The 55,375-nt window shown below is 68.1% G+C and carries 57 protein-coding genes (1 of these 57 cut by a window edge); 28 read left to right on the plus strand and 29 right to left on the minus strand.

The features are described 5' to 3' along the window. The first annotated feature begins 698 nt into the window (after window positions 1-698). The 5 genes from ACLQ3K_RS24410 to ACLQ3K_RS24430 all read left to right on the plus strand — a co-directional run bounded on the left by ACLQ3K_RS24410 (window position 699) and on the right by ACLQ3K_RS24430 (window position 6,004). The gene (locus ACLQ3K_RS24410) at window positions 699-1,130 is read left to right on the plus strand and encodes a TlpA family protein disulfide reductase (protein ID WP_426002003.1); all 432 of its coding nucleotides are present in this window, start codon (window positions 699-701) and stop codon (window positions 1,128-1,130) included. Then, the gene (locus ACLQ3K_RS24415) at window positions 1,130-1,915 is read left to right on the plus strand and encodes a cytochrome c biogenesis CcdA family protein (protein ID WP_426002004.1); all 786 of its coding nucleotides are present in this window, start codon (window positions 1,130-1,132) and stop codon (window positions 1,913-1,915) included. The genes ACLQ3K_RS24410 and ACLQ3K_RS24415 overlap by 1 nt, the downstream gene beginning before the upstream one ends. A 121-nt stretch (window positions 1,916-2,036) precedes the next feature. After that, on the plus strand, window positions 2,037-2,726 hold the full coding sequence (locus ACLQ3K_RS24420; RefSeq protein ID WP_426002005.1) for a response regulator transcription factor: 690 nt from the start codon (window positions 2,037-2,039) through the stop codon (window positions 2,724-2,726). Next, the gene (locus ACLQ3K_RS24425) at window positions 2,723-3,775 is read left to right on the plus strand and encodes a sensor histidine kinase (RefSeq protein WP_426002006.1); all 1,053 of its coding nucleotides are present in this window, start codon (window positions 2,723-2,725) and stop codon (window positions 3,773-3,775) included. The genes ACLQ3K_RS24420 and ACLQ3K_RS24425 overlap by 4 nt, the downstream gene beginning before the upstream one ends. Window positions 3,776-3,886: 111 nt before the next feature. Further along, window positions 3,887-6,004, plus strand: coding sequence for a SulP family inorganic anion transporter (locus ACLQ3K_RS24430; RefSeq protein ID WP_426002007.1), 2,118 nt, complete (start codon window positions 3,887-3,889; stop codon window positions 6,002-6,004). Window positions 6,005-6,117: 113 nt separating this feature from the next. On the opposite strand, the gene ACLQ3K_RS24435 is transcribed toward ACLQ3K_RS24430, so the two are convergent. The 10 genes from ACLQ3K_RS24435 to ACLQ3K_RS24480 form a co-directional block, all read right to left on the minus strand. Beyond that, window positions 6,118-8,157 carry a heavy metal translocating P-type ATPase gene (locus tag ACLQ3K_RS24435; RefSeq protein ID WP_426002008.1) on the minus strand — a complete coding sequence of 680 codons (2,040 nt, stop codon included), beginning with the start codon at window positions 8,155-8,157 and terminating at the stop codon, window positions 6,118-6,120. A gap of 318 nt (window positions 8,158-8,475) precedes the next feature. After that, window positions 8,476-8,883, minus strand: coding sequence for a Rieske (2Fe-2S) protein (locus tag ACLQ3K_RS24440; protein ID WP_426002009.1), 408 nt, complete (start codon window positions 8,881-8,883; stop codon window positions 8,476-8,478). Next, the gene (locus ACLQ3K_RS24445; RefSeq protein WP_426002010.1) at window positions 8,880-10,064 is read right to left on the minus strand and encodes a ZIP family metal transporter; all 1,185 of its coding nucleotides are present in this window, start codon (window positions 10,062-10,064) and stop codon (window positions 8,880-8,882) included. Before ACLQ3K_RS24445 ends, ACLQ3K_RS24440 begins: the two co-directional genes overlap by 4 nt. After that, a complete protein-coding gene (locus ACLQ3K_RS24450; protein WP_426002011.1) occupies window positions 10,064-11,101 on the minus strand; it encodes a multicopper oxidase domain-containing protein in 1,038 nt (345 codons plus the stop codon). Before ACLQ3K_RS24450 ends, ACLQ3K_RS24445 begins: the two co-directional genes overlap by 1 nt. Before the next feature lie 272 nt (window positions 11,102-11,373). Continuing rightward, complete coding sequence (locus ACLQ3K_RS24455) at window positions 11,374-12,621, minus strand: Ig-like domain-containing protein (RefSeq protein ID WP_426002095.1); 1,248 nt, start codon at window positions 12,619-12,621, stop codon at window positions 11,374-11,376. Window positions 12,622-13,194: 573 nt separating this feature from the next. Beyond that, entirely contained in the window at window positions 13,195-13,731 is a 537-nt protein-coding gene (locus ACLQ3K_RS24460; protein ID WP_426002012.1) for a vitamin K epoxide reductase family protein, read from the minus strand. Between the two features lie 88 nt (window positions 13,732-13,819). Then, window positions 13,820-14,476: a DsbA family protein gene (locus ACLQ3K_RS24465; protein ID WP_426002013.1), complete on the minus strand. Its 657-nt coding sequence runs from the start codon at window positions 14,474-14,476 to the stop codon at window positions 13,820-13,822. A gap of 202 nt (window positions 14,477-14,678) precedes the next feature. Beyond that, window positions 14,679-15,605, minus strand: coding sequence for a cytochrome c oxidase assembly protein (locus ACLQ3K_RS24470; RefSeq protein WP_426002096.1), 927 nt, complete (start codon window positions 15,603-15,605; stop codon window positions 14,679-14,681). Window positions 15,606-15,705: 100 nt separating this feature from the next. Then, window positions 15,706-17,694 carry a heavy metal translocating P-type ATPase gene (locus ACLQ3K_RS24475; RefSeq protein WP_426002014.1) on the minus strand — a complete coding sequence of 663 codons (1,989 nt, stop codon included), beginning with the start codon at window positions 17,692-17,694 and terminating at the stop codon, window positions 15,706-15,708. Then, on the minus strand, window positions 17,691-18,116 hold the full coding sequence (locus ACLQ3K_RS24480) for an ArsR/SmtB family transcription factor (protein WP_426002015.1): 426 nt from the start codon (window positions 18,114-18,116) through the stop codon (window positions 17,691-17,693). Before ACLQ3K_RS24480 ends, ACLQ3K_RS24475 begins: the two co-directional genes overlap by 4 nt. 105 nt (window positions 18,117-18,221) lie before the next feature. Between ACLQ3K_RS24480 and ACLQ3K_RS24485 the strand changes: the two genes are divergently transcribed. Genes ACLQ3K_RS24485 through ACLQ3K_RS24500 form a run of 4 tightly spaced genes read left to right on the plus strand, consistent with a single transcriptional unit; the run spans window position 18,222 to window position 20,524 of the window. Further along, entirely contained in the window at window positions 18,222-18,806 is a 585-nt protein-coding gene (locus ACLQ3K_RS24485; protein WP_426002016.1) for a class I SAM-dependent methyltransferase, read from the plus strand. Continuing rightward, the gene (locus ACLQ3K_RS24490) at window positions 18,803-19,507 is read left to right on the plus strand and encodes an adenylate/guanylate cyclase domain-containing protein (RefSeq protein WP_426002017.1); all 705 of its coding nucleotides are present in this window, start codon (window positions 18,803-18,805) and stop codon (window positions 19,505-19,507) included. Before ACLQ3K_RS24485 ends, ACLQ3K_RS24490 begins: the two co-directional genes overlap by 4 nt. Then, window positions 19,504-20,115, plus strand: a complete 612-nt coding sequence (locus ACLQ3K_RS24495) for a cadmium resistance transporter (RefSeq protein WP_426002018.1) — start codon at window positions 19,504-19,506, stop codon at window positions 20,113-20,115. Before ACLQ3K_RS24490 ends, ACLQ3K_RS24495 begins: the two co-directional genes overlap by 4 nt. A gap of 25 nt (window positions 20,116-20,140) precedes the next feature. After that, the gene (locus tag ACLQ3K_RS24500; RefSeq protein WP_426002019.1) at window positions 20,141-20,524 is read left to right on the plus strand and encodes a hypothetical protein; all 384 of its coding nucleotides are present in this window, start codon (window positions 20,141-20,143) and stop codon (window positions 20,522-20,524) included. Window positions 20,525-20,571: 47 nt separating this feature from the next. Here ACLQ3K_RS24500 and ACLQ3K_RS24505 read toward each other — a convergent pair whose 3' ends face one another. Then, window positions 20,572-20,913 carry a hypothetical protein gene (locus tag ACLQ3K_RS24505; protein ID WP_426002020.1) on the minus strand — a complete coding sequence of 114 codons (342 nt, stop codon included), beginning with the start codon at window positions 20,911-20,913 and terminating at the stop codon, window positions 20,572-20,574. Between the two features lie 107 nt (window positions 20,914-21,020). Between ACLQ3K_RS24505 and ACLQ3K_RS24510 the strand changes: the two genes are divergently transcribed. Further along, window positions 21,021-21,428: a hypothetical protein gene (locus ACLQ3K_RS24510; protein ID WP_426002021.1), complete on the plus strand. Its 408-nt coding sequence runs from the start codon at window positions 21,021-21,023 to the stop codon at window positions 21,426-21,428. 12 nt (window positions 21,429-21,440) lie between these two features. On the opposite strand, the gene ACLQ3K_RS24515 is transcribed toward ACLQ3K_RS24510, so the two are convergent. Continuing rightward, window positions 21,441-21,821 (minus strand): hypothetical protein, encoded by a 381-nt coding sequence (locus tag ACLQ3K_RS24515; protein ID WP_426002022.1) that lies wholly within the window; start codon window positions 21,819-21,821, stop codon window positions 21,441-21,443. Window positions 21,822-21,857: 36 nt separating this feature from the next. After that, on the minus strand, window positions 21,858-22,928 hold the full coding sequence (locus ACLQ3K_RS24520; RefSeq protein WP_426002023.1) for an ImmA/IrrE family metallo-endopeptidase: 1,071 nt from the start codon (window positions 22,926-22,928) through the stop codon (window positions 21,858-21,860). Between the two features lie 317 nt (window positions 22,929-23,245). Between ACLQ3K_RS24520 and ACLQ3K_RS24525 the strand changes: the two genes are divergently transcribed. The 5 genes from ACLQ3K_RS24525 to ACLQ3K_RS24545 all read left to right on the plus strand — a co-directional run bounded on the left by ACLQ3K_RS24525 (window position 23,246) and on the right by ACLQ3K_RS24545 (window position 28,599). After that, complete coding sequence (locus tag ACLQ3K_RS24525; protein ID WP_426002024.1) at window positions 23,246-23,947, plus strand: hypothetical protein; 702 nt, start codon at window positions 23,246-23,248, stop codon at window positions 23,945-23,947. 11 nt (window positions 23,948-23,958) lie between these two features. Then, entirely contained in the window at window positions 23,959-25,098 is a 1,140-nt protein-coding gene (locus ACLQ3K_RS24530) for a tyrosine-type recombinase/integrase (protein ID WP_426002025.1), read from the plus strand. Continuing rightward, window positions 25,085-27,100: a tyrosine-type recombinase/integrase gene (locus ACLQ3K_RS24535; protein WP_426002026.1), complete on the plus strand. Its 2,016-nt coding sequence runs from the start codon at window positions 25,085-25,087 to the stop codon at window positions 27,098-27,100. Before ACLQ3K_RS24530 ends, ACLQ3K_RS24535 begins: the two co-directional genes overlap by 14 nt. Further along, window positions 27,097-27,522 (plus strand): DUF6262 family protein, encoded by a 426-nt coding sequence (locus tag ACLQ3K_RS24540; protein WP_426002027.1) that lies wholly within the window; start codon window positions 27,097-27,099, stop codon window positions 27,520-27,522. The genes ACLQ3K_RS24535 and ACLQ3K_RS24540 overlap by 4 nt, the downstream gene beginning before the upstream one ends. 381 nt (window positions 27,523-27,903) lie before the next feature. Continuing rightward, entirely contained in the window at window positions 27,904-28,599 is a 696-nt protein-coding gene (locus tag ACLQ3K_RS24545; protein ID WP_426002028.1) for a DUF6414 family protein, read from the plus strand. A gap of 39 nt (window positions 28,600-28,638) precedes the next feature. On the opposite strand, the gene ACLQ3K_RS24550 is transcribed toward ACLQ3K_RS24545, so the two are convergent. Then, window positions 28,639-28,920, minus strand: a complete 282-nt coding sequence (locus tag ACLQ3K_RS24550) for a hypothetical protein (protein WP_426002029.1) — start codon at window positions 28,918-28,920, stop codon at window positions 28,639-28,641. Window positions 28,921-29,029: 109 nt separating this feature from the next. Between ACLQ3K_RS24550 and ACLQ3K_RS24555 the strand changes: the two genes are divergently transcribed. Then, window positions 29,030-29,476 (plus strand): hypothetical protein, encoded by a 447-nt coding sequence (locus ACLQ3K_RS24555; RefSeq protein ID WP_426002030.1) that lies wholly within the window; start codon window positions 29,030-29,032, stop codon window positions 29,474-29,476. 212 nt (window positions 29,477-29,688) lie between these two features. On the opposite strand, the gene ACLQ3K_RS24560 is transcribed toward ACLQ3K_RS24555, so the two are convergent. The 3 genes from ACLQ3K_RS24560 to ACLQ3K_RS24570 all read right to left on the minus strand — a co-directional run bounded on the left by ACLQ3K_RS24560 (window position 29,689) and on the right by ACLQ3K_RS24570 (window position 32,274). Next, window positions 29,689-30,360 carry a DUF6349 family protein gene (locus ACLQ3K_RS24560; RefSeq protein WP_426002031.1) on the minus strand — a complete coding sequence of 224 codons (672 nt, stop codon included), beginning with the start codon at window positions 30,358-30,360 and terminating at the stop codon, window positions 29,689-29,691. Between the two features lie 28 nt (window positions 30,361-30,388). After that, the gene (locus ACLQ3K_RS24565) at window positions 30,389-31,942 is read right to left on the minus strand and encodes a DNA cytosine methyltransferase (RefSeq protein ID WP_426002032.1); all 1,554 of its coding nucleotides are present in this window, start codon (window positions 31,940-31,942) and stop codon (window positions 30,389-30,391) included. Window positions 31,943-32,022: 80 nt separating this feature from the next. Continuing rightward, complete coding sequence (locus tag ACLQ3K_RS24570; protein WP_426002033.1) at window positions 32,023-32,274, minus strand: hypothetical protein; 252 nt, start codon at window positions 32,272-32,274, stop codon at window positions 32,023-32,025. A gap of 226 nt (window positions 32,275-32,500) precedes the next feature. Between ACLQ3K_RS24570 and ACLQ3K_RS24575 the strand changes: the two genes are divergently transcribed. Further along, the gene (locus tag ACLQ3K_RS24575) at window positions 32,501-33,046 is read left to right on the plus strand and encodes a hypothetical protein (protein ID WP_426002034.1); all 546 of its coding nucleotides are present in this window, start codon (window positions 32,501-32,503) and stop codon (window positions 33,044-33,046) included. Between the two features lie 84 nt (window positions 33,047-33,130). Here ACLQ3K_RS24575 and ACLQ3K_RS24580 read toward each other — a convergent pair whose 3' ends face one another. The 3 genes from ACLQ3K_RS24580 to ACLQ3K_RS24590 form a co-directional block, all read right to left on the minus strand. Then, a complete protein-coding gene (locus tag ACLQ3K_RS24580) occupies window positions 33,131-38,839 on the minus strand; it encodes a helicase-related protein (protein WP_426002035.1) in 5,709 nt (1,902 codons plus the stop codon). A gap of 152 nt (window positions 38,840-38,991) precedes the next feature. After that, entirely contained in the window at window positions 38,992-39,597 is a 606-nt protein-coding gene (locus ACLQ3K_RS24585; protein WP_426002036.1) for a hypothetical protein, read from the minus strand. A 789-nt stretch (window positions 39,598-40,386) separates the two neighbouring features. Beyond that, entirely contained in the window at window positions 40,387-41,025 is a 639-nt protein-coding gene (locus ACLQ3K_RS24590) for a thermonuclease family protein (RefSeq protein WP_426002037.1), read from the minus strand. Window positions 41,026-41,134: 109 nt separating this feature from the next. On the opposite strand from ACLQ3K_RS24590, the gene ACLQ3K_RS24595 reads away from it, so the two are divergent. After that, entirely contained in the window at window positions 41,135-41,518 is a 384-nt protein-coding gene (locus ACLQ3K_RS24595) for a hypothetical protein (protein ID WP_191834307.1), read from the plus strand. Beyond that, a complete protein-coding gene (locus tag ACLQ3K_RS24600; RefSeq protein ID WP_426002038.1) occupies window positions 41,518-42,342 on the plus strand; it encodes a hypothetical protein in 825 nt (274 codons plus the stop codon). The genes ACLQ3K_RS24595 and ACLQ3K_RS24600 overlap by 1 nt, the downstream gene beginning before the upstream one ends. Before the next feature lie 12 nt (window positions 42,343-42,354). Here ACLQ3K_RS24600 and ACLQ3K_RS24605 read toward each other — a convergent pair whose 3' ends face one another. Beyond that, complete coding sequence (locus tag ACLQ3K_RS24605; RefSeq protein WP_147276533.1) at window positions 42,355-42,798, minus strand: hypothetical protein; 444 nt, start codon at window positions 42,796-42,798, stop codon at window positions 42,355-42,357. A 15-nt stretch (window positions 42,799-42,813) separates the two neighbouring features. Between ACLQ3K_RS24605 and ACLQ3K_RS24610 the strand changes: the two genes are divergently transcribed. From ACLQ3K_RS24610 to ACLQ3K_RS24645, 8 genes are all read left to right on the plus strand, one after another. Then, on the plus strand, window positions 42,814-43,239 hold the full coding sequence (locus ACLQ3K_RS24610; protein ID WP_426002039.1) for a hypothetical protein: 426 nt from the start codon (window positions 42,814-42,816) through the stop codon (window positions 43,237-43,239). A gap of 240 nt (window positions 43,240-43,479) precedes the next feature. Continuing rightward, window positions 43,480-45,480, plus strand: coding sequence for a hypothetical protein (locus ACLQ3K_RS24615; protein WP_426002040.1), 2,001 nt, complete (start codon window positions 43,480-43,482; stop codon window positions 45,478-45,480). A gap of 25 nt (window positions 45,481-45,505) precedes the next feature. After that, window positions 45,506-46,774 (plus strand): cutinase family protein, encoded by a 1,269-nt coding sequence (locus ACLQ3K_RS24620; protein ID WP_426002041.1) that lies wholly within the window; start codon window positions 45,506-45,508, stop codon window positions 46,772-46,774. Next, window positions 46,774-47,403 carry an LGFP repeat-containing protein gene (locus tag ACLQ3K_RS24625; protein ID WP_426002042.1) on the plus strand — a complete coding sequence of 210 codons (630 nt, stop codon included), beginning with the start codon at window positions 46,774-46,776 and terminating at the stop codon, window positions 47,401-47,403. The genes ACLQ3K_RS24620 and ACLQ3K_RS24625 overlap by 1 nt, the downstream gene beginning before the upstream one ends. Then, entirely contained in the window at window positions 47,382-47,813 is a 432-nt protein-coding gene (locus tag ACLQ3K_RS24630) for a hypothetical protein (RefSeq protein WP_426002043.1), read from the plus strand. Before ACLQ3K_RS24625 ends, ACLQ3K_RS24630 begins: the two co-directional genes overlap by 22 nt. Continuing rightward, window positions 47,810-48,382, plus strand: a complete 573-nt coding sequence (locus ACLQ3K_RS24635) for a hypothetical protein (RefSeq protein WP_426002044.1) — start codon at window positions 47,810-47,812, stop codon at window positions 48,380-48,382. Before ACLQ3K_RS24630 ends, ACLQ3K_RS24635 begins: the two co-directional genes overlap by 4 nt. 169 nt (window positions 48,383-48,551) lie before the next feature. After that, window positions 48,552-49,376, plus strand: coding sequence for a hypothetical protein (locus tag ACLQ3K_RS24640; protein ID WP_426002045.1), 825 nt, complete (start codon window positions 48,552-48,554; stop codon window positions 49,374-49,376). A 404-nt stretch (window positions 49,377-49,780) separates the two neighbouring features. Further along, window positions 49,781-51,025: a hypothetical protein gene (locus tag ACLQ3K_RS24645; RefSeq protein WP_426002046.1), complete on the plus strand. Its 1,245-nt coding sequence runs from the start codon at window positions 49,781-49,783 to the stop codon at window positions 51,023-51,025. Here ACLQ3K_RS24645 and ACLQ3K_RS24650 read toward each other — a convergent pair. Next, the gene (locus ACLQ3K_RS24650; protein WP_426002047.1) at window positions 51,022-51,756 is read right to left on the minus strand and encodes a hypothetical protein; all 735 of its coding nucleotides are present in this window, start codon (window positions 51,754-51,756) and stop codon (window positions 51,022-51,024) included. The two genes, ACLQ3K_RS24645 and ACLQ3K_RS24650, sit on opposite strands and share 4 nt — an antisense overlap. Window positions 51,757-51,880: 124 nt before the next feature. Between ACLQ3K_RS24650 and ACLQ3K_RS24655 the strand changes: the two genes are divergently transcribed. Next, a complete protein-coding gene (locus ACLQ3K_RS24655; protein WP_426002048.1) occupies window positions 51,881-52,384 on the plus strand; it encodes a hypothetical protein in 504 nt (167 codons plus the stop codon). Between the two features lie 111 nt (window positions 52,385-52,495). Here ACLQ3K_RS24655 and ACLQ3K_RS24660 read toward each other — a convergent pair whose 3' ends face one another. The 7 genes from ACLQ3K_RS24660 to ACLQ3K_RS24690 all read right to left on the minus strand — a co-directional run. Continuing rightward, window positions 52,496-52,945 carry a hypothetical protein gene (locus tag ACLQ3K_RS24660; RefSeq protein ID WP_426002049.1) on the minus strand — a complete coding sequence of 150 codons (450 nt, stop codon included), beginning with the start codon at window positions 52,943-52,945 and terminating at the stop codon, window positions 52,496-52,498. 123 nt (window positions 52,946-53,068) lie between these two features. Continuing rightward, window positions 53,069-53,443: a hypothetical protein gene (locus ACLQ3K_RS24665; RefSeq protein ID WP_426002050.1), complete on the minus strand. Its 375-nt coding sequence runs from the start codon at window positions 53,441-53,443 to the stop codon at window positions 53,069-53,071. A 91-nt stretch (window positions 53,444-53,534) separates the two neighbouring features. Continuing rightward, window positions 53,535-54,182: a hypothetical protein gene (locus ACLQ3K_RS24670; protein WP_426002051.1), complete on the minus strand. Its 648-nt coding sequence runs from the start codon at window positions 54,180-54,182 to the stop codon at window positions 53,535-53,537. 95 nt (window positions 54,183-54,277) lie between these two features. Then, window positions 54,278-54,592 (minus strand): hypothetical protein, encoded by a 315-nt coding sequence (locus ACLQ3K_RS24675; protein ID WP_426002052.1) that lies wholly within the window; start codon window positions 54,590-54,592, stop codon window positions 54,278-54,280. Between the two features lie 26 nt (window positions 54,593-54,618). After that, window positions 54,619-54,837, minus strand: coding sequence for a hypothetical protein (locus ACLQ3K_RS24680; RefSeq protein ID WP_426002053.1), 219 nt, complete (start codon window positions 54,835-54,837; stop codon window positions 54,619-54,621). 10 nt (window positions 54,838-54,847) lie between these two features. Beyond that, the gene (locus ACLQ3K_RS24685; RefSeq protein ID WP_426002054.1) at window positions 54,848-55,177 is read right to left on the minus strand and encodes a hypothetical protein; all 330 of its coding nucleotides are present in this window, start codon (window positions 55,175-55,177) and stop codon (window positions 54,848-54,850) included. A 34-nt stretch (window positions 55,178-55,211) separates the two neighbouring features. After that, on the minus strand, window positions 55,212-55,375 hold the final stretch of the coding sequence (locus tag ACLQ3K_RS24690; RefSeq protein WP_426002055.1) for a hypothetical protein. The gene runs 199 nt beyond the window's last position; the window shows 164 of its 363 coding nt (coding positions 200-363); its start codon lies off the right edge, out of view; it ends in the stop codon at window positions 55,212-55,214.

A 55,375-nucleotide genomic window follows, 5' to 3' on the forward strand; every position in this document is an offset into this window, starting at 1 on the left:
CACAGGGCCACAACAGCCACGATGAGACCCGTCAGCCACGTCGTGGACAGTCAGGAGGCTCCTAGAGATATCGAATCCCCTAGCCTCCACTATGTGATGAGTCGCGACATGTGTCACACATGAGTCGCGACAGATGTTACGTTTCCCGCGTGTTGCGCAGGATCGGTCTTATCGGGCTGGATGGTGTTGACCCAGATGACCCAGGCCGGTACCAAGGCGGATGGCGGTGGCGGGTTGTCAAGCGTCGAGGACGCGCTCCAGTTGTCCAATCGGGATCGCTACCCCTCCGGCGGAATAGACAGCAACGGCACCTGACTCCACGGCTCCGCCTACTATCGTGTGTAGTAGATGCCTAGTTGGGCGGTCCCGGATGAAGGAAGGGGCGGACGATGGTGGGTGTGCGATGGCGCGCTGCCCAGGTTCTTGCGACATCAGATTGCGCATCGTATCGCCGACTGGTACCTGGTAGGGCCTGTGCTGGGCCCGCAGGCTTGGCCTGGGCTCGTAGATCAGCCTCGGTCGACCTTCCCCGCAGGAGTGCTGCGCGTGAGGGATCGGGGTGGGCGCTTGCTGCGATTCTGGCGGGCGTTCTCGTGTTGGGTGGTTGTGTCCAGTACAGCGACCAGGCGCCCAAGGGTGGGGTTATCGCCCCCGGCGGCAAGCTCAACCAGTTCTACGTTCCGGCTCAGCGGAGCGTGGTGGGTGACCTCGCGGGACGCAGCGTGACTGACCCGAGCGTGACCTTGTCCCTCTCGGATTTCCGGGGCAAGGTGGTGGTGACCAACGTGTGGGGGTCGTGGTGCGCGCCGTGTCGAGTCGAGGCACCCGAATTGGAGAAGGTCTATCGCGCCACCCAGTCCAAAGGTGTGGGGTTCCTCGGCATCGACGTCCGCGAGACCGCCGGTGACGCTGCCGCCCGCGATTTCATCCTGAATAATAGGCTGAGCTACCCGTCGATCTACGATCCTCCGGGTAAGACGCTGCTCGCGATCGGCGAGCAATACCCGACCACGGTAGTGCCGATGACCTTCGTGCTGGACCGGCAGCGTCGGGTGGCCGCGAGCTTCCTCACCACCGCCACCGCGAAGGATCTCACCGCGGCCATCGATAAGATCCTCGTGGAGCGGTGATGGGAGAGGCATTCGCGAATGCGGCCGTCTCGGGACCGCTGCTGGTCGCGCTCGCCGCGTGCGCGCTCGCGGGCTTGGTCTCGTTCGCCTCGCCGTGCATCGTGCCTCTCGTCCCCGGGTACCTGTCGTACCTCGCAGGGCTGGTCGGCGCCGAGGCGCCTGCGGCCACCGTTGAGGAGGCGAAGGCGGGGGCCCGTGCCGGTCGGTGGCGGGTGATGGGTGCCGCGGCACTGTTCGTGGCCGGCTTCACCGCGGTGTTCCTTTTGATGACGATGTCCGTCTTCGGGTTGGCCAGCTCCATTCGCCTCAACTCCGAGGTGTTGATGCGCATCGGCGGTGTGGTGACCATCGTCATGGGCCTGGCGTTCATCGGCCTGGTGCCGATACTCGAGCGCGAGGTACGCGTGGCGCCGAGGCAATGGACCACCCTCGCCGGGGCTCCGCTGCTGGGCGGGGTGTTCGCGCTGGGGTGGGCGCCGTGTATCGGTCCCACGCTGGCCGGGATCCTCTCGATCGTAGTGGGCGCCGATGCGGACCCGGTGCGCGGCGCGGTGTTGATCGTCGCCTACTGCGCCGGGCTGGGTCTGCCGTTCGTGATCCTGGCCCTGGGCTCGACGGTGGCGGTTCGCGCCGTCGGGTGGCTCAGCCGCAATTCGCGTCGTATTCAGGTGTTCGGTGGAGTTCTCATGGTGCTCGTAGGAGTTGCGCTGGTCACCGGCTATTGGGCTGTGTTCGTCGACCTGGTTCGCCGCCTCTTCGTCTCCAACACGGTGATGCCGATCTGATCACGCTCGCAGGGCGGCAAAACCGACCGGCGCAGCCCCGGGGTGGGATCAAGGCTGGGTAGCGGTACGGGCCGCTTCAGGATGACAAGAATGGGAACATGCGCATATTACTATGCATGGTATGACTGCTGACACCATCCTGGTGATCGAGGATGAACCGGCGCTCGCCCGTTTGGTGCGCGACTACCTCGTGCGTGAGGGGTTCGTCGTCACGGTGGGCGCGGATGGCGAGGAGGGGCTGCGGCTGGTCCGTGAGCTCGACCCGGTGGTGATCGTGTTGGATATCGGGCTGCCGCGGATGGACGGCATCGAGGTTTGCCGGGCGGTCCGTGGCTTCAGTGACGCCTACGTCCTGATGCTCACGGCCCGTGGAGACGAGGTCGACAAGGTGGTTGGGTTGTCCGTCGGTGCCGATGACTACCTGGTCAAACCCTTCAGTCAGCGTGAGGTGGTCGCTCGGGTCCGGGCGATGTTGCGTCGCCCCCGTGGTATGTCCCACGGCACCGGGTCGGCTCGCCGGTTTGGCGACTTGTCGGTGGATCTGCTGGGGCGCGAGGTTCGGGTCGGCGAGCGGGTCGTCGAGCTCACCGCCACCGAGTTCGCGGTGCTCGCGGTCCTGGCCCGCAGCCCCAATATCGCGTTCTCCCGTGCGCAACTCATCGACGCGGTAGGGGGAGGTGGCTGGGGCGGTGGGGAACGCTTGATCGATGTGCATGTGGGTCGTGTGCGCCGCAAGCTCGGCGACGACGCTGCCGACCCGAAGTATGTCCGCACCGTCCGGGGTCTGGGCTATCGGATGGGTCCCGGGTGAGGGTGCTGCGCGATGTCGGGATCGGTGGCCGGATGGGCGGGTTGCTCATCGCGGTCTCGCTGAGCACCCTTGCGGTGACGGCGGTCGTCGACTTCGCAGTCTGGCCTCTTATTCTGGGGCGGACGTCGGTGACCTCGGTCAATGTGCTCGCGGTGATCCTGGGATTCGGCTGTGCTGTGATCGCTTCGGCGACGGCGAGCGTGCTCATCGCGCGGCGGGTCAACCGATCGGTCGAGCGTCTGGCTGGCGCGGTGCAGCAGGTGGCCGACGGACGGCCAGGAGTTCGTGTGGCGCCCGTTTCGCTGGGGCCGGGGGCCGATCAGCTGGTCGGCGCGTTCAACGAGATGGCCAGCAGGTTGGAGTCCACTGACCGTTCTCAGCGGCGTCTTCTCGCTGACCTGGCGCACGAGATCCGCACTCCCGTCAGTGTTCTCGATGGCTATCTCGAAGCTATTCAGGACGGTGTGGTCCCGCCGGATGAGGTGACATTGACGATGCTGCGTGAGCAGACGACGCGGTTGGCGCGGCTCACTGACGACGTGCTGTCGGTATCGCACGCCGAGGAGGGGCGCCTTGACCTCAAGCCCTCGATCGTCGACGTGTCGGACTTGGTGAGGTCGGCGGCGAGAGCGGCGTGGACGGCGTACACCCATGACGGGGTCGAACTGCGGGTCGTGGTCGGCTCCGAAAGGATGCAAGTGCACGGTGATCGTCAACGACTCGATCAAGTGTTGGCGAATCTGCTGACGAATGCTCTGCGGCACAGTCCCGCCGGCGGCCTGGTCGAGATCTTCGCGGTGAGGGTTCCGCAGCGGCGGGTGCGTATCGCTGTCGCCGACCACGGCGACGGTATCGACGCCGAGCATTTGCCGTGGATCTTCGAACGGTTCTACCGCACCGATGTCGCGCGCGATCGCGAGCACGGTGGCAGCGGCGTGGGCCTGACGATCAGTAAAGCGATCGTCACCGCGCACGGTGGCCATTTGTGGGTGGAGTCCGAAGGAGCAGGTCACGGTGCGACGTTCGCGATGACCCTGCCCGCACTGTGAGCAGGATCTCCTTGTGATTGCCGGACTTTCACAGAACCTTCACAACGCAGCTGTGGCGCCGACACAGCTGGTGTCCACAGTGGAGTCGTGCAGGAGAAACTAACAGAGATAATGCGTTCCGATGCTCCCGCGTCCATCGTCGTGTTCCTGGTGGCGCTGCCGCTGTCGTTGGGCATCGCGCTCGCGTCGGGCGCTCCGCTCATGGCCGGTCTGATCGCGGGGGTGGTCGGCGGCATCGTCGCCGGCCTGATGGGCGGGTCCCCCCTGTTGGTCAGCGGGCCCGCCGCGGGACTGACCGTGGTGGTGGCGGAGTTGATCGCGAAGTTCGGGTGGAAGGTGACCGCGGCGATCACGCTGGCGGCGGGCTTGGTGCAGATCGCGCTCGGGATGAGTCGGATCGCCCGGGCGGCTCTGGCGATCTCGCCGGTCGTGGTGCACGCGATGCTCGCCGGTATTGGCGTGACCATCGTGATCCAGCAGATGCACGTGCTGCTCGGCGGCGCGTCGCGCAGCTCGGTGCTGCAGAACCTCGTCGATCTCCCCGCCCGGATCGGTGCGATGCATCCGCCGGACTTCGCCGTGGGCGCCCTGGTGATCGCCGTGATGCTGCTGTGGCCGAAGCTGCCGCAGGCGTGGCGCCGTGTGCCCAGCGCCCTGGTGGCGATCGTGGCGGCTACCGTCCTCTCGCTCGTGGTGCCGATGAGCGTGGAGCGGATCCGGTTGAACGGCTCCATCATCGATGCGATCGGCCTGCCCGCCCTGCCGACCGGCCAGTGGGCCGCCGTCGGCCTGGGCGTGCTCACCGTCGCGTTGATCGCCAGTGTCGAGAGCCTGCTCTCGGCCGTCGCGGTCGACAAGATGCACGACGGTCCGAAGTCCAACCTCGATCGCGAGCTGATCGGCCAGGGCGCCGCGAACTCGCTGTCGGGGCTGCTGGGCGGCCTGCCGGTGACCGGTGTCATCGTGCGCAGTGCCACCAATGTCGCCGCGGGCGCTCGGACCCGCTGGTCCGCGGTGATGCACGGCGTGTGGCTGCTGGTGTTCTCGGTGGCGCTGTCCGGCCTCGTCGAGAAGATTCCCACGTCCGCGCTCGCGGGCCTGCTCATCGTGATCGGCGTCCAGCTGGTCAAGACGGCGCACATCCGCACCGCGCACCGCACCGGTGATCTCACGGTGTACGGCGTCACCATCGCCGGCGTGTTGTTCCTCAACCTGCTCGAGGGTGTCCTCGCAGGTCTTGTCGTGGCCATCGCGCTCGTGCTCTGGCGGGTGGCGCGCGCCTCGATCGATGCCACGCCGGACAGCAACGGACGCTGGCACGTCGCCATCGACGGCTCGCTCAGCTTCTTCTCCCTGCCGCGACTGTCCCGGGTACTGACGTCAGTGCCACCGGGCGCCGACGTCGCCGTCGAGCTGACCGTCGACTTCCTCGACCACGCTTCCGCCGAGGAGATCACCGAGTGGGCCCGTCGCTACCGGGCCGAGGGCGGCACTGTCACGATCGACGACCTGGGGATCGCGGCCCTCCACGCCGCCGGCACCCGGACCCCGCAGCGCACCACCGAGCGGCCCGCCGAGCGCGGCCTGCTGCCCTGGCGAGCGCACGCCCGCGGCGGCCTCGCCGACGGTATCGCGCGCTACCACCGGCGACATGCGCCGTTGCTCGGCAACGATTTCGACGAGCTCAGCGGCGGACAGCGACCCGAGGCACTGTTCCTCAGCTGCGCTGATTCGCGGGTGGTGCCCAACGTCATCACCGGAAGCGGCCCCGGTGACCTGTTCACGGTGCGCAATGTCGGCAACCTGGTGCCCGCGGCTCAGGTCGACGGATCGCTGGAGGCTGCGCTGTCTTTCGCCGTCGAAGAGCTTGCGGTTGCGCAAGTCATCATCTGCGGACACTCGTCCTGCGGCGCGATGGGCGCGGCGCTGCATCGGCCCCCGGTGTCGCCGGCCATCGAGCGGTGGATCGACCACACAGGCCCCTCCGTCGCGGCGTTCGAGGCAGACCATCCGGTCCGCAGGGCGGCGGCCGCCGCCGGATTCGGGCCCGTGGACCAGTTGTCGCTGGTGAACGTCGCGGTCCAGGTCGAGGCGCTCCGCACCCATCCGCTGATCGCCGGACGCACGGACGTCGACGTGATCGGCCTGTTCTTCGATATCGCATCGGGGCGGGTACTGCGCGTGACGGACTCGGCGGTCGTTGAGGCACACACCCTCACCCCGGCCTGACGGCACGCCGGCGCGGCGCCGCGCACTCACCATCGCGGCGCCGCGCACCAGGCTACGAAGACGCTTGCCGCGCGGCATCTAGTCACGAAACACACACTCTCGAGTGCAGCCGGTCAGGCCGCTGCGGGCACCTTCTGCGGGCGCGTCTCGTGTTCCACGCCCGCATGCTCCTGACCGATGTCGAAGCGAAGTAGGCGCAGCGCGTTGGCCACGACGATCAGCGTAGAGCCCTCATGGATGAACACCACCGGCCCCATCGGCAGGCCCATGAAGGTGACGACGATGAGGAAGACGACGATGCCCAGCGAAGCGATCAGGTTCTGCCGGATGATCCGGCTGGTCTGTCGGCTCAGGCGCACCGCGAACGGCAGCCGGCCGAGGTCGTCGCTCATCAGCGCCACGTCTGCGGTCTCGAGTGCGACCGCGGAACCGGCGGCGCCCATGGCGATCCCGACGTCGGCCTGCGCCATCGCCGGGGCGTCGTTGACGCCGTCGCCGACCATCGCGCACCGTCGACCACCTGCGGGCTGGTCTTTGCTGCCCGACATGCCGCGGATCTGCGTGACCTTGTCCTCGGGGAGCAGCCCGCCGAGGGCCCGGTCGACGCCGACCTCGCGGCCCACGGCCTCGGCGACCTGCTGGTGATCGCCGGAAATCATCACGATGTCGGTCATGCCGGACTCGCGGAGCCGTTCGAGCACCTGCCCGGCCTCCCGGCGGGGTGTGTCCATCACGCCGATCACACCGAGGAAGCGGCCGCCGCGCCGCACGATCATCAGGGTGCGGCCACCGGCCTGCAGCCGCTCGATATCGGCGGCGACATCGTCGAGGGCGGTGCCGGCGTCGGTGAACAGCCGGGCGTTGCCGATCTCCACCGGCTCGCCGTCGATCCGCGCGCGCACGCCGCGGCCGGTCACGGACTGCAGATCGGTGGCGGTGAGCTGCGTCGTCGTGCGGCCCGCGACGCCGTCGGTGACGGCCGCCGCGAGGGGGTGGTCCGAGAGCTTCTCGACGGCCAGGGTGGTCGCGAGTAGCTCGTCGAGCGCCATGCCGGGGGCGGCGACGGTGTCGGTGACCTGCGGTGCGCCCCAGGTCAGGGTGCCGGTCTTGTCGAACGCGATCGAGGTGACCCGGCCCAGCGTCTCCAGCGGCGCACCGCCCTTGATCAGCACACCCGCCCGGGCCGCGCGGGCGACTCCGGCGAGCACCGCCGACGGGGTGGCCAGCGCCAGGGCGCACGGGCTTGCAGCGACCAGGACGGCCATCGCGAGGTAGAAGGCGTCGGCGAACGGGTCGCCCAGGGCGAAGTAGCCCACCGCGAACACGCCGATCACGAAGGCGATCACGGCGGGAACGTAGATCCGCTGGAACGTGTCGAGGAAACGCTGGGTGGGCGATTTGGCCTGGTCGGTGGAGGCGACCAGCTCGACCACCTTGCTCAGTGTGGAGTCCTTGGCCAGCGCGGTCGCCTGCACGACGAGGGCGCCGGAGCCGTTGACGGTGCCCGCGAACACGCGGTGTTCGGCGGGGACGCTGGTGGGACGGGCCGCTGCGGCGGCGGGGCTGCGCACCGGCTCCTTCTCGACCGGTATCGACTCGCCGGTCACGGCGCTTTGGTCGATCGCCGAGCGGCCGTCGACGACGAAGCCGTCCGCGCTGACGCGCGAGTTGGGCCGGATCAACACCAGATCACCGACGTCGAGGTCATCGACCGACTTCTCGGCGAACTCGCCGGACAGGTTCGACGGTCCGCCGGTGTGCACCAGCGTGGTGCGGGGCGCGAGCTCGGCGAGGGCCTCGATCGACTTGGAGGCGCGCGCCAGAGCGTACTCCTCCAGCGCGTGACCGAGGCTAAATAGGAACAGCAGGACCGCGCCCTCAGCGAAGCGACCGATGGAGGCAGCGCCGATCGCGGCGACCAGCATCAGGAAATCGACCTCGAACTTGCCGTTGAGGGTCGAGTGGATGGCAGAACGGATGGTGAAGTACCCGCCGAAGAAGTAGGTGGCGAGGAAGAGGACGGTGGCGACGGACGGCTGATCCAGCGCGTACTCGGCGATCATGCCGCTGACATAGGTCACGCCCGAGGCGATGGCGAAGCCGATCTCCCAGCGCGCCGAATGGCCGGAGTCGTGGTCGTGTTCTGCGCTCATAGGATCAGCGTAAGCGACCCATGCATACATAGCAATATAATGTTTCGGGTGAAGATCAGGAGCCGCGGGCCGGGGAAGGATCAGGCGGCTCCGGGGCTGACGCGGCAGCCGCAGTACCGGCGTTCGCGCTGGTGCCTCATGCATGCACGGCGGCACCGGTGAGCGCCCAACCAGCGGTCTCCGCCGGCGCGGTCCCACTACCCAGCGCGGTCCCAACACGGTGGCGGCCGCAGGCTCCAGTAGCCGATTGCCCGTCCATCACGCAGGACATCTGGCGGCGTCCCGGGCGGCAATGCCGCGGTACTCAGCGGGTGGTGCTCAGCGGCGCTGCACCGTGATGGTGTCGCCTTCGAGGGTGACGGTGAGCTCGGTCAGCGGTTCCCGCGCGGGGCCGGTGGCAACCGATCCGTCGGAGAGGTTGAATCTACTTCCGTGGCACGGGCATTTCATGACGCTGCCACTGATCTCGGTGACACTGCATCCCTGGTGGGTGCAGACCGCGGAGTAGGCCTTGTAGACCCCGGCGCGGGGTTGGGTGACGACGATCTGGAGTCCGGGGAAAGCGGTGGCGCCTCCGAGGTCGATCCGCTCGGCCGGCAGGCGTACCGGTCGTTGTTCGTCGTCGGCCGCTCCTCGGGCGCACCCGGTGGCGAGGATCGCACCAGCTGTGCAGCTGCCCACGATCGCGGCTCTGCGGCTCACCGCTGCGGTGGAGTCGGTGCTCATGCGATCAGGAGGCCTGTCGCGTACATCGTCAGCAGGCCCGCCCCGATGCCGGTCAGCGTCGGGCTGCTGACCGAGGTCGCGCCGGGGTCGCGCAGGCTCGGTGCGATCTGCACGATCACCTGGATGATGGCGCCGACACCGACACCGAGCAACAAGGCCGATAGTTCGGGGTTGTTGCTGCCGGCGCCGATCACCGCGCCGACGATGGCGGGAGCCCCGGCGATCAGGCCCAGTCCGAGGAGTCGGGGCACTGGTGGGCGTCGCTCGGTGAGCGGTGCGACGACTGCCAGACCTTCGGTCGTGTTCTGGATGGTGAATCCGATGACCAGGAAGGTGCCGAGTGCGAGTTCGCCTACCGCGTAGGCTGATCCGATGGCGAGGCCCTCGCCGAGGTTGTGCAAGCCGATGCCGATCGAGATCATCAGCGCCAACCGCAGGTTGCTGGTCCGGGCACTGTCGGCGGCCTGCTCCCCGCGGTCGCGACGCAGCCGGTGATCGATCACCGTTAGCGTCAAGAAGGCCAATGAAGCACCGAGTACGACGAGCTCTGCGCCGCCGAATGGACTACCGGAGGTTCCCGCCAGCTCGAAGCCTTCGCTGATTCCCTCCCATGCGAGGAACGCCAACAGTCCGACGGTGAAACCGAGAAGCACCCGCACCGCGTGCCCGCCGATGGTGCGCAGGAACGGCAGGAACAACATGCCGAGCACCACGGGAATGATGCCCACATAGGTGCCGAGCAGTGCCATCAGCCCGAAGAACGATGCGTCTGCCTGTGGGGTCTTCACCGCGGCGGCGATGTCGTGTTCGATCACCAGCCCGGTGGAGGTGAGCATCGAGACCTTGTATGGCTGCCCGTCCTGCCAGGGGTAGTCCAGTCGCAGCCGAGCGGACCGCAATCGTCCGATCGGGTCGGCCGGTCCGGTGAAGTCGACGTAGGTGTCGTTGACGAATACCTGTCCGATCCGGATCGGATCCGCCCCGGTGTTGCGGATGTTCAGCTCGATCGACCCGGGTCGGAGGACGACGCGTTCGACGCCGACCTTCTCCGCCGGCGGCCCCGCCCGGTCGGGCAGGCTGCGGCCACCGACGAACGCGAGCCCGGCGAGCGCGAGGATCAGCAGCAGGCCGGTGCCCAGACCGAGGGCCCATGCCGGCCTGCGGGGCTTAGACCTGGTCATCACTCGCTCACCTCGAAGAAGCCCATCCAGCCCAGCTCGGCGAACTCGCTTTTGTGAGCGTGAAACATGTACTTGCCCGGGTGCGGAAACCGCAGTTCGCAGATGCCGCGCTGGCCTTGGCCTTGCACGATCGTGTCGGTGAACTCCGAGGGCTGTAGCCGAGTTCCAGTGGGGTAGTAATCAAAGAAGTTGCCGTGCACGTGGAAGCTGTTGATCGGGTCGTATTCGAGCACGTTGACCAGATAGATCCTGATCAGCTCGTTCCGTTTCACCCGGACCGGTTCGTGCATGTAGTGGAACGGGATCCCGTTGACCGCGTACAGCTGATTACTTTCTCCGTCGAAGGTCGTGTTGTACCCGTGCATGACCATCACCATCTCGTCTGCGAGGGGACGCGGCTGGGGCGGGTCGACAATGAAGGTCCCGTACATTCCGCGCGCGATGTGCTCGGCCAACGGGCCGACGTGACAGTGGAATAGATGCAAACCGAACGGAGTCGCATCGAACTCGTAGGTGGTCGATTGACCTGGCTTGATGATTCCCGCACCGAGACCGGCAACACCGTCCATCTCGGCGGTATGGATGCCGTGGAAGTGCAACGTATGGGGATGCTCGGAGCCATTGCGAAAGCGGATCCTGAGCAGCTCACCTTCCGTGCAGCGCAGAGTCGGGCCGGGAATGCGGGAGTTGAGCGTCCACGCCGGGAAGCGGACACTCGGAGCAACTTCCAGGTCTTCGTCGCTGGCGTAGATCTCCCACTCACGCACCGTCCGTCCGCCGGGCAGCCGGGTCGTGGTGCCGTAGTCGAAATCGCGCAGCACTTGGGTCGGATTGAACCCGTTGGCGGCGTGATCGACGGTCTGCCCGATCCGGAATGTCGGACCGGCGGCGCCGCCGTGAGCGCCGCCGTGCCCACTCGGGGCCGGCACCTGTGATTGCGCCGGTGACGGGTTCAGCACAGCCCGCCCGGTGAGCGCAAGGCCGGCAGTCCCCGCCAGGGCGCTCCCTAGCAGGACACGGCGGTTCGGTTCACCCATAACTGGGAGTTTGGCACACCGAACAATTGAATTCAACTGTGCGAAGCCTGGTGGGGTACTCGCATCACCCAGCGAGGATCCGTTCACCGGTTCTGGCGTTTGGGCGCGCTCTTACAGGGGACGTTCGTGACCGTTCACGAGCTCGGCGGTCCCGCGCGTCGCCGTCTGATTCATCGGCCGGGACCGGTCCGGTTGGGTCGTCGCCACGGCGGTACCAGCACGTCGGGCCGGGCGGTGCGCAGCTGCCGAACTCGCTGCTTCGGTCGGTGGCGCTAGCGGCCGGTGGACGTCGCCCCGCCGGCGACCCAGGCGGCCCAGGGCACCGACCAGTCGCCGTTCTGCCACTGCTCGAGCGCGGGGCCGCCGGTGTTGCGGACCTCCACCACATCTCCCGGCTGCGAGAGTTCGAAGAACCACTGCGCGTTGGCGGGGCTGAGGTTGAGGCAGCCGTGCGATTCGTTGCGCACGCCCTGCGCATCGAGATTGTCGAGGGCGTGCAGGTAGATGCCGTCGTTGCTGATCCGGGTGGCCCAGCCGATGGTCTGCTTGTAGCCGAGCCGCGAGTTGATCGGCAGACCGTAGGTGGACGAGTCCATGACCACGGGGTTCGCCTTGTCGAGCACCGTGTACACGCCGCGCTGCGTCCAGAAGTGCAGGGTGGTGCCGTTGACCACTTCGGTGCCGCCCTGGCCCATCGACGTGGGCATGGACCGCACCATCTGGCCGTTCACGAACACCTGGACCTGCTTGGTGGCGTCGTCGGCGATCGAGACGTGTGATTCGCCGATGCTGAACGCGATCGACACGTCCTTCTCGCCCCACAGGCCGGGGCTGACCTCCTTGCCGAACACGTTGGCCTCTATCGCGACCTTGGTGCCGGCGGGGTAGTACTCGCGCGGTCGCCAGGCCACCGTCTTGTCCGTGGTCCACATCCAGGCGCCGGTGACGGGCGGGGTGGTGGTCACCGTGAGCAGCTTCTGCGCGGCGGCCCGGTCGGTGATCGGCTCGTCGAAGTGCACCACCGCGACCTGCCCGACCCCGTACACGGCACCGTCGTTCAGGGAGAGCCCGCCCGTGTTCTCGAAGTACGGCAGGGTCTTGTTCACCGGCGTGACGGTGGTGAAGGTGGTGGTCTGCTCGCGCGGGAGTCCGAGCGTCTCGTACTTGACCACCAGCGTGTATACGTCGTTGTAGGCCAAGGGCTTCGTCGGCTTCCAGGACAGCATGTCCGTTGCGACGGTGCCCTCGACCGCGACACCGTTCGCGTCGGTGAGCGTGACCGACGCCAACGTCCCGGTGGTGATCGACACCGACACCGGTGCGAGAGGGCTCACGTTCTCCGCGCCGTCGTTGGGGGTGACGAGCACCTGGGCGGGCGCGGGCGAAGGGCTACCGGACGGCTTGCCGTCCGAGGGGCCTGCGGCGCCGTCCCCGGCGCGTGTCCCGCCGTCGACGGTGCAGCCGGCAACGATGACCGGCACCGCAGCCGCGGCCGCCAGGAGGACTGCCCGGCGCCCCATACGACGCGTGCCGAGGTGATCGACTCGCCAGCTGGGCGGCGTCACAGCGCCCCCGCACCCCGGTAGGCAGCGGCGGAGCCGTAACTCCGCAACAGGAATACTCATGCACATATGTTACTGGGTTGCTCTCGCCATCAGACCGGCTGTGGGCGCGGTCGACAGGGCTGCGCGGCCCGTGGTATCCGGCGCCCAGTGCGCCGCATCAGTGCGCCGCATCAGCGCGCCGCATTGCTCGTCCGCCCAACTCGTCGTCACGCATCAGCCCCGCAACTCCTCGTTCTGTTCGCCGGCCCTCTCGATTCGTACAGAAGTACCTGCGGGGCCCGTATCTTCGTTGCTGCTTTCGATCTCTCGGCCGTGATGAGGTGGTTCTTATTCGTCGAATCGATGCATACGTGAACCCGTATCCCAATAACGATTACACGGCGCGGTGCACGAACTCGCGCCGCCGTGCCACCGATCGGTGCCACGGCGGCGATTCGCCAGTGATGATCGTCGGCTTCCTCCCAGCGGGGAGCACCGGGTGGCAGGTCGGGGTATGCCGGTGTCCCGCGGGTTCGGCTTCGGTTCCGCTCAGCGGAGCAGGGTGGACCAGTACCACCAGAATCGTTCGGTGATCAGGGCGATGACGGTGAGCATCCAGATTGTCGGTGGTACCGAGTGGTAGACCAGGATGCCGTTGAGGGCCTTCCCTCGTTGCCTGGGGGCGAACTGAACGAGATTAGTCAGGGTGACGTACCAGAACAGGGCAATGGTGACGGCCCACACGATCATGCAGTATGGGCAGAGAGCGTTGATCGAGTACAGGCTCTGCACGAGGAACCAGTGCACGAAGATCGCAGCCGTGCTGACCCCGATCTGCATGCCGATCCAGAACCACCGATGAAACTGTGCGCCCGCGAGGAGCGCTGCCCCAATGGTGCTGATGACGGCGAAGCCGACGATACCGATCAGCGAGTTCGGGAACCCGAAGACCGCGGCCTGCGGTGTCGTCATCACCGAGCCGCAGTTGACGACCGGGTTCACGCTGCACGAGGGAACGTAGTTCGCGTCAGCGGCGAGTTCGAACTTTTCCACTGTCAGGACCAGGGAGGCCAGGGTTCCGGCCATGCCGCCGAGGACCAGCAGCCAGGGCAGTACCCGGGGAAACACGCGGGCGGGCGTCGGTGCCGCGGCGCGGGCCGGCGCGGGGCGTTGGTCAGCGGAGAGCGTCATCGAGGGCGCGGGTGAGGTCTTCGTAGGTGTTCGGGGTCAACTGCCGACCGTTGACGAAAAAAGTCGGGGTGCCTTGCACGCCGAGAGCTTTGCCGTCGTCGACGTCCGCCTGGATGCGGGCGGCGGTGCTCGGGTCGGTGTAGTCGCGGTCGTACCGTGCGAGGTCGAGACCGAGGTCGGCGGCGAAGGTCCGGAACAGGTCATCCATGGGGGTGCGTTGCTCGCCCCACTGCTTCTGGGTTTGGTACATCTTGGTGTACATCTGTTCGAAACGTCCCTGCCTGGCCGCGGATTCGACAGCGAGCGCCGCCCGTTGCGCGTTGAAGTGCGACGGAATGGGGAAGTAGCGGACCACGAAGGTGACCCGATCACCGTATTGGGCGCGCAGACGCTCGATGGCAGGGAAGGCAGCGCCGCAGGCTTCGCACTCGAAATCCAGGAACTCGACGAACGTGGCCTTGCCGTCGGGTGCGGAGGAAAGACGCCGACTGTCCGGTCGTACGACGGCGGCCGCAGCAGGATCGGCCTGAGTCGACGCCGCAGCGGTACCATCGCCGCGAGCGTTGACCCATAATGCGGCGGCCACACCGATCACGAACACCGTGATCAACGCGATGGACACCTTCGTAGTCCGGGTCACGCGGGCCTCCCGTCTTCGTGTGTTCTCGTCGGGAGCCCTCGCTCACACCTTGGCATACGAACATCCTAATCAGGTCGAAAAAACGTGACAAATTCGTGCGGCGTGCGTACCGCGGAGCCCTATCTCGCCGCACGGTACGAACCCCGTCGGCCCCCCGAGGCTCCGCGCGAGGACGGTCGGGCAGCAGGGCCCGTGCCGGGTGTTACTGGCGGCGGCGCAGGTCCTCGAGGTAGGCGTTGTACGCGGCCGTCTCGTCCTCCTCCCGACGGTCCGCCCCGGCCCGTTCCGAATCGCGGCGCTCGGCCCGGCGCCACCGGAGCGCAAAGATGCAGATGGTGACCATGGCCACCGGTTCGCCGTAGGACCAGGCGAGTGCACCCGCGACCGATTGGTCCTTGATGGGATCGATTCCCCAACCTGGCGGAGGGAACGCGAACATCGCGACCATCGGCGTCGCGGACATCATCAAGATCACGCCGATGAACACGTGCAACGGCATCTCGATGAAGATGTCGAAGAAGCGCATCAGCCAGGAATCGCGACCGGGCAGCGGCCCCACCGACATGATCGGCAACACGAACAGGATCCCAGCGCCCAAAAAGAACAACTGGAGCCCGGTGTGGCCAAGCCAACTGCGGCCGACCGCGTCAAGCAGCCCGGTGAGATACACGCCGTAGTAGCTCATCAGGAACAGCGGGATGGTGAACACCGAGTGCAGCATGATCCGCGGGAGCCGGCTGCGGAGCGTGCCCAGCGCGACGCCGAGCACCACCTTCCCCAGGCCGTGATGGGGGGTCGCGCGGAGCAGTAGCAGTCCCGGGGCGCCACCGACCAACAGCGGCGGGACCAGAATCGACAAAGTCAACTGCTGGAACATGAACGCACTGAACAAGTACCACGAGTAGGCCTCGATCTGCAGGCCCGTGACCGCGGCCAGCACCAGGCAGCCGAGTAGGAAGCTCACCACCCGATCCGGCGGCCACGCCCGGCTGGCGGCGCGTACCCTCCGGACGCCCAGCAAGTACACCGCGGCCGCGATCACCGCGAGGACGGGGAGAAGCGGCACCGTCGGCAGATTCCATCCGAGCATCCCCAGCACCGAGGGAGGCGCCACCGGCGGATCAGGCATACTCACCCGCGCATGTTGTCATGAACCACAGCGGTGGTGCCAGCGAGGACGCCAGCGGCGACCTGTGACATCTGAGAGGCACTGGTGCTGCAACCACGGTTCACGCCGGCTGCGGCGCCCGCTGCGCCGCGGACGCGACGCCGGCGGGCGGCAATGCAGTGACTCGACCGGCGCGCACACCGTTGGCGATGACGACGATCTCGGCGAGTTCGTGGACGGCGACGACGGCGGCGAGGCCGAGGATCCCGAACAACGCGAGGGGGATGAGGATCGCGATCAACCCGAGGGACAGGCCGACGTTCTGCAGCATGATGGTGCGGGCTCGGCGGGCGTGATCGAGCGCTTGGGGCAGGGTGCGGAGGTCTTCGCCCATGAGGGCGACGTCAGCGGTTTCGATCGCGACGTCGGAGCCCATGGCGCCCATGGCTATGCCGAGGTCGGCGGTGGCCAGGGCGGGGGCGTCGTTGACGCCGTCGCCGACCATCGCGGTGAACGAACCCTGGCGGAGCTCGCTGATGATGCGGGCCTTGTCCTCGGGGCGCAGGTCGGCGTGCACGTCGTCGATGCCGGCGATGCGCGCCAGCGCGGTGGCGGTGGCGGTGTTGTCGCCGGTGAGCATCGCGACGGTGGCGCCGCTGCGGTGCAGATGGGCGATCACTTCGCCGGCTTCGGGGCGCAGTTCGTCGCGGACGGCGACCGCCCCGATGACCTGGCCGTCGTGTTCGACGAGGACGGCGGTGGCGCCGCCGTCCTGCATCGCCGCGACCCGCTCGGCGAGGAGGCCGGGTTCGATCCAGCCGGGACGCCCCAAGCGGGCGGGGCGGCCGTCGACGAGTCCGGTCAGGCCGGCCCCGGGAACGGCCTGCACATCGACCGCGGCGGTGGTCTGGCCGTGGGCGGCGAGGATCGCGCGGGCCAGCGGGTGTTCGCTGTGTGCTTCCAGCGCCGCTGCGACGGCGAGCACCCGCTCCTGGCCCGGAGAGCGGTCGCCGCTCAGGTTGCTCGCGGCGTTGGCAGGAGCGGTGTCGGTGGTGGCGATGTCGACGACGGTGGGCCGGTTCGCGGTCAGGGTGCCGGTCTTGTCGAGGGCGACGGTGCGGACCCGGCCGAGGGCTTCGAGTGCGGCTCCGCCTTTGACGAGGACGCCGATCTTGCTGGCGGCGCCGATCGCGGCAACCACGGTCACCGGCACGGAGATCGCCAGCGCGCACGGGGAGGCAGCGACGAGCACGACCAGTGCCCGCTCGACCCAGGTGGCGGGGTCACCTAGCAGGGATCCGAGGACGGCGATGGCGGCGGCGAAGATCATGATCGCCGGCACCAGGGGTTTGGCGATCGTGTCGGCGAGGCGTTGCGCGTCGCCCTTGCGGGACTGTTCGGCCTCGACGATCTGCACGATCTTGGCCAGCGAGTTGTTCTCCGCGGTGGTGGTGACCTGCACGGTCAGGGCGCCGGTGCCGTTGATCGACCCGGCGTAGACCTGCGTGCCGGGTCCGGCTTCGACGGGCACCGATTCGCCGGTGATCGCGGAAACGTCCAGGGCGGTCCGGCCTTCGGTGATGGTGCCGTCGGTGGCGATCCGCTCGCCGGGTTTGACCAGCATCAGATCCCCGACGGCCAGGTCCGTCGGGGAGACGACGGTCGGGGTGCCGTCGCGCAGGACTGTTGCGGTGTCCGGGACCAGGTTCAGCAGGGCGCGGAGGCCGCGGCGGGTGCGGGAGACCGCGTACTCCTCGAGGCCTTCGCTGATGGAGAACAGGACGGCGAGCATCGCCGCTTCGCCGACCTCGCCGAGGATCACCGCGCCGACCGCGGCGATCGTCATCAGGGTGCCGACGCCGATCTTGCCCTTCGCCAACCGGCGCAACGTGGAGGGCACGAACGTCCACGCCCCGATCAGCAGCGCCGCCCACTCCAAGGCGAGGGCTATCGGTTCGGGGCCGCCGGTCCAGCCGACGATGTACGCGGCGAGCAGGAACACTGCGGCCGCCGCGGCGGCCTGCAGCTCCCGCACCTGCCACCAGTGCTCCGGGGCCTGCTCTTCCTCACCGGCGGGTTCGTCGTGGCCGCAGCCGCATGCGTCGCTCATCGCCGCACCGCCTTCGCCGCCGAAGCTCCCTCGGTCCCGGCCGCGGCGTCGCTTCCGCAGCACGGTGCGGCGGTGTCGGTGCCGTAGTTCGGGCACAGCGCGACGGCGTTGCCGGTCGCCTTCAGGAGGGTTTCCGCCGCTGCGAGTAGGTCCATCAACTCCGGCCGGGCCAGGCTGTAGAAGACCTGCCGGCCTTCCGGGCGGCCTTCGACGAGCCCGCAGTCCCGCAGGCACGCTACGTGCGCCGAGACGGTCGACTGCGCCAGGCCCAATTCGGCCATCAGGTCGGCCACCCGGGCTTCGCCGCCGTGGGCGAGGCGGGTCGCGATCGCCAGGCGGGTGCCGTCGGAGAGGCTGTGGAACAACGCCACCGCGGGATCGAGGTCCGTTCCGGTCGCCACTGAACACTCATTCATCGTCATACGGCGATGATAGCGGGATTCTGTGGTGTAATCGAATCATCACGAAGAATTCCCCGTCGGCGCTGCGGTCGGGCGAGCATGGTGGGAGCTGTTGGTATGCCGTCGATGTCGACGATCGAATCCTGGTTCTGCCGCAGCACCCCGTGGGAAGCGGCGACCGGCAGGTGGGGGCTGCCGTGGGCGCTGCAGGGCGTGCGCCCCTGCGGGCGGGTCCTCGAAATCGGTGGCGGGGGTGGTGCGATGGCCGCACAGATCCTCACCGCCAGCCCCGGCGACGTGGAGGTGACGGTCACCGACTTCGACCCCGTGATGGTCGCCGCCGCCGCTGACCGGCTCCAGCGGTTCGGCAATCGCGCCCACGCCCAGGTCGCGGACGCCACCGCCCTGCCGTTCGACGACGGCAGCTTCGACACCGTCGTCTCGTTCATCATGTTGCACCACGTCGTCGACTGGGAACGCGCACTCGCCGAGGCCGCCCGGGTGCTCACGCCCGGCGGAATGCTGGTCGGATACGACCTGCTCGGCAGCGCCCCGGCGCGGCTGCTGCACCACCTCGAAGGGGCACCGCACCGGTTCATCACCCGCGGCGAACTCCACCCCCACCTGACTTCCCTGCCCCTGGCCGACATCACCGTCCGCGAAAACCCGATCATCACCCGGTTCCGTGCCCGCCGTACCGGTGGCCGATGACCACGCCACAACCGCACGGTCATCACCACGGCCCGCTTTCGGATGAGCTGGCCGGGCTCGAGCGGTGTGAGGTGGCGGTGGCGTTCGTCGACCTCGCCGGATACAGCGTGCTCACTGAGATGTGCGGCGACCAGGAAGCCGCGGAACAGGCCATCCGGTTGGCCGCCCAGGCCCGCCAGGCGCTGCAGCCGGGCACCCGGCTGGTCAAGACCATCGGTGATGCGGTGATGCTCACCGCCGACACCCCGGAGGCGATGCTCGCCACGATCACCGCCCTCGCCGACGCGGCCGCCGGCCAAGACGGATTCCTCGCCCTGCGCGCCGGGATCCACTACGGCCGTGCGGTCGTCCGCGACGGTGACCTGTTCGGGCACGCCGTCAACGTCGCCGCCCGCATCACCGCCCTCGCCGGCGCCGGCCACGCCGTGATCACCGACCCGATCCTGCCCGCCACCACCGGTGCCGGCCTGACCGCCACCGCGATCGGGGCACGCAACCTGCGCAACATCAGCACCCCGATACCGCTGCACACCCTCGATCTCGCGGCATCACCGCATCCGGCCGACCCAGTGTGCGGGGTACGCGTCGACCCGGCGACCGCGCCAGCGCACCGAATGACCGCCGGCGGCCAGAGGTGGTGGTTCTGCTCGACCGACTGCGCCGACCGGTTCGACCCGACCCTCGCAGGAGGTCAGCGGTGATGCTGTCTTCGGTCCTGCAAGCCATCGGCCTGTTCGTGGCCACCAATATCGACGACATCATCGTGATCTCGCTGTTCTTCGCCCGCGGCGCCGGGCAGCGAGGCACCACCGTCAAGATCACCGCGGGCCAGTACCTCGGGTTCGCGGGCATCCTGGCCGTGGCCGTGCTCATCGCCCTCGGCGCCGGTGCGTTCTTGCCGGTGTCCGCGATCCCGTACTTCGGTCTGGTCCCGCTGCTGCTGGGACTGCGGGCGGCGTGGTCGGCCTGGCGGGGCCGCGATGACGATGACGATGACGACGACAATGCGGGGGCGGGCAGCGGTAGCCGGATCGGTGTCCTCGGCGTCGCGGGCGTGACCTTCGCCAACGGCGGCGACAACATCGGCGTCTACGTGCCGGTGTTCGTCAGCATCAGCGGCCAAGCGATGATCGCCTACTGCGTGGTGTTCCTCATCCTGGTCGGTGCCCTGGTTTTCGTTGCTCGGTTCGTCGCTACCCGGCGCCGGGTCGCCGAGATCCTCGCGCGGTGGGAAAGCGTGCTGCTCCCGCTGGTGCTGATCGGCCTTGGTGTCGTCATCCTGGTCTCTGGAGGCGCGTTCGGTCTGTGACAGCCCTTCGTGGCAGGCTCACCTCATGGCTGAAGACCCTACCGACGAGCTGGACCGAATCCGGGCCCGGTTCCTGCCCGGGACGTACTCGTCCCTGGACATCGGGCCCGGCTGGTACCCACTGCTCATCGACCTCGATCGGGAACTCGCGGCGATCGACCCGCACTACCAACTGGTGCAGGTCAAGGAGAAGTTCGGCGGCCTGCGCTACTACGTCGAATTCGAACCGGACCGCTCCCGCCCCGGATTCGACGATCTGATCCGCGCGGCCGAACGGCGCTCGGAACGCACCTGCGAGGAATGCGGCGCCGCGGGTGCTCCCGCGCACCGCGGCAGCTGGGTACGGACGCTCTGCGCCGCGGACGCGACGGCGAGCGGCTTCGTCCCCGACACCAACACCGCCGAATAGCTCTCCGCCGCAGCCCCGTGCCGCGCCGGGGTGCGGTCAGCTGTGCCTCAGCGGCGGTCTGTGCGGGTGCCGGGGGCGATTCGGTCCAGCGGCACCGTCACCTCGTGCCCACCGACGGTGAGGGTGATGCCCACCTCGCGGGCGCCCGCCGTGTCCAGGGCCTGCTGGAGAGCCTTTAGGACCGCGGTGGTGGCCTCGGTACCGACAGTGGCTTCCGTCGCGGCCACAGCGGCGTCGAGCACCGCGGCGGCGGCGCGGTAGCGGCGGTCGACCAGGCCCATCTCGTCGACGATGGCATCGACCTTCGCGCGGCGTTCCGGATCGGACAGGATCCGGGCCAGCCGCTCATTGCCGGACACGAACTGCGCCGCACCGTCCTGGTTCGCCATAGCTGCCAGTATCCACCCCAGGGCCTGCCCCGGTACGTCCCGATTCCCGGGCGACCGCCTGGGTATCGGGTGGACAAGCCGGCCGCCGGCCACGGATCATCGCCACTGTGAACGACGCAGCCGATCCCGAGGGCGCAGGGTCCGTGCTCGATGACCTGGTTGGGCCCTTCTACGACGTCGAGGCCGTCGTGCGGTATCTGGCGCTGCGCGAAGGCGAACTCGCTGAGCGGATCGCGACGAACGAGATCATCTGGGCACCGCTCGCGAACGGCACACCCGTGTTTCCCACATGGCAATTCGACGAGGACGACCGTGTCCCCAGCGGGCTGCTGCGGGTGTGGCAGACCCTGCGGAGAGGAGCTGATCCCTGGACCGCGGCGCTCTGGATGTCTTCGCCGGCACCTGATCTTGGTGGAGTGACGGTGGCGGGCTACCTCGCGGCGGACGCCTCGCCCGCTCGGCTGGAATACGTGACGATGCTCGCTGACCTCGATACCGAACGGTGGTTTTACTAGTTCACGATCGGGCTACCGCGCCACGCTCGACTGGCCCGGTTGCGAGTCAGCCTGTGCCGCCAGGGGTTGGGTGAGGCCTTCGGCATGGGCGCGTCGCCACGCTTCGGCCAGGTTCTTGGCGCGGGATCGCTCGCGGACTTCGCCGAGGAATGCGCTTTTGGTCTCGTAGCCGGGTTCGCTTGCTTGCCAACGTAGCTCAGCATAGATGCGTCGGTATCGGGGCTGCAATGCGACTCGGCCGAGGGCACCGTTGGCACCGTCGACGATGACGATGCGGCGTTCACGGCCACCGGCGGCGTGGTCCTGATCGATGGTGTGCGCGGGCTTCTTCGAGCCGGGCGGTGTGCGCCATTGTTCGTCGCGGACCGTGGTCGGATTGCGTTTGGTCCCCATCTGCGCCCCAGAGGATCAGGTCCGTAGCGATTCGGGTCAGACCATGCTCAGGTGGCGCGGTGCCCGAGTCGGATCCTCTGCCGGATCCACAGTGCCGAATAGGGCGGCACGCTGAACCCCGGTCAGAAGCGTGATGTCGTCGAGCTCGGTGGTGGGGTAGCCAGCATGCTCGAGCTGTTCGAGGATGTCCGCGACCAGGTGGGGCTTGTCGGCGTCGACGCCGGGGCGGTGCCCGTGGACGCGGCCGGTCTCGTTGAGGAACCGGAACATCGACCGGTACTGGTAGTCGGTGAAGACGCCGCGGTCGCGGGCCCGCACCACCAGGGAGGATTCACTGACCCCCCAGGTCATGCGGAGCTCGTCCAGCTCGTGCACGGTCCGCACCGACACCCGGTCCAGGGCCGGTCCGATATCGTCGATCGGTGCGAGGAACTCGGCAGCGAAGGCCGTCGCGCGGCGTTCGACCTCGACGGGGCTGACCAGGGTCATCGCGTCCATCACCAGGTGCCCCAGCTCGTGTGCGAGGGTCATCCGCATCCGGTCCGCCGGCAGCGCCGCGTTGACGTACACCACGTGCGGATGGTGCTCAGTGGCGCGCAGAGTGACCGCGTCGACCTCCCGGTCGGCGAAGTCCTCGGCGACGACGAACACGCCCGCGGCCTCAAGGACCTCGGTCATCGACTCGATCGGCCCCGCCAGCCGCCACAGCCGCCGCACGACCTGCGCCACGGTGATCTCACCGTCCTCGGCGGCGTAATCCGACGGATCGAGTTGAGGTAGAACGTACTTCGGGTTGACGTCGGTGTACTTGGCCAGACGGCCGATCCGCAGTGCGACCACATTCGCCCGCGCCCAAACCCGATCGCGCTTCCATTCGGCCGCGCTGGCGTTCGCCCGGAAGTGCGTGCCCTCCGCGGGAGTGCGGGTGAACGGTACACATAGCAACTCGACGGGGCAGGACAGCGCGGCGGCGTAGTCGGCCAGGGCTTTGCCAGCCAACGGAATCCGGCCGGCCTCGACTCGGCTGACGTGCGAGGAATGCACGCCGGCCTCTTCGGCGAGTCGCTTCTTCGACCACCCGCACGAGAGTCGGACCAATTCCACCATCACACTGTTCGCCTCGGCATACGGGCTCGGTGCCGCCACAGATTCGCCTCCACATCCGTTCCCGGTGCTCCTGATTTCCGACCCTAACTCCGATCGGTGACAAAACCGCGCAGAAACACCGTGTGATCTGCGTCTTCCTGTTCAGCGGCATCCTGACGCCATGCAACGTATGAGGCTGATGTGACGAAAGCCGCAGCGTACACGCCGAATCGCCCGGCAAATAGGCGTGCCGAGTTGCGGCGTGTCGCGCCGATCAAACCGTACCACGGTCTGCACGATTCTGTGCAGATATTTCGGTGCGAATGGAGGAGGTAGCGATGAGCGAGATGATGGATGACCCCGAGCCGCTGGCGGTTCCGCTGACCCGCAAGCAGGCGCGTCGGATGCTGGGGCAGGTCAGCGTCGGGGTGGGCGCGATGCTGCTGTCGGCAGTTGATCACTGGAACACGCTCTCCGAGCTCAACTCCGCGCATCTGCGGACCGTGCTGCAGGTGCTGGGGCGCGGCTCGTACGTCGCGGCCCTGACTGCCGCCGGTACGGAGGTGTGGTTGAGCACCCACGGCGTGCACCCTCCCAGGCACACGGTGTGCAAGCAGCAGTCAGCCTGGCCGGCGGTCGCCGCTCTCGGCAAGGCGTACATGGAGATTCACCACAATGAGGCCCAACCGACCAATGAACGGCGCCAGGCGTTCTGCGCGCAGGACTCCGGCGCCCTGGGGTTGGCTGGCAATCCGACGCACTGCGAGCTGACGTGGGAGTACGACCTGCGGACGGACAAGTACGTCAAGCACATCTGGGTGAGCGCACCCAAGGTGGACTGGGAGCGTTTCGAGGTGCCGATGGCCGCGGTGCAGGCCCAGTACGCGACCTGGCGTAAGCGAAACATGGTATGGCTCCCGGGGGCGCTGCCAGTGGCCGCAGATGTAGCGGCGGAAACGTTCCCCGCACGCGACGGGGCAGTGCGGCCCGATATCGTGGTGCGGCCCCGCCCGGGCGAGCGGACCGAGGCCGGCGAGTGAGGGCGGTCCCGGTGACCGTGCACGGACAGCCCTCGTGGACCGTCGTCGACACCACGGGCCTGCCGGTGACCGAGATCGAGCAGTTCCTGCACTGGCAACGCGCGATCGACCGCTCCGCGAACACCGTGCGCTCGTACGCGCGGCACCTGAGCCTGTACTACCGCTGGCTCATCGCGCGCGTGATCGACTGGGACGCGATCACTTTCGACGGTCTCTGCGATTTCGTCGGCGTCCTATCTGCAGGGCTGCCGCCGCTGGTTCCCCGCGGCGGCGGCGGCCGGGCACCGTCGACGGTCAAGGCGGTCAACGCCGCGGTCCGCGAGTTCTACGAGTTCCACCGCGTCGAGGGCCGCGGCCCCACCGATCTGGTGATGACTCGCAACCCGTCGCGGCTGCCGCGCCGCTCGCACAGCTTCCTAGCGCACATCGAAGCGAGGCAGCCCTCGGACGTCCCGCGGCTGGCCCGCGCCGGCCGCCCGGCGGCGGAGACGGTGCACGTGATCGACTTCGACACCGCATTCACCCGGCTCCTCGACGCGGCCGCGACCGACCGCGACCGGCTGCTGCTGTCGGCGATGTACGACCTGGGCCTCCGCATCGGGCAAGCGCTAGGCCTACGCCACGGCGATCTCGACCCGATGCGCCGGCGCGTGCACATTGTCCGGCGCGAGAACAACCTCAACGGTGCGCTGTCGAAACAGCGGGCCCAGTTCACCGTCGACGCACCACGCCGGTTCTTCGACCTCTACGCCACCTACCTCCTCGGTGAGATCGCTGACCTCGATAGTGATTACGTCTTCGTCAACCTCGCCCGGCACCCGATCGGCGGGCCGCTCACGTACTCGAACGCCTACCAGCTCATCGAGCACATCGGCGTGACCGCAGGCATCGACGATCTGCACCCGCACATGCTGCGTCACACCCACGCAACCGCCCTCGCCAAAGCGGGGTGGACGGCCCCCGAGATCGCCGGCCGCCTCGGCCATTCCCACCCCTCCAGTGCCGATGTCTACATCCACCTCGCCAGCGACGACCTCACCGACAAGCTCCGTCGTACCGAGCACCTCGTCTGGCCCGGCCCGCAGCACAACACACCAGGTCCCGCAGACCAGCGTCCTAAGAGGGGAAGGCCCGGCGATGAACCGACGTGAACCCCACCGCTCCGCGGTACCTGCATCTGCGCGTCCTGCGCTGGTCATTCCTGACGGACCGTGGCGTGCGAGCACCTGGCAGGTCGTTGAGCCAGCCGGCGACCGGCGCCGGGCAGCTGCACCTGCAGACCTGTGCTCCGTCGAGGCCTGTGATGGCGAACGTTACTGGCTCGGCGGCCCCGTGGTGGGAACCGCTGCGCGGCGAGGATTGTGCTATGCCCACTATTTCCAGTGGTTCCGCGCCGGCCAGCCTGCCGACTTCGCGGCCTGGATCGCTCTCGACGCCAAACCCGTCGGCCAGCCCCGCGGCCGCACCGGGTCTCTCGCCGTTGACTTCCGCTCGCTCCCGGATACCGCGGCCGACGAGATCAGGTTCGTCGTCGCCACCAAGATCCGCCGCGGCGATTGGACCCCCAACGCCAGCCTGCGGCGCTTCCTGATCGTGCTGATCGACACCGCCGAGACCCGGATCGTCGCCTCGCTGACCGAACGCACCCCAGACGACTGGGTCCTGCTGTGCCGACAGAGCTGGCCCCACACAGGCTCGTACGAGACCCTGTGTGCGTCATACGTACGCCGGTTCTTCCGGCTTCTCGAAGGCGCCACGAACCCGGACCCGTGGAGCGACGAACACTGGCGCTGGCGCGACGGCTTCGAGTTCGTCCTCGACGACAACCAATCCGGATCCACCCACACCGCCGTCGACTGGGCGACTGTCCCCATCCCGTGGCTGCGCGCGGGGGTCAAAGACCTCGCCCGACGGCAACTGACCACCGCGAACCTGTCCTGGGGCACCCTGACCCAGTGGGTCCGCGCGATCCGCCAGCTCGGCCAGTACCTGACCCTCGACGGAGAGATCCCCGATCCAGCGACGGTGACTCGGCCGGTGTTCCTCGACTACCTCGCCTGGGCCCGCAGACCCGACACCGCGGCCGACCCTCGGCTCGCGAACACCGCCGCGTACCTTTTGGAAACCTTGCACGACACACAGGTCGTCCCCGGGCTCGGGTCCGCGGTGTTCCTGCGGCGCGGTGAGAACACGCATCGCAAGTCCCGCCGGCCGCGGCCCTTCCCACCGGACGTGATCGAACGGGTCGACACCCTCATCGTCGACAACCCCGCCACCGATCCGACCCTGCGCGTCATGATCGCCACCACCCGATGGGCCGGTTGCCGTATCTCCGAGCTCGTCGCCCTGCCGATCGACTGCCTGCACCACAGCGACGCCGGCCATTGGATCGAATACTGGATGCCGAAAACCCGCTCGTGGCGCAGATTCCCCATCCCCGACAGCCTCGCCACGGTCATCCTCGACCAACAGGCCCGAGTGCGCGAGACCTACGGCACCGACGCCGAGCACCTGTTTCCCGGCTCCCGCTCGAGCGCCGCCGCCGGCCGGACCCAGCCCTGGTCCGCCAGCGGCCTGCGGCACCGCCTGGCGAACCTGTTCACCGAACACGGCATCACCGCCTCGACGACCACTGGCGAACCGATCTCCGGTGGCGACGTCCACCGCTTCCGGCACACCATCGCCACGACCCTGCTCAACAACGGGTGGACCCAGCAGGAGGTCCGGGACTTCCTTGGCCACCAGAGCGACACCATGACCTCCACCTACGCCCGCATCACCGACGACACCCTCGCGCGCAAAGTCCGCGAATTCTGGAGCACCACCAGCAGCGGCGATACCGACAGTCATCCCGACGTCGAACGACTTCGCGCTCGGCTGGTCGCTGCATTGCCGAACGGCTTCTGCACCCTCCCGGCTGCTCAGCGGTGCGAATTCCGCCCCAACCCCTGTCTGGACTGCTCCTTCCACGACCCCGGCGGTCCGACGTACCTCGGCAGTCACATCGCCCACCGCGACCAACTCCGCTGCCTCACCGCCGCCGCCACCGAACGCGGCGACACCGAGAGCGCAGAGCTCAACGCGACCATGCTCGACAAAGTCAGCAAGATCATCGACGAGATCGGCCCCACCACCGAGCAGAGCCGACCGTGAGTGCCGCCGACCGTGCCGCCCGCACCGCCCGGCTCACCGCAGCAGCTCGCGACCGCAGCATTGAGGCCGAAGCCCGAGCCCGGCGCGCGATCACCCGCCTGCACAACGCCGGGCAGCCGATCACGTTCACCGCGATCGCCGCCGCGGCGGGCGTCTCCACGAGCTTCCTCTACCAACATCGCGAGCTCCGCGCTGACATCACGGACCGCAGAAACAGCAACGCGCCGAACACCAAGGCCCAGACCGTCTCTCCGGCGACGATCGACTCCCTACGCGCCAAACTCACCGCCGCGACCGCGCGTAATCGTCAACTGGCAGAACACGTCGGGCAACTCGCCGCAGAGAATCAAGCCCTGCGCAGCCGCCTGCTTGAGGCCCATACCTCGCGGCCCCATGCTCACCGGCCAGCGGAGCCGCCTTAGCATCTGACCGCGCAACAACCCACCGCTATTTCCCAGTGCCCCAACATGATCTATTCGAAAGGACCCCACCACTATGGCCAAGAACCCATCGCAAGAGCGACCGACACCGGCCCCGGCGCCGCGCACCATCGTCTACCAGAACGCCGACTTCGTCTCGGCGATGCTGCAAGAGATGTACCAGGTCGGTCTCCTCCAGTCCGCGGAGAGCGACGCCACCGGCAAGAAGTCAACGACCGAGAACAAGCAGAACAAGGGCACTGTCGGCGCCAACGCCGAAGGAACCGCACCGTTCCTTGCGAAGGCTGCTGGCAAGCTCGACGGCGAATGGGTCCGCCAGCAGACCGAGGCCGACGAACGATCGAGGCCCAACGACAGAAGTTCGTGTACTCGCAAGCTCACTACCTCGACGCCGTGCGACGCGGTCTCGCTGAACGCGGCCAGCTCTCCACCGATGCGTTCGCCGCCTCGGCCGGCGACATCGTCGAGTTCACCGTCCTTACGGTGCGCCCGAACGAGGTCAATGCCCTATTCGACATCGCAACCCCGACGCTGGTCAGAGAGGTCACCCGCTTCGCCATCCGACATAGGAAACGCGCCGAGATCCAGCAGGTATTCGATCAAGCCGAAGCTGCAGACGTCGACATCGACGCAGGGAAGATCGCCGCGCAGCGCGCCATCCACGAACTCACTGCCTCCGACGCGGCCACCGTCGCCGAGGCAATCGCAGATGCACTCCACGTCGACGCACGACGCACCGCCACCCGCGAGTACCACGCCACTGTCACCGACGACCGCAACGCCGTCCTCATATGCGACGCAGCACATTTCGTGACCGCAGACCCTGATCGGCTCCTCGACGGCCAATTCACCGTCCTCGGCAAGGTCATCAAGCCTTTGACTCCCAGCACGCCAATCCTCGCGAACAACAAGTTGCTGCGACGATTCCAACCGGAGGCGGTAGCTGACCTCCTCGGCACGTTTGGCGCCGACGAGGCCGCAGCCGAGTACTTCGACCTCTCCTTCGACACCGAGATCACAAACGCGATCACCGTCATGCCCATCGCGATCTACATCTGAACCATCGGTCCTGTCGTGGAGTAGGTGCAGATAACCGCTTCACGACAGAGGGCAGTCTGAACAATTGACGCTGTCGCCCACGTCGTGGACAGGCCGCAGGCTCCTAGAGATATCGTATCGCGCGAGCCACAGATCCGGCTCGTCGAAGTCCGCGTAGACCAGGCCCTCGTCGACGGATGCTCCGCACTTCGCGCAGGCGTGATCGCCATCGGCGGCCACCACCGTGGCCAGTCGCTCCCAGACGACCTCCGGCTCGCGCCGCGCGTGCACCGCGCAGAGCACGCGTCCGTCGTTGCTCATCATCAGCTGAATCTCGCTCATCCGAATTGCCCTCCCGATCTTGGTGGGGAACCGCTCCCCTCGACACCACCAATGTTACCTAGAACTGTCCCACTTGGCAAGACAGTTCTAGGTAACTATGATGGGCTGCATGAGCGGAACGAAGCAGCCCGTCGAGTACTGGGGCATCGGCCAATTCGCCGAGCACCATGGGCTGACCTACGAGACCGTGCACGGCTACTTCAAACAGGGTTACCTCCCTCACCAGGACGCCGAGATGGGCGAGCCCGGGACGCGCGGATGGCGGCCCGGGTGGCTCCCTGTGACCGTGACCGACGGCTGGTTCCGCCGACAGGCCAATGCCACCACCGGGGTGGTCGGTGAGCGCCCCACTGCGTCGGCAGCGTCGCGACGATCGCAGGTGTACTGGTCGCTGCGTCAGATCGGCGCCGAGCTGGGACGTGGGCGAAGCACGGTCAATCGCTGGTACGACGACGGCCGGCTCGGATTCCCCGATGCAGTTTTCGGCGAGACTCGCGAGCCGGCGTACCTGCCGGCGACGATCCGGCGGCTCGACCTGCCGGTCAGCACGAAGTAGCCCAGGCCCAGACGGGCGGGCGGTGCCCGGTTGTGGGCCGCCGCCGCGCGACCTGTGGTCGGACGAAGGCCCAGGGGTGTGCCGGAGATCGTCCACACGAGCGCGAACGCATCGGCGGTCCATCATCGGGGTGTCCGCCCACCAACGCACAAGAGCGCCCGCACTCCCCCAGGGTGAGGAAGGCGGGCGCTCAGTCGTGCGCCGTGGGTCTCCTACTGCTGCTCCGGCATCTCCGGATCGTCGCCGCGGGGGTCGATCGTGTCGATCGCGACGTCGTAGCCGCCCCAGGGGGAGCGACCGGCGACCGCGCGGGTGGCGGTGCCGCGGCGGTTGGTGATGATCGGCCAGCCGGGAGGGCAGTCCCCGTAGAGCGCCTCGATGCTCCGCTGCCAGTTCTTGCCCGCCTTGCTGCCGAGCTCGTACTTCAGCGGCTCGACGACCGGGCTCTCGCGCCATCCGTCGTGGGCGTGATCGAGGGCGTCGATCGCGGCGAGGGAGTCCTCGAGGTGCTCACCATCAGTCTCCCAGTCGCAGCCCGTGCAGAACCCGCGGTAGATCAGGTGCCCGACGCACGCGCAGCCGTCGCGGTGCGTGCGGTCAGCGCACCGAAGGTCGGCGCCGAGCACGTACGGCTGGCACTCCATCGTGCGGACCGGGGCGGCACCGTACGAGGTCCCCCAGGCGCGGACCACGAGGCCGGCACCCAGCTCGATCACCGGGGTCCACTCGGTCATCCAGCTCTGGTAGGCCTCCAGGCGCGCCCAGAGTCCTCGTCCGGCCATACCGAAGTGGCGGGCCGGGATTCCGGCTGCTCGCTTGCGTTCGGTTTCGTCGGCGGCGAGCATCGCGAACAGGTCGAGCTGGCCATCGATTGCTGTCTTCATCGCTTCGTCCTCTCTCCGTGGGGTGCCGTCAGGCGGCCTGGCCGCTTCCGGCGTGCTCGTAGCCGAGGCTCTCGGCGACGGCGTAGCCGTAGTCGCGGGCGTTGGGAGGGCAGACCGCGTTACCGGCCTGGCGGGCTCGGTCGCGTTTGCTGCCGAGCATGATGTAGTCGGCGGGGAAGGCCATGCCTGCGGCTTGCTCGTGCGGCTCGAACATCCGGAAGTAGCAGTCCTCGATCGCGATGGACCCGCCGGGCGCGAGCAGGCTCTGGTGTCCGCCCGTGGTCAGCGTGCGCAGCGGCTCGGTGATCGGGGTGACCATCTCCGCGCCGCCCGTGTTGTTGCGCATCACCAGCGCGTGGTGGTTGCCCGCCGCGGCGAAGGTGTCGAGGACGTCGCTGGGCCGCTTGGCCGTGTTGTTGTTGCGCATCGGCAGGATGAGCGCGTGGTGGTCACGCGTGGTGAGCGTGCCGATCGGTGCGGTGATCGGGCTGCACTGGCCCTTACCGTAGTAGGCCATCAGCAGACCGTTCTCGTTGCGCGCGGTCAGTGTGCGCATGGGGCCGTCGACAGGGAAGGGCCACTTGCCCTCGCGGCCCTCCATCGGGACAACGAGCGCCTTCGAGCTGGTGCCGTGCAGGGTGCGCAGCGGCTCGGTGGCGGGCCAGGCGCGCATGTACCCGGTGTCGGTGCCGAATGCGGGGTGCCGGGGATCGGCGGCGTCGTAGGTGTTGCCCGCGGCCTCGATGACGAGGTTTCCCCAGTGCCGGTCGATACCGGCTTGGATGCGACGCATCGTCTTGTCCGCGAGCGGCTTGTCCCGATCGCCGATGCGCTGGCCGGGGAGGGACCAGTCGATCGCGGTCTCGGCGGGAAGCCACGCGGGCTCGACCATGGTGCGGCAGTTGCTGCGAGGGCACTTCCAGACGTACTGCGTGCGGTACCGGCCCCAGGGCTCGCCGTCGCGCTTCCACGTCTGGAGGGCCTGCACGACCTCGTCGCAGCCGGGGCACCAGGCGGAGGGGCGGGTCCATCGCTGGACGTCGGGCGCGGTGTTCCCGCGGCGCCAGAACATCACGTACATGCGGTCGCGGGACTGCGGGGCCGGCATGCCCGCGGCCTGGGCGTGCATGCTGTTGGAGAAGATGATCGTGTGCTCGTACCCGAGCAGCTGCATCGCCTGCAGCCAGGCTGGGAAGAGCACCCACTTGGCGGCGTCGACGACGTTCTCCGTGATGATCGCCTGGTACTGGTGATACTCGGCGAAGCGCGGGACGTCCCACATCGTCGCGCGGCTGCGCTCGGCTGCAGGATCCTCGACGGAGTTGCGCTTGCGTCCCTTGGCGACCGAGTGGTTGGTGCACTCCGGGCTGGCCCACAGTACATCGGTCTTCGGGAAGCTGCGCGGGTCGACGGTGTGGATGTCGGCGCGCTTGTGGTCGACGTCCGGATGGTTCGCGCCGTGGGTGTCGAGCGCCTGCTGCCAGTGGTTCGCGGCGACCTTGACGGTGAACGCCGGATGCTGGGTCAGTCCGGTGCTCGATCCGCCTGCGCCGCAGAACATGTCGGTGACGGTGAGGGTCATTGCTAAGCTCCTGTTGCTTGGTGTGAAGGCCGAGTGATTGGGAGGGGTCGGAGGTGGCAGCCTCCGGCCCTTCCGTCGTGCTACTGGTCGGCGTCGGCGCGGATCTCGTGGGCCATGTGGTACGCCCACGCCGCGAGGGCGGTGAGGCCGTCGGCATCGATTTCCTGCGCCCGCGCTCCGAACGGGCCGATCTCGACCGTGCCTCGAGAAGTCCTCACCAGATGCAGTGTCGAGTCGGCCATCTCGTAGTTGTCGGAGATCACCGCCTCATCCGGATCGCTGGGGTTAACTGCGAAGAGGGAGATCGCGGTGCGCTCGATGTCCTCGTTCATCTGCCGTGTCCTTTCTGCTTTCTGCCTGCTGCTCAACACCCACAACATTACCTAGAACTGTCCCATTCGTCAAGGTGTTTATAGGAACCTCGCCGTAGGTTCCTTGCAACACGGTGTGACCTGCTGCTAGCGTCACTATCGCCGGTCGAACCTATGCACAACCGCGGCGGAGGATACCGGCAGGAAAGAGGTTGATATGTCCGAGTCCGAACCGAAGAGATACACGGTGCCGGAGGTCACCGACTGGTTGCGGGAGCAGATCGCGTCCGGTGCGTGGCAGCCGGACACGCCGGGGCCGACGCTCGATGAGCTCAACGAGAAGTTCTTCGGCGTCGACGCGGGGCCGGCCAAGGCCCGCAACGCGTACAAGCCGCTGGTGAATGCCGGGATCGTCAAGACCGTCACCGGATTTCACGGTGGTCACTACCTGGTGCCGAGTCAGGAACCGACGGCCGCGGTGAACCTGTCTCCGCAGCTCGACGGCGTGGACAAGGCTGTCGCCGAACTGCGCGACGTGGAGCTGTTCCAGTGCGAGTTCCAGCGGGTGAAGGACCGCGTCTACTTCGGGGCGAGCCTGCACGCGAGCAGGCTCGCAGCCGAGGACTTCGCGATCGCGATCCTCACGGAGCTGGGTGTGCAGGAAGGGATGGCGCGCACGGCCGCAGCGCATGCGGCGTTCACCGGAGCCGAAGCCGGCGTGTACGCGGTGCGGATCTACTCCGTGTCGCTGACCGGTGATGTCCGCGAGACCTTGGGTCGCGCGCGACCGTAACAGGGCCTGCGTAGGGCTGAGGGAAACAAGGAGGACCGGGCACCGTGGGATGGTGCCCGGTCCTCCTTCATTGTGCGATGCGGGTCAACGCCCCAGCTCGCTGCCCCCCTCTTCGCGACCAGCCGGACCAGTCGGACGCTCGGCCCGGTTCCCGGTCGCTCTGCGGGTGGTCCGGGAATTCTGCGCGGGCTGCAGCGCCTTCACCGGCAGGGCGCGGCCTCCGCTGGCGACCAGCTCGGGCTGGTGGGCGACGTCGTGCTCAGCTGCGTACTCCTGGGCTCGCTGACGCATGTTCTCGATCGCCGCGGTGACGTAGGCCACCTTGTCCTCCATCCCCGATTCCTCGACCAGCGTAGGCGTGGGATTGAGGTCCAGGCTCCAGCCGGGGTATCTGCCGTTGCGCCGCATCCGCTCGTCGGCCTCCTGTGCGGCGGCGATCGCCTCCGGGGTGCTCTTGTCCGCCTCGATGTCCATCCGGAGCTGGACCAGTTCGACGCGGGTCGCGTTGAGGGCTTCCTGGTCCGGGAACGGTGCGTCGATCCGCGGCTCCTGGATCTCGATCTCCGCTGCGAGGCCGTCGAGTTCACGCTGCAGCCAGGGGATGCGGTCGGGCAGGTGATCGGCGTAGGCGTTCTCCAGGCGAGTGAGGAGGCCGCTGGCGACTTGCCCGTCGGAGGCTGCCTTGGCCGCCAGCCCGTTCTCGTTGCCCTCCGCCTTGGGCCACAGCTTGGCTGAGGGCAGCTCGACGCTGACTCCCAGCATCGTCTTGTCGGCCGCGTACATCGACAGCACCAGGGCGCTGTCGAAGAACCTCCGGTTGGCCCGCACGGAGACGCCGGAGGGGAACTGCGCGACCTCGACCGAGTCCATGCCCGTCTTGGCGGCGCGGTAGCCGGCCCGGCACGCGTGGAGCAGCGCCATGCCGCGGTCCTTCCTCTCGGCGAAGGACTTTGGCTGGCCCTCGATGAAGACCGTGATCGGCTTGCCGCTCTCCGCCCACGCCGGCGCGCCCTCAGCCAGCGGCACGATGACGTCGAGCTGCTTCTGCCGCGCGGGGATGGCCTTGGTGTTGCGGTTGACCACCCATCGCGCGTGGGAGCGGCTGTCCTGGTGGGCGGCGGCCAGGGCCTCGAGGCGCTTGCTCTCGTTGTCGAGTTCGGCAACGCGCATGAACCGCGGGTCGCCGGAAGCCGCAGCCTTGGCGGCGGAGGCCTCCTCGGCGAGGGTGATTTCGCCGACGTCCTCGATCTCGTCCATGCCCGTGCCACCGCGCTTCATCTGGGCGATGTACCCGGCCTTGGTCTCGACCTTGCTCCACATGACGGTGTCGGTGGTGCCGGTCGTCACGTAGGTGAGCAGCTCGATCTCGCTGTTCTGGTTGCCCTGCCGGATGATTCGGCCTTCACGCTGTTCCAGGTCGGCGGGGCGCCAGGGCACGTCCATGTGGTGCAGGGCGACGAGCCGGTCCTGCACGTTGAGGCCCGTTCCCATCTTCTCGGTGCTGCCGATCAGCACCGCCACCCGGCCGGCGCGGACGTCGGCCTGGAGTTTGAGCCGCGCGCTGGGCTTGACCGCGTCGTGGATGAAGGCGACCTTCTCGGGCGGGATGCCGAGTTCGGTGAGCGAGTCGCGCAAGCCCTGGTAGACGCTCCACTGGCCCTTCTTCGGTGTGCCGCGGTCGCAGAAGACGATCTGCGTGGCGCCGCGCACCGGGGACATGCCGCCCTCGGGGTCCTCGTACTCGCGGTCGCTGTTGGCGTGGTAGATCCGCGCCACCTCGCGCGCGACCGCATCCGCCCGCGTGTTCCCCGGGTCCGGATCGAGGTTGGCCAGCCGCGGATCGAGCGCGACGTTGCGGCCGTCCGAGAGCACCTTGAGCTGGTTGTCGAGGTCCGGGCGGCGTGGATCGGCGGTCTCGACCCTGTGAGCGAAGTCAGCGATGAAGTCCTTGACGTCGATGCCCGGTTCGGTGGTGATCACCTTCCGCTTGCCCGACGCGATCGACGGCAGCGGGACCGGTACCTGGTCGCGGGTGACGACGTCGGCGAAGATCGACGACATCTGTGCGAGCTGGTCCGGGTTGTTGAACTTGGCGATCTTCTCAACGACCTGCAGCTTGGTCCCGGAGATGTTCGGCAGGATCAGCGACGCGGAGGTGGTGAAGGTGCCGGCCCACGCGGTCAGGCTGCGCACGCCCGCGTGACGGAGCAGGTCAGGTCGCAGGAACTGCTGCATCACCCACATCTCCGACATGCTGTTGGCGATCGGCGTCCCTGTGGCGAACGTCGCCACCCGCTCGGTGCCGGCCTCGAGGGACCGGCCTTCCGCGCGGGCCTGGTCCTGCTGGCGATCGCGCAGCAGCTGCAGCTTCAGCGCGAGGTCGTCGGCCTTGGCCGAACCGTTCTCCAGGGCCAGCTCTTCGAGTGCGCACTGCCGCGAGAGATTCTTGTACAGGTGCGCCTCGTCGACCAAGAGGTAGTCGCATCCCGATTCCTCGAAATGCACGATGGCCTTGGTCTTATCGCTCTCGGTGAGCGCCTTCTCCAGCTTGGCCTTGAGGGTGTTCTTGGCCTTCTCGACTCGCTTGATACCGGCGGTGGTGGTCGGCTCGGCACGATCGAGTGCGTCGAGCTGCTGCTGGATGTACTCGGACCGGCGGTCGGGGTGCACGGAGATCTTCTCGAACACGCTCGACGGGATGATGACGAAGTCCCAGTCCGATGCCGCCGACTGCGCCACGAACAGCTTCCTGGCGTCCTCGTTCATCGCCTTCCACCCGACGAGGATCTGCGCAGCCGGGTACCACTGTTTGGCCTCACGCCCCATCTGCTCGATCAGGTGCGTGGGAACGACGATCCAGGGCTGGCGGACCAGCCCCCGGCGGCGAAGCTCCATGGCGCCCATGAACATGCTGCCAGTCTTGCCCGCCCCGACCACGTGATCGAGCAACGCGCTCGGCTCGGCAACGATCCGAGCAACGGCATCCCTCTGGTACGGATGCGGAGTGAAGGCCTCACTGACGCCGTCGAGTTGCAGGAAGCTGCCGTCGTAGGAGGTCGGGACCAGGGTGTTGAACCGGCGGTTGTACTCGTCGACCAGCCGGGCCTTGCGGTCTGGGTCCTCCCATAGCCAGCGGCGGAACTCGTCGTTGATCTTGCCGGCCTGGACCTGGGCCAGCGTGGTGGCCTGCATGTCGATCCGGGGCAGCCCCCGGTCCTTGACCGCCTCGGAACTGTTCTCGACCTTGATCGACTGCTGGTTGAGCAGCATCTGGTACAGGTCGATCGCGGAGAGGGCCTTGGTGCGATCGGAGTTGTCGGCACCGAATTCGCTGCGCATCTTCGCCGTGTCCGGGCTGTTGAAGCACTGGACGGAATACGTGCCGTCGTGGTGATGGTCGATCGTCGTCCGGTCGGCGCCGAAGACCTCGGTGGCGAACTGCTCGTAGTCGCTGGTGCTGATCCACGGCGCGCTGATCTTGACCTTGATCCGCGCCGCCTCCAGGGTCTCGGGGACCTTGGCGGTGATGGCCTCGAGCGATTGTGCGAGGCCGGCGTTACCCGGATCGGCGTCGAGTTGTGCCCGGGCTCGGTCGACCTTGGCGCGCATGTCGCCCGATAGCAGCCGCGTAGCGGTGACCAGCCGAGTGGGATCGTCGATGTCGGTGTAGACGAGGTTCCCGAGATCCTCGCGGGCCTCCTCGGCGGTGGCCAGGCCGCGGAGCTCGGCTACGCGATCGAGGTCGATGTGCTCGGGGGACTCCGCGAGCACGATGGACAGCGCCTGGTCCGGACTGTCGGCGCGGGTGACCTTGACCGGTGGCGCCACCACGTCGCGGGTGAAGATCTGCGCCTTGCTGACCTTGACCGTGCCGGCGTCCTCGTCGACCTCGTACCGCTCCAGGGCCAGTAGAGCGGTGATCGACGGATCGCCGCGGAGCGCGTCCAGGTGGGTCTGGCGTGTCGACCGTGGCGTCGCCGCCCAGGACTTGTCCAGGAGGTCGTCAGCGACGCGCTCAGGCAGGTCCCCGGCGTAACTCCAACCCTGCTCGTCGCTGTTGCGCTCGCGCCACTCCGCCTCCAGCTTGGCGTAGCGGATCTGCTGCTCCTCTTCGGTGCGCTCTCGCCCGCCCTGCACCTTGAACCGGTTGATCGGCCCGTACTTGGCCACGTAGGAGTCGTAGAGCTTGTTGAGCTCCCTGCGATTGGCCTCCTTGTCGGCCGCGGTCGCGGTGGTCGATCGCTGGGTGGTGATGGCCAGCTCGGCGACCTCCCGCAGCTGCAGCAGGTGCCGGGTCTCGGTGACGCGACTCTTGGGTAGGGCCACCGGCTCGATGCCGCCGAGACCTCGGCGCTCGAAGGTGTCGGCCGCGGCGTTCCAGCGGAGCCGGCCGATGGGCATTTCGCCGGCGTCGCGGGTCAGGTCCGCGGACGTGGCCAGGCCCGCGGTGGTGGTGACCTCGGCGGCGCGCAGGCTGTCGGCGTTGGCGGTCAGCCCGTGCCCGCGGTCCTTGGCGTCGGCGACAATCTGCCGGAGCCGGGCGCCCAGCTCGACGGAGACCTGCTCCGGCGAGGACGACGACAAGACCGTGAGTTCGCCTTCGCGGTAGAGGCCGCGATCGGCGCGCAGCTGCCCGAGCACGTTCTGCGGGTGGTCGACGAAGTACCTGTTGATCGGCAGGTCGACCTGTTCGCCGTCGCGATCGCGGACCGGGAGATCGACGGTGTCGAGCCATGCGGGCTCGACCGGCACCGGGTGGTCGTGCTCGCGGCGCCGGAAGATGAGCACGTCGGTGACGACCTCGGTTCCCGCGACGCGGCGGAACGCCCCGGTCGGCAGGCGCACGGCGCCGACCAGGTCCGCCTTGTCGTGGATCGCCTGGCGTGCGGCGCGGGCCTTGGGCCCGCCCGCGTCCATCGTGCCCTTCGAGGTCAGCACGGCCACGTACCCACCGGGTGCGGTGAGGGCGAGGGACTTGTGGATGAAGTAGTTATGGATGTGGTGTCGGCCGCTGTTGTAGATCGGGTCGGGCACCTCGAACGCACCGAACGGCACGTTGCCGATGCTCAGGGCGAAGGCTCCGTCCGGGAGGCGGGTCTTCTCGAAGCCTTCGGGGCGGATCTGCGCTGAGGGGTACAGCAGGTGGGCGATCTGCGCTGTGGTGGGGTCCAGCTCGACGCCGACCGTGACCGCCTTCTCCGGTGCGAATCCGAGGAAATTGCCTGATCCGCAGCCGGGTTCGAGGACACGGCCGTCGGTGAAACCTGCCGCGGTCACTGCCTCCCACATCTGGCGGGCGATCGCCGGATCGGTGTAGTGGGCGTTGACCGTCGACGCCCGGGCGGCGCGCCAGGTCTTCTCGTCGAGCAGCTCGCGGAGTTCGGCGCGCTCGTCGGCGAGCACGTCGTGGTCGTCGGCGAACATACCCGGTAGGGCACCCCAGCCCGACCACTGCACGAGCACTTCCTGTTCGTCCGGTGTGGCAGCGCGGTTCTGTTCCGCGCACAGGTGAGCGACGCGGAGCGCGTCGATGTTCGCCTGTGCTCGGGCCTTGAGCCCGGAGGGGACGGTGACTGATCCGGTCGGGCGGTAGTCGACGGGCTCGACGTACGGGACCGCATCGGCGGCGATCTCGGCGTCGTTATCCGCTCCGGTCGCGGGCTCGGCGGGTTCGGGGGCCGCGGTGTCGTCGTCGAGGCCTTCCACCGCGTGGTTCGCGGCGACGTACACCAGCGAACCATCGGGGCGCAGCGCCGGCTCGACGCGAGTGGTCGCCCACTCCTGGAGGGGCAAGCCCTTCTCCCCCTGTGCGACTCGGCGAGAGACGTCCTGTTCCGCGGTCGCGCGCGACGACGGCGGCAACGGGGTCCCGCCAGGGTCGATCACCGCGGGATCGGTCGGCTGGGTGAACTCCTCGAGGTCGAACAGGGACCCTTGGCCGGCGTCTAGCTCAGCTTCGATTGCGCGTTCGCGGCGCGAGCGGCGGCCAGCCGGGCGTCCCGCCGGGCCAGAGCCTGCGTGGCTTCCTGCAGCAGCTGAGTTGCCAACGGATCCGTCGGTGTCGCCGGGACCGGCAGTTCGTCCTCGATCCTCGCCTGCAGCAGCAGTTCCAGCGCGACGATCACCGCGACCGGTTCCGTCGGCCACAGCTGCGCGACCTTCTGCTCGGTCTCCCGGCTCGGCTGCGTCGCCCGATCGCTCATCCACCTCGACATCGCCGGCGTCGCGCGCCTGATCGACTCGTTGATCTGCAACTCCCTCAGCTCGCTCAGCTGGTCCGGGCCGTCCTCCGGCGCCTGGTACCCGTCCCACACCTGCGCCAACGTCTTCTCGATCGACATCGGCCGCGCCTGCTGCTCGAACATCGTGATCGGCGCTTCGTCCGGCGACCGATCCGGATTCTCCTGCTCCCAGCGACGCAGCATCTCCGCCACGATCGACTCCTCGGCCGCGATCGCTTCCCTCTCCCAGCGCTGCGCTTCGGCCGCGATCTGCTGCGGGGCCAGTTCCCCGGTCCACCTGCTCTGCACCGCGTGCGTGATCTCGCTCATCTGCTGCCGTCTCCTGCTCATCGTGGTCGATTCCATCACTGCTGCGTCCCTCCCTCAATCGTTGGTCCTGCGGCCGGAGCGTCTCGAGCATCAGCTCCGGCTCGGGCACGTCGTTCAATACCGCCCGCAGCTCGTCCAGGGACAGGCGGGTGGTGAACTCCACCAGCACCTCAATGTCCTCGTCGGACTCGGACTCCTGGGTGATCGTGTAGCTCACCGCGCCGTCCCAGCCTCGCGCGTCGAGGGCCGTGTCGAGCTCCTGCAGGTCGATCTCCGCCTCGCAGCGCATCGACCAGACCTGCTCATCCCGGGCGTTGGACGCTGAGGGCTCCGGGAACCGGCTGAGATAGGGCTGCGCCGCCTCGATGCCGCGGACCATCAGGTTCACCGCGGCCGGCAGCAACGGTGAGGGCGGAAGATCGCCGACGACCGAGTGTGTGCGGGCCGCTGCGGCGATCCACGTGAGGGCCGGCTCCTCGGTGCCCGGCCATGTCCTGCTCACCCAGTCGAGTTCGATCTCGGTGGGCGGGAGGGCGAAGACGTCGAGCGTGGCCTGGCGATGCCGCGCCACCCACTGCTCGCGCGTCGTGCTGGTGAGAACCTCCTTCCCTGCGATGTTTTCGGGTACCTCAAATACACCCCCGTTGGGGGTTGCCATTTCATCCATGAGAGTTTGCGCTGTCCCTGGTCGATGTGAAGTTGACCAAGGCAGCATCCCACGGCACCCGGATGGTCACCAGGGTTCCCTGCGACAAACCTGCAGAACACACACTCCGGCGGGTCGGGCTCCTACTCCCCGCGGCAGGTGTTGGGCGACCATAGGCCACGCCCCTGCTCTCGGGCCACGCCCTGGGCGTCGCGGAACGCAGCGAGGTACTTGTACGGAGCACCGTAGCTGTACTCGTGAGCGAAACCCTGCTCGATGAGGTGGAGGTTGATCAGACGGTGATCGGCGGTCCATACGTAGCGCAGGCTGCGGCCGTACCTGTCGATCTGGTCCTGGCTCGCGTCGGACTCGAGGTAGACGCGCTGCCCGGTGAGGAGGCGACGAGCCTCCGCGCTGGCCTCAGTTCCGAAGCACTGCACGGGCTTCCGCGGATCTTTAACCTCCGGCGTGTCGATCCCGAGAAGCCGAACTGTCACCGTTGCACGATCACGGCGGACAGTGATGGTGTCGCCGTCAACGACTTTGACCACGGGGTACGGCCCGTCGATCGCGGTCGTGGGAAAGGTCGGCGCCGCTGCCTGGGCGGGATTCTGTCCGAGCGTCGAGCAGGCCGCGACGGTGAACGCGAGAGCCCCTGCCGTCGCGATGCCGCGGGTGCGGGCGATGCAGGGGCCGGCGAGACTCCGGTACGACCGAGGTCCGCGCTGGGGGCGGGATGGGGGCCGGGATGAATATGGGTGCCACTCGTTTTCATTGCGCATGGGGTGAGCATAGGCGGCCACCGGCCAAAACGACAAGGCCCCATTGACATATTGGGCAATGCGCTGTTGCGCAGCGGTGCAAGAGGGGGTTGCGGGTAAGATGCGGGCCATGGCGAGCTCAGTGACTGCGGTCGTGTCGCGGTTCATGGATCTTCCGCGGTTCTACGTGGTGACCGTCGGCGCCGAGAGCGTCGGCCCGATCCGGTTGCGCGAGGTACGCGCGGCGGCGGCGGACCTCGTCGACGATCCGGATGCGGACATCGAGGTGGTGTTCCCACCACCGCTGGATGACCTGGTCTCAGAGTCCCGGGCGACAGCGCTCGTGGCTGAGCAGGCCGTGGCCGCGGCACAGGACGCGAAGCTGCGGGTGATCGATGAAGTCACCGGGGACGGGGAGTCGGAGGCGACGGCGGGCGTCGTGCTCGGAGTGACGCGGCAGCGGGTGCAGCAGCTCCTCGCGACGCGGGCAGCGCGACAGGAGCCGGACCGGTGATGGACCCCAAGACGTCGCTGGAGACGTGCGAGAACGCGTTGCGTGAGCTGATGCAATACCGGTACCGGGCCGAGATCGGCGAGGACTGGCTGGCGACGGTCTCCAACAGTGACCAGCGCCGTTCGTGGAAGATGCGGCATGACGCCGAGCAGAAGGTGCGCCCGGGCGTGGCGTCGCTGCCGCCGCTGGGCCTGGCCTACAGCGATCTGACGGATCTGGTGACGATCGCCCGCAAGTACTGGTCCGAGCTCGATGGCGCCTTGGGCGAGCAGGAGATGACACTCCCGCTGCTGGTGCGGTTCGACGAGCTCAGGAACAGCGTGGCGCACAACCGTCGGCTGGTGGCGTTCGAGAGGGAGTTGCTGGCGGGGATCGCCGGCCAGATCCGAAATCAGGTGACGATCTACATGAGCAGCCAGGACCCGTCCGGGGAGTACTACCCCCGCATCGAGAGCATCACGGACTCCTACGGGCACACGTTCACCCCGAGTGACCTCGGCAAGAACGAGGCGTACAACGCGCGAGTGGAGTGGGAGATCACCGTGGGAGTCGGCGAGCAGGTGCGGTTCGCGTGCGTGGGCACCGACCCCCAGGGCCGGGAATTGGTGTGGGAGCTGACGCACGCGAACATCGGGTACTGCCCGCCGTACCTGTTGGAGGGCAACGAGGTCGAATTCGTGTGGGAGGTGGGCGACGAGCACGTGCGGTGGAACCCGACCGTCGTCATTGAAGTCGGCGCCAAGGACGCGCCGCACCATCGCTACACCAAGTTCGACGCCAAGGTGGATTGGGCCTACCGGGAGGTTCGGCCGGCCCAGGCGTAAGCCGCGAGCGGATCAGCCGCGGCCGTGTTCGGCCGCGGGCCGTTGTGCGCCCGTGGTGGACCGTACTGGGCGCCGCGAGTCGAGCGCCGTGACGGTGGCGCTGCGGGTGCGGCGGGAGCTGGTGGATGCGCCGGCGGCTGCTCCCAGGGCCGCCGCTACGCGGTGCGAGGCGCTGGACCGCTCTGCGGTGACCGCGGCTTCTGGCGGGGCGTCGCGTCGGCGGGGCGGCTGAGCGGGCGGGAAGTCGTTGAGGGCCCGGTAGCGTTCTTCGAGGCGGCTCTCGCGCATCGCGGTCGACGATCGTTCGATCGCGGGGAAGATCTCCTCGGGGTCCGTCTCGGCGAGGATCTGTTGCACGCGGGTGGCATGCATGACGGCCTGGCGGCGCATGGCCTGGTGCAGGATGGTGCTCGCATGGCCGCGGAGATCGGCGGGATCGCCGTCCGCGACAACCACCTGTAGCAGGGCACGATGAGCGGTATCGCGGTGGTGTTCGGTCGGGAATGTCATGCGCTGCAGCGCCTCGTTGACAGCCTCGGCTCCGGAAGCGCCGGCAGAGGCACGGCGGGCGTCGATCGCAGCGGTGTAGAGCAGGCTGTTGACCGGCCTGTAGAAGTCGTCCGCGCGCAGGTACCTGGCGATATGGCGGGCCTGGTCGACGGGAGCGTTGATGAAGGCCTTGAGCGCCTCGTGCTCGACGCGGAGGTCGTCATCGTCGACGAGGTACGGGTCGACCGTGCGGGGCGGCTCGGTGGCCTGTGGGGGGCGGTGGTCGTCGCGGAGGTCCGCCGCATCGGAGGGAGTCGAATCAGTGGACGATGTTGGGCTGCCAATCCCTGTGTCGTCGTGGTGTTTCTGATCCGGTTCCGTGCCGGTGGGGGCGGTGTCCGCGGCTGAATTCTGACTCATGGTCTGCGCTGTCCTTGAGGGGTCAGGGTTTTCAACTGCGTGACTGGGATGCTACGCGCGTTCGGCGCCCAGTACCACAGGCCACGCGAATGTGGCAAGATGACCGGCAGTGGACCCCGGTGAGTAGTGACACCGGCCTGAGTGGCATCTCGGGTGTGTCCACCGCGGCTGGTCGACCGCCCCGTCGGTGGCGAGCTGTGACAAGTCGACCAACGAGGTACAGCGCACATGTCCGCAGCTCCGCTGCGGGACCCTGGTGGGTCCCGCGTATCCGCATCCCTTCCTTCCAGTTCCCCGGCGCCGCAACGTCGGCAACACCTTCTGGCATTGCTGCTGGCGGTGTTCGTGTCGATGGCGATGGTCGCACCGGCGCCGGCGGCGCACGCAGATCCGACCCTGCCGTTCCCGATCCCGGCGCCGATCCCGCTTCCGACGGGCTTGCCCTTCCCTGTGCCGCAGTTGCCCGGGCAGACGACGCAAGCGCCGACGACGCCCGCGGGGCCGACCACGGCGCCCGCTGCAGCACCTACGACGCCGGCCACTCCCCCGGCCGCCGCCACGACGACGCAGCTCGAGGCAGACCCCTGCGCTGCGAGCAGCCCCGACGTGCGACCGAGCAGCGGGCCGGTTCCGACGAAACGTTCGGACAGTCCGAGGCTGATCCCCGGTTCTGACCGGTTCGGCGTCGACAGCGTGCTGCTGGAGCCGGCCGGGAAGATGCTCGGGATGGGCAAGCCCCTTGCCTCGGGCAAGGTGTTTCCCGAGTTCGTCGTCTTCGACGGCTCCACGCAGGGCCAGGGGATCTACAACGAGAAGACCCGGTTGCAGTCCGGGCTGATCTGCGCGATCGCTGACTCGCTGACCAGCTTGAAGCTGCGCCGTGATGTGCCACAGAAGCTCGGCGCCGGCCTGCTCGCGACCCCGACCCTGCTCGCCGGCCTTGAGGGTCCGGATATCGCCGCGCTGATCATGACCGGCTCGACGTGCGCGATCTACCTGGCGCAGGCCGCGGCCTCGGCGGCGATGGCCGGCGGATCGAGCGGTGCCGCCGCGGCGGCTGCCGCGCCCGCGGCCATCTCCGCGATCCCCTCGTGTGTAGCGGCAGGCGGTGACGCCGCGAGGATCGCGGGCAAGGTCATCAACATCTGGGAACACAATCCGATGTTTCCCCAGGTCGTGGAGTTCGCGGCATTGCTCGATCCGGACACCCCCATCGGCGCGAAGGTCTGGTCCAAGCTCCCGAAGGAGTTCCAGGTCGACGAGGTCAAGGGCATCCTCAAGACCCTGAGCCGGTTCAACCTGAAGCTCAGCGAAGTGTGGATCGGCAAGTCCATCAGCATCTTCGGCGATGCCGTGAGCAAGGCTGCCCAGGGCGATTCCAGCGGCGTCCCGGGCGCCGCGATCGCTGCCGTCGAGCTGGGCATTCAGGTCGTCTCGGCCGCCGCGTACGCGCTGACCGGTTCCGACGAGCTGAAGTTCGGTGGCGAGACCATCGTCGATACGAAGATGCTCGTCAACCAGATGAGCCGGGTCTACTCCGGTGGACTGACGCGTCTGCCCGGTGAGAGCAGCGGCGTCGTGCAGGGCGGCACGCTCGGCGGCCAGACCGGAACGACCCAGCCGTTGCGCGAGCTCGACCTGGCATCGCTGAACGGCGGCAAGGTTACTGGTCCGATCGGCTGCATGATGGGTACCGGGACGGGTGCCGTCGGCATGACGCAGATGTTCAACACGGGCTACACGATGCAGCAGAGCGTCACCCCGGCCGCCGCCACGAGCACGACCAGCAACCAGCCGGTCGTCAACGCCTACGCGGGGAAGGCGCAGACTCCGGACCAGCTGATCGGCCCGGTGCTCGCGCAGATCCCCGGATCGTCGTCGGTGACCACCGGACAGGGCTCGTCGACGACGGGCCAGACCGGCGCGACGACCCAGCAGCTGCCGGAGCAGTGCAAGACGGTCGACGGTCGCACGTTCAGCGCCGACGGATCGAAGACGCTCTCACAGGCCGACATTGACGCGCTGCGCAACGTCCCGGGGATGGTCAAGGCGCCGGACCCGGCGAAGGCCGCCAACGGTGCCATCTGGGGCCTGGACGCGAACGACCCGAACGGCATGTTGTCGCGGCTGCCGTTCATCGGGCTCGGCGGCGGGTTCCCGCAGCTGCCGGTCAGCATGCCGGACATCCCGGTGATCTCGAACGCCCTGCAGACCGCAGGGGGCCGCTGAAGCCAGCGGCGTCATTTTCGATCGCATGAAAGGAACGAACCCGATGAAGATCAGACAGGCTCTGGTCGGCGCCCTCTCGGCGCTGGCCTTGGCGGTGTCCCCGGTGGTGCTCTTGGCACCGTCGGCCACCGCCGATCCGGGCGGCTGCGGGCCGATGCAGGTCATCGCCGCGCCCGGTACGACAGAAACGCATGTCGGGGACACCCGACCGATGGCCCAGCGCGGCCTGATGGGCAACTGGGGGCAGCAGCTGCAGCAGCGTGTGCCCGGTGCACAGGTGCAGATGGTGTCATACCCGGCCCAAGTGGGCGGGCCGGTCGCCGGCCTCGTCACCGGGCAGCAGACCGCTGAGAAGGCGTCCGTGGGGCAGGGCTACAGCACCATGCAGACGATGCTGCAGCAGACCGCAGCGCGGTGCCCCGGAACGCCGATCGTGCTGAGCGGATACTCGCAGGGAGCGCAGATCGCCGGCGACCTGTGCTCGAGCGTGGGCCAGGGCAAGGTGGCTGGCGTGCAGGCGCGGCAGATTCGCTCGTGCGAGCTGTTCGGCGACCCGAAGAAGGGGTCCGGCGACAAGACCATGGGCGGGCGCGAGACGCCGTTCAGCGGTCTGCTCGGCAACGGGCGGGACATGGGCGAGCTGGCCAACCGCACCTACCAGGCGTGCGAGATCAGTGATCCGATCTGCTCCTATCGGGCCACCGAGGTCGCTCAGGGTCTCGGAGGGAACCCCCAGGTCGGGACGACTGGCCCGCAGGCGCAGTCGATCGCCACCCAGCTGCTCAGCTTCAAGCCGCAGTACGGCGGGTCGAACTCGATCTGGCAGGTCGCCGCGGACGCAATCGGTCCGTGGGCGGCGTTTCAGTCGCAGCACACCGGGTACGCGACCGGCACGAACTTCGGCGGCACGTCGGCGGTCGGTTCGTCGGTGGACCGGCTGGCATCGGGCAAGGTGTCGCCGCTGTCGGCACCGAGTCAGCAGGCAGCGACGCCGGTGGCGCAGCAGCAGGCCCAGACGCAGCAGGTGGCGCAGGCTATCCCCGGCCTGACCGCACTGTTCAGCGGGGTGCGTCCGATGGCGACATCGGCGACCCCCTCTGCCACGTCGGTGACGCAGGCAGCTGGCCGCGCTGCGCCGACCGCGTTCGCCGGCGGGGTGCAGCCCTACGGGCTGCAGGTGCAGCCGGGGGCCGGGATGGTCGTGCCTTCGGCGGGCGCGAGCACGCCGGGCCTGCAGAACGTCGATGCCCAGGGTTTGGGCACCGTCGCGGGGATCCTGGCGGGGGTCCGATGATGCGGTCACGCATCGCACACGTCGCGGCGGCGGGCGCTCTTGCGCTCGCCGCCGCGGCGGCGGTGGGACCTGTGGCGCATGCCGACCAGTTCATCGGCGGGAAGTTGGTGCGCGGCCAGATCGAGGTCACCTACTTCGCGCTGGGCGGGCCTACGCCGCAGAAGCTGTGGGGGCGCACGCTGACCGACGAGCTGCCCGACCGGGCCGGCGGTCGGTTCCAGAAGTTCGAGAATCAGTCGTCGATCTATTGGAACCCGTTCGTGGACGGCGGCAACGCACACCAGGTCGGCGGTGCCATCGAGACGAAGTGGGGCACCGTCGGCTGGGAGACCGGCCCGCTGCGCTATCCGGTCAGCGACGAGCGGCGCGTCACGCAGGGCGGTGACCCCGTCCTGGGCTGGGGCAAGGAGGTCGCAGGCGCCTGGAACGACTTCCAGGGCGGGAAGATCCTGTGGTCCCCGCAGGGCGGTGCACGGATCGTGTGGGGCGAGATCCTGCGCGCCTTCGACACCGCCGGCGGCATCGCGAAGTACGGGTGGCCGGTCGGCGACGAGCAGCGAACGGCCGATGGCAGGTTCACGCAGAGCTTCCAGAAGGGCACGATCACGTGGCCGGCGCGGGAGCAGTAGGCCGCGGGCGGCTGATCCTCGATCGGCTCCGCGAACGCGCGCAGGCGCGGCGACAGGCGCTTGAGAACATGTCGGCGCGGGAGCGGGACGCCTACCTCCACCAGGTGCGGGCGGAGAACATCGCGGTCCTGATCGCATTCAGTGTCGGGCTGATCGCCTGCGGGCTCCTCTTGGGGCTCGTGGTGCGGTGTGGCGAGATCATCTCCCCGCTGCTCACGCCTGTGGCAACGGCGAGCACCGGCGGTGGCGTTGCGGCCACCGACGTGGGCTGGGCGTTCACCGCGCTGGTCTGCGGATCGATGGTGACGGCCATCCTTGTCGGCTTCGCGCTCGGCCGAATCAGCTACAACATCATTCACAATATTCAGTCCCGCAAGGGAATCCACGACCGAAAGACGCCCCTGACATGAACAAGTCCTCGTGCGCGCTGGTCGCCTCGCTGCTCGCGCTCGGCATGAGCGGGACCAGCTTCGCCGCCCGCGCCGACCCAAGCCCGGCCGCGTCCGCGGTTCCGGCAATCCCTGCCGAGTACCGGGCTCCGCTGAGCGATGCAGGTAAGACGTGCCCGCAGGTCGACGCACCGCTCTTGGCCGGAATCCTCAGTGCAGAGACAGGTTTCCGTACGGACCTCACTCCACCCTCCGGGGCGGTGAGCGTCGGGAACATCCCGCCGATGATGTGGGCGAAGTTCGCCAAGCCCGGTGAGCAGCCCTCCGATCCGGCAGCCGGCACCCGCGTCACTGCGCGCTACTTGTGCTCGGTCGCGGCGGATGTCGAGAAGATTTCCGCCGGGACGTCCGCCGAGGGCAAGACCGCGCTGCTAGTGACCGCATTCTCCGCCGGATCGACCTTCGCTACTCGACTTCGAGACGGGAGCGCGCTCGCTGACACCTCGACGCCGGCGATTCTCACCGAGACGGCTGCGTACACGGCGAAGGTGCTCTCGGCGCGGGACGAGTACAGGAAGCAAGGCATCTAGAGGTACCTGCAGCACCCACACAGCGCCGCGGCCCCTGACAGGGAGCCGCGGCGTTTGTGTGCCGTCTCCAGCACACCCTGAAATGTAGACTATTCGGCACATTGCGCGTAGACTATAACGCACAGGGTGGCGTAGTGACCCACTCCAAATCTGCAGGAGGACAGCGCAAATGATGACTACGACCGGCTGGGCAACGCCCGAGGGGCTGAGCATCAACGGACAACGGGCCGCGGAGATCATCCGAGATTTCCTGATGGACAAGGACCTCGCGAACAACGCGGGAGGCCAGTTCTACTCGGCCAAGCAGTGGCGCGATCGCGGCGAGACGTACGGGACGGAGTCCCTGCTGGTGATCGTCCACGACGGCGATCCGTCGGCGACCGTGTTCAACTGGGACGAGAGCCCCGACGGGTACGCCCTGCGCGAAGAGCTGCAGAGCCAGCTCGACCCGCTCGGGGTGTACTTCGAGGCGGGCACCAACTGGTACACCACCGTTCACTACCAGCCGTTCCCCCGCAAGAGGTTCGACATCGACGGCGACGACCACGTGTTCGGCGCGATCGCGTTCGACAGGCCGTGGAACGGATGGGCGGTGCCGATCGTCGACGAGGACACCGTGCGGGCCGTCGTGGATCGGGTCAACAGCGTCAACGACGAGCGGATGCTCACGCTGTCCGCGGAGCACGGTCCCGTGGGCAAGATCCTCACCCTCACCGAACGTGACCGCCTGGACAATCAGGTCCTGGCCCTCACCGAGCTCGAACCGATCGACCGGCACTGCTACCGGCTCGATCTCGGGTGGACGTTCACCGAGCGAGCGGCCGAAGATCATCCGACTGCAGCTCCGCGGGTGACCGAACTCCTCACGCAGCTGCGTGACGACGTCGACTACCTACTCCAGCGCGGCACCCCGGGGGCCGACACGATCGACGTGCCGACATTCCTGTGGGTCGCGGCGTGGGCGATCCAGTCGCTCCGTTCCGCGCGCTCGTAGTCGGGTCGGACGGGGTGAGCGGACGTCGCAGAAATCGACTCCGCTCACCCCCGAGAATGGGCTCAGAATTGAGGCAGACTGAGCAGCACGAAGCAGACCTGTCGTACCCCGACGACATCATTACTGACGGGACGCCCGGTGGGGTGTTTGCCACCGGCACAACGAAGCGAAGGGACAGCGCCGATGCCCACACGGGAGCAATCGCGGCACGCGCGCGTCGACATGCGTAGCGTGTTCACCTCCGACGAACTGGCACTGATCGGCGCCTGCGGAGGAACGTGGGTGTGGACAGCCGATCTGGCGACGTTTCCGCTCGAGGCATGGAGTCCGCTCTTGCACCGTCTGGATCTACCTGACCTTGCTGCGCGAGCCCGCGACGCCATCGCGGCAGGAAGTGAGGCGAAATGAGTCAAGCACGCAGGCGCGCGGGCCAGCCGTCATCTCCGGTGTTCGTCAATCCGCCCGTCCACCCGAGTGAGGCCTTGCGCGAGCATGATCGGATCGAGCAGGAGCTGATTCATCATGCAGGGCGGCTATCCGAAGCCGCGTGGAAGGCATGGGAGGCGGAAGGGAGGCAGCTGCGCGTCGCACTCAGTGACGAGGCGATGGCGAGCGGGCGTGGCGGACCCGCCGCGTGGATCTCGCACAACGTCCGGATCGGCCCCGTGCTCGCCGTGCTGACGGACCCACTCGTTCCGACGCTCAGCGGGGACGCTCTCGATGAGCGTCTGCAGCTTCTCATCTCGGCACACTCGACCGGGCGGTTGCAGAGGGCAGGCGCGGCCGGCGTGGTGATCACCGGGGCGCTCACCACCGCGGGCCTGTACTTGACCGAGACCGCGTCGGGAATGGTCGGCCTCACTCCCCTGGCCCTGTGGGCGCTGGCGCCCCTGGTCAATGCATACCGTCAGCCTGTCGGCGGTCGTGGCCGGCGGTTCGAGTGGAGCGCGGTGGGATTCCGGCCGATCGACCTCGATGTGGCGCGGGAGTTCGCGGCAGCACGCCAGCAGCAGGGCGCCGCGGAAGCGAGGGGGCGTGCTGTTCCGGCGGCGCCCACGCAGCACCACGCCGCTGCCGAGCCCGACGAGGCGTCCGACACCCACGAAGCGATCGCCGCGGCCCGGACGGTCCTGGACGACCTCGACCAAGCGTGGTTGGAGTTCATCACGGACACCAGCCCGGATGGACTGCGTGCCTTCTACTTCGACATGCCCGCACTGTGGGCGAAACCGCCAGGGGAACCGGTGCTCCACTACCAGGCCGCGCTCTACGAGCTGCGTGAGTTCCTGGAGGGTGTGCCGTCGGTGCCGAGCGCCGACGAGGGCTGGCGAGCGGGCGTCGTTGCGGAGCGGGCGGTCACAGCCTGGGGCGCAGCGCGCAGCTACGCCGTCCAGGTCGGTGTGGGCGATGGACGGTCTCCGAAGGAGCTGTCGGCCGCGCGGCAGCTCCCCAAGCTCATCGCGCAGTTCGTCGACGCTGGCACGACAGCTGCCCAGGCCGGGCGCCTGAAGGTGCTCATCGAGGAGCAGATGGCCCAGCTAACGACGCGTCCAGCGACCGAGCATGTGGCCGCGATCAACGTTCTCGGTGGCGAGCTGCACAGGGTGCCGCTGCAGCCTGCGCTCGAGGCGCCGCCGGCGTCGCGCTAGTAGCCCTCACGCCCTTCTGGGGCGTAGTAGCTGACGTCGAGGAGGTCCCAGTGCATCGCGTGCGTCACGGCCTGACCTAGTTCTTCTCTCGACGTGAACTTGGCTCTGCTCACGCCTTTGGCGCTCGTGGCCAAACTGAAGGTGTACGCGTTCGCAGCCTGGTCGACGACGCCGATCACGCCGACGCGGTCGAAGCGAGCGAGGAGTGGCAACGAGTACGCCGGCCCGGGCAGTACCAGGCGATCGTTGTCGTCGAACGAGATCTGTTCGTCCGCCGACGCTAGCAAGTTCCAGGTCAAGCCAGTGAACGGCGACCGGTCGGCGCGGGCGCCAAGGATCCTCGCGAGCTCGCGGGAGAACGTGGCGGCGCGCTCGTCGACGTACGCCTGCACCGCCGCGGCGCGGCGTGCGTCGCGTTCTTCCTCCGCGCGCTGTGCTCGGGCAGCGGCCTCGCCCGCAAGCTCTCGGGCGCCGCGGAGGATGGCCGCCGCGCCCGAATCAGGACGAGATGCGCCTTGGGCCTCGGCGTGTTCGTACTCATCGAGGGCGCGGCGCAGCTCTGCGACCTGTGTCGTGTTGAGACGAATCTGGCACGTCTGCCCGCGGGCGCCGACCTCGACGAGGAGCGCAGGGGCTTGGCCGGCGCTCGCGCTGAGCCGCAACCAGGTGCGGCGCGCGGTCGGCGAGTTAGGCTCCCGGAGCTGCAGCAGGACGGCGGGCTCGGAGGGCATAGGAACTCCCATTCGACGGGGGCGGTCGGGGGCGATCTCCATCATGGTCCCGGCGCGCTACTTCGCGCACAGGAGCCAACACGTTGCCGGGGTGCGCTTGGGGCTACTCGACGAGGGTGCGGGCTTGGTCGTGCTGAAGCTAGTGGATGACCGCGGCGTCGGCCGACGAGTCGTGCTGCTGGTCGTCGGTGCCGCGCTGGTCGTCGTTGGCGTTGTGGTGCTCGAGAGAGCGGGCGGCGTCGACGTCGGGGTGAGCAGCTGCGGAACGATGACGATCGGAGGGAGCGGGATCTCCACGTTGACCGGCGGCGCCGCGGCCGGCGTGGAGGTGACGGTGGCCGTCACCGTGCGCTCGGGGCCCGCCGGCGGGGCTGGGATGACCGGTGCTGCGGGCTGGGGTGGCGGCGTGACCGCGGCCGGCGTGGAGGTGACGGCGGGCGAAGAGCTCGATGGCGGCGGCGCCGCCGAGGGTGTTGATCCAATGCTCAGCGATCCTGGGCGGGCCTCCGAGGTGAGCGATTCGGCGGCGATCGGCCGTTCCTGGACCGATTCTCCGCACCCTGCGATGAGGATGGTGGGGGCGAGCAGACCGAGCACGGCGTGCGCGCAGCGTCGAGTCTTCCGGTAGGTATTCATGCGCTGTCCTTGCGTGTCACGGGTGAGCCACTACACGTCACCCGACCTCAGTATGACCGACACCGCACAGGCAGTCCGCGGATCCGGGTGCTGGTCTCGGTAGCTACCGGTGATCGCGGTCGCGTCGGCGCATGCGGAAGCGGCGGGATGCCGGCGCGGCGAAGTAGTCCCGCACCGCGCTGGCCGCTGCGACCGCGGTGATGATCACCTCGTCGTAGATCGCCATGCCGCGATCGGGGTCCAGCATGCCCTCGGCGTTGATCGCGTCCTCAGCGTCGATCAACGCGCGGACGAGCCGGTACCCGTGCGCATCGTGCGCGACGTCAGCGAGGATCCTGGCCGGGTCGACGACCAGGGCGGCGGTGTCGATCCACCGATCGGCCTCCGAGTGCGACGGGTGCTGCGCGTTGCGGGCCAGCAGGTCGACCCGCGTCGCGTAGACCAGCGCAGCACGCCGGACCTCCGCACGGTGCACGGACCGATCGAGCAGCTGCCGAGCGACGGGATTCGCAGCAGCAGCGCCGGCGTCGACGGCCCTCTCAAACAGCGACATGTCGAACTCTCTCTCCGGCCCCCGCGGCGCAGCACGTGAACCGGCTGCATCAACGTACGCGAGGGCGCGCCCCCTCTTCCTAGACGAACAGGGTGCACACAGCCCCACACGGCGCGACCACTCCTACCCGCGGTGCGTGCTCTGGTGGCGCGTGTTGAGCTCCTTCATGTCGTCGAGGCTGACACCGACTCCAGCAGCAACAACAGCGCACTGCGCCCAACCGAGCCATCGTCCGAGCTTGGCGGGCGAGAACGCGTCCGACTGCTCCACCGTGTCGAGCATGCGGCGGAGGTGGTCCAGGCCCAGCTCGCTACCCGGTGCGGCTGCCATACCCGACTTCTCGGCCAAGGCGATCGTCTCCCGGAGCGCCTGCAGCTGGTTCATCTCCCCGGTCAGGACGGAGTGGGGCGCCGCGGCGCTCGATCCCGTCGCCGCCGGGTTCGCGGCCTGGTGCCGCGCGAATCCCTCGGGGTAGCGCAGCGCCATCTCAGCGGCCACTTTGGACCGTTCGAGCCTGTCAGCCGGGACGCCGTAGTCACTGTTCGGCACGGGTGTGTTCTCCTTCTCGTGGCCGCGTGCAGTCGCGGATCTAGCTGGTGGTGGCGTGCGCGGCGCGGATCGCAGCTCTGTCGCTCTCCCGCCAGATCGGCCCGCACGCTGAGCAATCCTCGTACTGCCACACGTACGGATCCCGGCGATGCAGGGACCGGCGGACCCACTTTGCCTCGGGCGACGTGATGAGCTGCTGGGCGCGTGTGCCGTGCGGGAACTGGGCCATCATGGTCGTGTAGATGCGCTGCCCGATTCCGATTCCCAGGTAGCGCCTCCACCAGTCGGGCCAGTCCCGGTCGTAGAGCGCGGCATGCTTACACGCTGCGTCCTCGATGTAGGGCTTCGAGTGCACCACCAGGAAGCCGTCGCTATCGAGGTACGCCCGTGCCCGCAAGCCGCTCTGGCAGTGCGTGACGAGCACCGAATGCAGATCGCCGCTGCGATCAACACCGGGGCGAATGCACATCCCGTCGGAGTCGAGTACGCGCTGCCGATCGGCTTCAAGCGCGGCGACGAGCGCAGGCAAGTGGTCGCGCCAGAGCGACACGGGCACGCCGCGCGGCGGTTGCACTGCGTGAGCCTGCTCGTTCCCCCACCGTCCGGCCGCTGCATCGAACAGCAGTGGCAGCACCATGCCGGGGGTGCGTGGGTCGAACGGGTTTCGTTCCTCGAGCGCCTGTCCCACGATGTACACGTTGGAGACGTCCTCGGTGTGAACCAAAAGCGATGTCCACGTTGCGCTATCCACAGATACCTCGCCCACTGCGCGCTCTCGCCCGTTCAGCTTCCGGACGCGTCCGGATCAGGTAGTTGCTCGAGGAGCGACCAGCCTGTCCATACTTCGGCAGGGTAGGTACGCCAGACCTCCCCCAGGTAGATCACTTCAAGCACACCCTCGATCGCCTCGGCTCGCACTCGTGCACCCTCGCCGTTCAGGTATCGAGTCCCGGTGATCCACTCAGTGCTGCCGTCGGCGAGGTCCACGCGCACCCCGCCTGCCCGGCCGTACGTCAGGCCCTCCGCGAAGTAGTCCGCGGAGACCTCGAAGACTGACGAGGCGAGCGGCCCCTCCGCGGCGTAGTACTTCTCGACCATCTCAACTCCGTTTTCTTGGTGTGGACCTAGTTCGACGGGATGCAGGGCTGCGCGACGTCGCGGAAGGGGTCGTCGCAGAACGCAAAGGGGCTGACCTTGGAATCCACCCCCCGCGGCGCCGGCGCCGTCGATGTTGGCGTGCTCATCTTCGTCGTCGGCGAGGCCGCGGGCGGGCCTGCCGGGGCACAGCCGACGAGGACGATACCCGCGAGCGCCAGGCCCACGACTGTGTACAGCTTCCCCATTTCGTTACTCCTAGCTCGATTCGACGGTGACCGCGCGGATTCCGGCGAACCATTCCCTGGTGCGGGGGTGGCCGGCTTCGGCGTCAGCAGCGCCACCGTTGATGCCCCACAGGTCTGCCGCCCATGTGTCCAGCGCCGCGGTCTCGCCGCCCGACACCTCGTCGCCGAGGACCAGGGTGACGCCGGCGACCTCACCGCTCGACCACGTCCAACGGAACGGGGCCCACCCCTCAGCCTGCACCAGCTGCACGCGCTCGGTGAGGCCGGCGGCGCGGCGCGCACGGTCCTCGTCCGACGGCACAGCGGCCAGCAGCTCGCTCAGCGTTCTGGGTTTGCTCACCTGGTTCTCCTTCGTTCGTTTGGTGGAACTCGGCCTACGGCAGGCGTTCGATGTCTGGGCCTTCGTTCTTGAATTGCCGCCGTGCCTGAATCTCCTGGAGTTCGCGCCGGTCACGAGGGCGTGCCCACTTCAGGTATTCACTGCCCGCACGGAACGCTGCCGCCAGGGCGCCGACGATAAGGATCAATCCGAGGACAC

The sequence above is a fragment of the Tsukamurella sp. DT100 genome (assembly GCF_049844855.1).
Classification (GTDB): Bacteria; Actinomycetota; Actinomycetes; order Mycobacteriales; family Mycobacteriaceae; genus Tsukamurella.

Coding starts and splice junctions, on each gene's coding strand:
- ACLQ3K_RS24415 (WP_426002004.1), top strand. CDS start 1,130: ATGGGAGAGGCATTCGCGAATGCGGCCGTCTCGGGACCGCTGCTGGTC.
- ACLQ3K_RS24420 (WP_426002005.1), top strand. CDS start 2,037: ATGACTGCTGACACCATCCTGGTGATCGAGGATGAACCGGCGCTCGCC.
- ACLQ3K_RS24430 (WP_426002007.1), top strand. CDS start 3,887: ATGCGTTCCGATGCTCCCGCGTCCATCGTCGTGTTCCTGGTGGCGCTG.
- ACLQ3K_RS24435 (WP_426002008.1), bottom strand. CDS start 8,157: ATGAGCGCAGAACACGACCACGACTCCGGCCATTCGGCGCGCTGGGAG.
- ACLQ3K_RS24440 (WP_426002009.1), bottom strand. CDS start 8,883: ATGAGCACCGACTCCACCGCAGCGGTGAGCCGCAGAGCCGCGATCGTG.
- ACLQ3K_RS24445 (WP_426002010.1), bottom strand. CDS start 10,064: ATGACCAGGTCTAAGCCCCGCAGGCCGGCATGGGCCCTCGGTCTGGGC.
- ACLQ3K_RS24450 (WP_426002011.1), bottom strand. CDS start 11,101: ATGGGTGAACCGAACCGCCGTGTCCTGCTAGGGAGCGCCCTGGCGGGG.
- ACLQ3K_RS24455 (WP_426002095.1), bottom strand. CDS start 12,621: ATGGGGCGCCGGGCAGTCCTCCTGGCGGCCGCGGCTGCGGTGCCGGTC.
- ACLQ3K_RS24460 (WP_426002012.1), bottom strand. CDS start 13,731: ATGGCCGGAACCCTGGCCTCCCTGGTCCTGACAGTGGAAAAGTTCGAA.
- ACLQ3K_RS24470 (WP_426002096.1), bottom strand. CDS start 15,605: ATGCCTGATCCGCCGGTGGCGCCTCCCTCGGTGCTGGGGATGCTCGGA.
- ACLQ3K_RS24475 (WP_426002014.1), bottom strand. CDS start 17,694: ATGAGCGACGCATGCGGCTGCGGCCACGACGAACCCGCCGGTGAGGAA.
- ACLQ3K_RS24480 (WP_426002015.1), bottom strand. CDS start 18,116: ATGACGATGAATGAGTGTTCAGTGGCGACCGGAACGGACCTCGATCCC.
- ACLQ3K_RS24485 (WP_426002016.1), top strand. CDS start 18,222: ATGTCGACGATCGAATCCTGGTTCTGCCGCAGCACCCCGTGGGAAGCG.
- ACLQ3K_RS24490 (WP_426002017.1), top strand. CDS start 18,803: ATGACCACGCCACAACCGCACGGTCATCACCACGGCCCGCTTTCGGAT.
- ACLQ3K_RS24500 (WP_426002019.1), top strand. CDS start 20,141: ATGGCTGAAGACCCTACCGACGAGCTGGACCGAATCCGGGCCCGGTTC.
- ACLQ3K_RS24505 (WP_426002020.1), bottom strand. CDS start 20,913: ATGGCGAACCAGGACGGTGCGGCGCAGTTCGTGTCCGGCAATGAGCGG.
- ACLQ3K_RS24515 (WP_426002022.1), bottom strand. CDS start 21,821: ATGGGGACCAAACGCAATCCGACCACGGTCCGCGACGAACAATGGCGC.
- ACLQ3K_RS24520 (WP_426002023.1), bottom strand. CDS start 22,928: ATGGTGGAATTGGTCCGACTCTCGTGCGGGTGGTCGAAGAAGCGACTC.
- ACLQ3K_RS24525 (WP_426002024.1), top strand. CDS start 23,246: ATGAGCGAGATGATGGATGACCCCGAGCCGCTGGCGGTTCCGCTGACC.
- ACLQ3K_RS24535 (WP_426002026.1), top strand. CDS start 25,085: ATGAACCGACGTGAACCCCACCGCTCCGCGGTACCTGCATCTGCGCGT.
- ACLQ3K_RS24550 (WP_426002029.1), bottom strand. CDS start 28,920: ATGAGCGAGATTCAGCTGATGATGAGCAACGACGGACGCGTGCTCTGC.
- ACLQ3K_RS24555 (WP_426002030.1), top strand. CDS start 29,030: ATGAGCGGAACGAAGCAGCCCGTCGAGTACTGGGGCATCGGCCAATTC.
- ACLQ3K_RS24560 (WP_426002031.1), bottom strand. CDS start 30,360: ATGAAGACAGCAATCGATGGCCAGCTCGACCTGTTCGCGATGCTCGCC.
- ACLQ3K_RS24565 (WP_426002032.1), bottom strand. CDS start 31,942: ATGACCCTCACCGTCACCGACATGTTCTGCGGCGCAGGCGGATCGAGC.
- ACLQ3K_RS24570 (WP_426002033.1), bottom strand. CDS start 32,274: ATGAACGAGGACATCGAGCGCACCGCGATCTCCCTCTTCGCAGTTAAC.
- ACLQ3K_RS24585 (WP_426002036.1), bottom strand. CDS start 39,597: ATGAGCGAGATCACGCACGCGGTGCAGAGCAGGTGGACCGGGGAACTG.
- ACLQ3K_RS24590 (WP_426002037.1), bottom strand. CDS start 41,025: ATGCGCAATGAAAACGAGTGGCACCCATATTCATCCCGGCCCCCATCC.
- ACLQ3K_RS24595 (WP_191834307.1), top strand. CDS start 41,135: ATGGCGAGCTCAGTGACTGCGGTCGTGTCGCGGTTCATGGATCTTCCG.
- ACLQ3K_RS24600 (WP_426002038.1), top strand. CDS start 41,518: ATGGACCCCAAGACGTCGCTGGAGACGTGCGAGAACGCGTTGCGTGAG.
- ACLQ3K_RS24610 (WP_426002039.1), top strand. CDS start 42,814: ATGAGCGGTATCGCGGTGGTGTTCGGTCGGGAATGTCATGCGCTGCAG.
- ACLQ3K_RS24615 (WP_426002040.1), top strand. CDS start 43,480: ATGTCCGCAGCTCCGCTGCGGGACCCTGGTGGGTCCCGCGTATCCGCA.
- ACLQ3K_RS24620 (WP_426002041.1), top strand. CDS start 45,506: ATGAAAGGAACGAACCCGATGAAGATCAGACAGGCTCTGGTCGGCGCC.
- ACLQ3K_RS24625 (WP_426002042.1), top strand. CDS start 46,774: ATGCGGTCACGCATCGCACACGTCGCGGCGGCGGGCGCTCTTGCGCTC.
- ACLQ3K_RS24635 (WP_426002044.1), top strand. CDS start 47,810: ATGAACAAGTCCTCGTGCGCGCTGGTCGCCTCGCTGCTCGCGCTCGGC.
- ACLQ3K_RS24640 (WP_426002045.1), top strand. CDS start 48,552: ATGATGACTACGACCGGCTGGGCAACGCCCGAGGGGCTGAGCATCAAC.
- ACLQ3K_RS24645 (WP_426002046.1), top strand. CDS start 49,781: ATGAGTCAAGCACGCAGGCGCGCGGGCCAGCCGTCATCTCCGGTGTTC.
- ACLQ3K_RS24650 (WP_426002047.1), bottom strand. CDS start 51,756: ATGCCCTCCGAGCCCGCCGTCCTGCTGCAGCTCCGGGAGCCTAACTCG.
- ACLQ3K_RS24660 (WP_426002049.1), bottom strand. CDS start 52,945: ATGTCGCTGTTTGAGAGGGCCGTCGACGCCGGCGCTGCTGCTGCGAAT.
- ACLQ3K_RS24675 (WP_426002052.1), bottom strand. CDS start 54,592: ATGGTCGAGAAGTACTACGCCGCGGAGGGGCCGCTCGCCTCGTCAGTC.
- ACLQ3K_RS24680 (WP_426002053.1), bottom strand. CDS start 54,837: ATGGGGAAGCTGTACACAGTCGTGGGCCTGGCGCTCGCGGGTATCGTC.